This is a genomic window from Halogranum rubrum (assembly GCF_900114455.1).
Lineage (GTDB): Archaea > Halobacteriota > Halobacteria > Halobacteriales > Haloferacaceae > Halogranum > Halogranum rubrum.
This window is the reverse complement of sequence record NZ_FOTC01000002.1, coordinates 503,726-561,396: the sequence shown is the minus strand read 5'-3', so window position 1 is coordinate 561,396 and position 57,671 is coordinate 503,726. Positions and strand designations below refer to the sequence as shown.

At 63.1% G+C, this 57,671-nt stretch carries 53 protein-coding genes and 1 pseudogene (2 of these 54 running past the window's edge); 30 read left to right on the top strand and 24 right to left on the bottom strand.

Annotated features, from left to right (window positions below; genetic code table 11):
• A protein-coding gene (locus tag BM083_RS11095) for a lysylphosphatidylglycerol synthase transmembrane domain-containing protein (RefSeq protein WP_089869424.1) crosses the window boundary here: on the top strand, positions 1-930 show its 3' portion. 90 nt of this gene lie to the left of the window's left edge; only the last 930 of its 1,020 coding nucleotides appear in the window; its start codon lies off the left edge, out of view; its stop codon occupies positions 928-930.
• 58 nt (positions 931-988) lie between these two features.
• Here BM083_RS11095 and BM083_RS11090 read toward each other — a convergent pair whose 3' ends face one another.
• Both BM083_RS11090 and hisF read right to left on the bottom strand, forming a co-directional pair.
• Entirely contained in the window at positions 989-1,384 is a 396-nt protein-coding gene (locus tag BM083_RS11090; RefSeq protein WP_089869422.1) for a VOC family protein, read from the bottom strand.
• A gap of 81 nt (positions 1,385-1,465) precedes the next feature.
• Positions 1,466-2,278 carry an imidazole glycerol phosphate synthase subunit HisF gene (gene hisF, locus BM083_RS11085; RefSeq protein ID WP_089869420.1) on the bottom strand — a complete coding sequence of 271 codons (813 nt, stop codon included), beginning with the start codon at positions 2,276-2,278 and terminating at the stop codon, positions 1,466-1,468.
• Positions 2,279-2,385: 107 nt separating this feature from the next.
• Here hisF and BM083_RS11080 point away from each other — a divergent pair, with 107 nt between their 5' ends.
• Positions 2,386-3,063, top strand: coding sequence for a DedA family protein (locus tag BM083_RS11080; protein WP_089869418.1), 678 nt, complete (start codon positions 2,386-2,388; stop codon positions 3,061-3,063).
• A gap of 7 nt (positions 3,064-3,070) precedes the next feature.
• On the opposite strand, the gene BM083_RS11075 is transcribed toward BM083_RS11080, so the two are convergent.
• The 3 genes from BM083_RS11075 to BM083_RS11065 all read right to left on the bottom strand — a co-directional run bounded on the left by BM083_RS11075 (position 3,071) and on the right by BM083_RS11065 (position 8,822).
• Positions 3,071-4,822 (bottom strand): alkaline phosphatase D family protein, encoded by a 1,752-nt coding sequence (locus tag BM083_RS11075; protein WP_089869416.1) that lies wholly within the window; start codon positions 4,820-4,822, stop codon positions 3,071-3,073.
• 393 nt (positions 4,823-5,215) lie between these two features.
• Positions 5,216-6,934, bottom strand: a complete 1,719-nt coding sequence (locus tag BM083_RS11070) for a glycoside hydrolase family 13 protein (RefSeq protein ID WP_089869413.1) — start codon at positions 6,932-6,934, stop codon at positions 5,216-5,218.
• A 106-nt stretch (positions 6,935-7,040) separates the two neighbouring features.
• On the bottom strand, positions 7,041-8,822 hold the full coding sequence (locus BM083_RS11065; RefSeq protein ID WP_089869411.1) for a glycoside hydrolase family 13 protein: 1,782 nt from the start codon (positions 8,820-8,822) through the stop codon (positions 7,041-7,043).
• A 144-nt stretch (positions 8,823-8,966) separates the two neighbouring features.
• Between BM083_RS11065 and BM083_RS23300 the strand changes: the two genes are divergently transcribed.
• Positions 8,967-9,137, top strand: coding sequence for a DUF7550 family protein (locus tag BM083_RS23300; RefSeq protein ID WP_177197607.1), 171 nt, complete (start codon positions 8,967-8,969; stop codon positions 9,135-9,137).
• 16 nt (positions 9,138-9,153) lie between these two features.
• Here the strand turns inward: BM083_RS23300 and BM083_RS11060 are convergent, their stop codons facing one another.
• The 3 genes from BM083_RS11060 to purL all read right to left on the bottom strand — a co-directional run bounded on the left by BM083_RS11060 (position 9,154) and on the right by purL (position 12,590).
• Positions 9,154-9,678 carry a hypothetical protein gene (locus BM083_RS11060; protein ID WP_089869409.1) on the bottom strand — a complete coding sequence of 175 codons (525 nt, stop codon included), beginning with the start codon at positions 9,676-9,678 and terminating at the stop codon, positions 9,154-9,156.
• A 291-nt stretch (positions 9,679-9,969) separates the two neighbouring features.
• Positions 9,970-10,422, bottom strand: coding sequence for a hypothetical protein (locus BM083_RS11055; RefSeq protein WP_089869407.1), 453 nt, complete (start codon positions 10,420-10,422; stop codon positions 9,970-9,972).
• 44 nt (positions 10,423-10,466) lie between these two features.
• The gene (gene purL / locus BM083_RS11050) at positions 10,467-12,590 is read right to left on the bottom strand and encodes a phosphoribosylformylglycinamidine synthase subunit PurL (protein WP_089869405.1); all 2,124 of its coding nucleotides are present in this window, start codon (positions 12,588-12,590) and stop codon (positions 10,467-10,469) included.
• A gap of 148 nt (positions 12,591-12,738) precedes the next feature.
• Between purL and BM083_RS11045 the strand changes: the two genes are divergently transcribed.
• From BM083_RS11045 to BM083_RS11035, 3 genes are all read left to right on the top strand, one after another.
• Positions 12,739-12,936 carry a hypothetical protein gene (locus tag BM083_RS11045; protein ID WP_009366073.1) on the top strand — a complete coding sequence of 66 codons (198 nt, stop codon included), beginning with the start codon at positions 12,739-12,741 and terminating at the stop codon, positions 12,934-12,936.
• 131 nt (positions 12,937-13,067) lie between these two features.
• Positions 13,068-13,751, top strand: a complete 684-nt coding sequence (locus BM083_RS11040) for a PHP domain-containing protein (RefSeq protein WP_089869403.1) — start codon at positions 13,068-13,070, stop codon at positions 13,749-13,751.
• Entirely contained in the window at positions 13,751-14,827 is a 1,077-nt protein-coding gene (locus BM083_RS11035; RefSeq protein ID WP_089869401.1) for an asparagine synthase C-terminal domain-containing protein, read from the top strand. The genes BM083_RS11040 and BM083_RS11035 overlap by 1 nt, the downstream gene beginning before the upstream one ends.
• Before the next feature lie 153 nt (positions 14,828-14,980).
• Here BM083_RS11035 and BM083_RS11030 read toward each other — a convergent pair whose 3' ends face one another.
• A complete protein-coding gene (locus BM083_RS11030; protein WP_009366076.1) occupies positions 14,981-15,460 on the bottom strand; it encodes an NUDIX hydrolase in 480 nt (159 codons plus the stop codon).
• 131 nt (positions 15,461-15,591) lie between these two features.
• The gene (locus BM083_RS11025; protein ID WP_009366077.1) at positions 15,592-16,581 is read right to left on the bottom strand and encodes a transcription initiation factor IIB; all 990 of its coding nucleotides are present in this window, start codon (positions 16,579-16,581) and stop codon (positions 15,592-15,594) included.
• A gap of 206 nt (positions 16,582-16,787) precedes the next feature.
• On the opposite strand from BM083_RS11025, the gene gatC reads away from it, so the two are divergent.
• Together gatC and gatA are read left to right on the top strand one after the other, a co-directional pair.
• Positions 16,788-17,066: an Asp-tRNA(Asn)/Glu-tRNA(Gln) amidotransferase subunit GatC gene (gene gatC, locus BM083_RS11020; protein WP_009366079.1), complete on the top strand. Its 279-nt coding sequence runs from the start codon at positions 16,788-16,790 to the stop codon at positions 17,064-17,066.
• A complete protein-coding gene (gene gatA / locus BM083_RS11015; protein ID WP_089869400.1) occupies positions 17,063-18,337 on the top strand; it encodes an Asp-tRNA(Asn)/Glu-tRNA(Gln) amidotransferase subunit GatA in 1,275 nt (424 codons plus the stop codon). Before gatC ends, gatA begins: the two co-directional genes overlap by 4 nt.
• 357 nt (positions 18,338-18,694) lie before the next feature.
• Here the strand turns inward: gatA and BM083_RS11010 are convergent, their stop codons facing one another.
• The 3 genes from BM083_RS11010 to BM083_RS11000 are packed head-to-tail and all read right to left on the bottom strand — an operon-like array spanning position 18,695 to position 21,139.
• Entirely contained in the window at positions 18,695-19,039 is a 345-nt protein-coding gene (locus BM083_RS11010; protein WP_089869398.1) for a hypothetical protein, read from the bottom strand.
• 49 nt (positions 19,040-19,088) lie between these two features.
• Positions 19,089-19,754, bottom strand: a complete 666-nt coding sequence (locus BM083_RS11005; RefSeq protein WP_089869396.1) for a potassium channel family protein — start codon at positions 19,752-19,754, stop codon at positions 19,089-19,091.
• Positions 19,751-21,139 (bottom strand): APC family permease, encoded by a 1,389-nt coding sequence (locus BM083_RS11000; RefSeq protein ID WP_089870064.1) that lies wholly within the window; start codon positions 21,137-21,139, stop codon positions 19,751-19,753. The genes BM083_RS11005 and BM083_RS11000 overlap by 4 nt, the downstream gene beginning before the upstream one ends.
• Before the next feature lie 227 nt (positions 21,140-21,366).
• On the opposite strand from BM083_RS11000, the gene BM083_RS10995 reads away from it, so the two are divergent.
• Positions 21,367-22,047 carry a potassium channel family protein gene (locus BM083_RS10995; RefSeq protein WP_089869394.1) on the top strand — a complete coding sequence of 227 codons (681 nt, stop codon included), beginning with the start codon at positions 21,367-21,369 and terminating at the stop codon, positions 22,045-22,047.
• A complete protein-coding gene (locus tag BM083_RS10990; protein WP_089869392.1) occupies positions 22,047-23,693 on the top strand; it encodes a TrkH family potassium uptake protein in 1,647 nt (548 codons plus the stop codon). The genes BM083_RS10995 and BM083_RS10990 overlap by 1 nt, the downstream gene beginning before the upstream one ends.
• A 149-nt stretch (positions 23,694-23,842) precedes the next feature.
• Here the strand turns inward: BM083_RS10990 and BM083_RS10985 are convergent, their stop codons facing one another.
• From BM083_RS10985 to BM083_RS10960, 6 genes are all read right to left on the bottom strand, one after another.
• Positions 23,843-24,361 carry a DUF21 domain-containing protein gene (locus BM083_RS10985; RefSeq protein WP_089869390.1) on the bottom strand — a complete coding sequence of 173 codons (519 nt, stop codon included), beginning with the start codon at positions 24,359-24,361 and terminating at the stop codon, positions 23,843-23,845.
• Between the two features lie 448 nt (positions 24,362-24,809).
• On the bottom strand, positions 24,810-25,097 hold the full coding sequence (locus BM083_RS10980) for a hypothetical protein (protein WP_089869388.1): 288 nt from the start codon (positions 25,095-25,097) through the stop codon (positions 24,810-24,812).
• A 123-nt stretch (positions 25,098-25,220) separates the two neighbouring features.
• Complete coding sequence (locus BM083_RS10975) at positions 25,221-25,475, bottom strand: hypothetical protein (protein WP_143085715.1); 255 nt, start codon at positions 25,473-25,475, stop codon at positions 25,221-25,223.
• 61 nt (positions 25,476-25,536) lie between these two features.
• Complete coding sequence (locus tag BM083_RS10970) at positions 25,537-27,141, bottom strand: TrkH family potassium uptake protein (protein ID WP_089869383.1); 1,605 nt, start codon at positions 27,139-27,141, stop codon at positions 25,537-25,539.
• A 115-nt stretch (positions 27,142-27,256) separates the two neighbouring features.
• Entirely contained in the window at positions 27,257-28,594 is a 1,338-nt protein-coding gene (gene trkA / locus BM083_RS10965) for a Trk system potassium transporter TrkA (protein WP_009366090.1), read from the bottom strand.
• Positions 28,595-28,693: 99 nt separating this feature from the next.
• The gene (locus BM083_RS10960) at positions 28,694-29,233 is read right to left on the bottom strand and encodes an SRPBCC family protein (RefSeq protein ID WP_089869381.1); all 540 of its coding nucleotides are present in this window, start codon (positions 29,231-29,233) and stop codon (positions 28,694-28,696) included.
• A gap of 313 nt (positions 29,234-29,546) precedes the next feature.
• On the opposite strand from BM083_RS10960, the gene BM083_RS10955 reads away from it, so the two are divergent.
• The 7 genes from BM083_RS10955 (at position 29,547) to BM083_RS10925 (ending at position 38,457) form a co-directional block, all read left to right on the top strand.
• Positions 29,547-30,704, top strand: a complete 1,158-nt coding sequence (locus tag BM083_RS10955; RefSeq protein ID WP_089869379.1) for a FecCD family ABC transporter permease — start codon at positions 29,547-29,549, stop codon at positions 30,702-30,704.
• The gene (locus BM083_RS10950; RefSeq protein WP_089869377.1) at positions 30,701-31,591 is read left to right on the top strand and encodes an ABC transporter ATP-binding protein; all 891 of its coding nucleotides are present in this window, start codon (positions 30,701-30,703) and stop codon (positions 31,589-31,591) included. The genes BM083_RS10955 and BM083_RS10950 overlap by 4 nt, the downstream gene beginning before the upstream one ends.
• A gap of 56 nt (positions 31,592-31,647) precedes the next feature.
• Positions 31,648-32,886 (top strand): ABC transporter substrate-binding protein, encoded by a 1,239-nt coding sequence (locus tag BM083_RS10945; protein WP_089869375.1) that lies wholly within the window; start codon positions 31,648-31,650, stop codon positions 32,884-32,886.
• Between the two features lie 87 nt (positions 32,887-32,973).
• The gene (locus BM083_RS10940) at positions 32,974-33,804 is read left to right on the top strand and encodes an FAD-binding protein (RefSeq protein WP_089869372.1); all 831 of its coding nucleotides are present in this window, start codon (positions 32,974-32,976) and stop codon (positions 33,802-33,804) included.
• 839 nt (positions 33,805-34,643) lie between these two features.
• Positions 34,644-35,903, top strand: coding sequence for a Cdc6/Cdc18 family protein (locus tag BM083_RS10935; protein ID WP_089869370.1), 1,260 nt, complete (start codon positions 34,644-34,646; stop codon positions 35,901-35,903).
• 186 nt (positions 35,904-36,089) lie between these two features.
• A complete protein-coding gene (gene coaBC, locus BM083_RS10930; protein WP_089869368.1) occupies positions 36,090-37,268 on the top strand; it encodes a bifunctional phosphopantothenoylcysteine decarboxylase/phosphopantothenate--cysteine ligase CoaBC in 1,179 nt (392 codons plus the stop codon).
• Positions 37,269-37,308: 40 nt separating this feature from the next.
• Positions 37,309-38,457: a PQQ-dependent sugar dehydrogenase gene (locus tag BM083_RS10925; RefSeq protein WP_089869364.1), complete on the top strand. Its 1,149-nt coding sequence runs from the start codon at positions 37,309-37,311 to the stop codon at positions 38,455-38,457.
• Between the two features lie 76 nt (positions 38,458-38,533).
• On the opposite strand, the gene BM083_RS10920 is transcribed toward BM083_RS10925, so the two are convergent.
• Positions 38,534-41,545, bottom strand: a complete 3,012-nt coding sequence (locus BM083_RS10920; RefSeq protein ID WP_143085714.1) for a right-handed parallel beta-helix repeat-containing protein — start codon at positions 41,543-41,545, stop codon at positions 38,534-38,536.
• Positions 41,546-42,095: 550 nt separating this feature from the next.
• On the opposite strand from BM083_RS10920, the gene BM083_RS10915 reads away from it, so the two are divergent.
• From BM083_RS10915 to BM083_RS10865, 11 genes and pseudogenes are all read left to right on the top strand, one after another.
• Positions 42,096-43,217, top strand: coding sequence for a monovalent cation/H+ antiporter subunit E (locus BM083_RS10915; protein ID WP_089869360.1), 1,122 nt, complete (start codon positions 42,096-42,098; stop codon positions 43,215-43,217).
• Positions 43,214-43,501, top strand: a complete 288-nt coding sequence (locus BM083_RS10910; RefSeq protein WP_009366102.1) for a cation:proton antiporter — start codon at positions 43,214-43,216, stop codon at positions 43,499-43,501. Before BM083_RS10915 ends, BM083_RS10910 begins: the two co-directional genes overlap by 4 nt.
• Positions 43,498-43,809: pseudogene (gene mnhG, locus BM083_RS10905) on the top strand (monovalent cation/H(+) antiporter subunit G); the annotation flags it as partial. The gene BM083_RS10910 and the pseudogene mnhG, both read left to right, overlap by 4 nt.
• Before the next feature lie 92 nt (positions 43,810-43,901).
• Positions 43,902-44,435 (top strand): DUF4040 domain-containing protein, encoded by a 534-nt coding sequence (locus tag BM083_RS10900; RefSeq protein ID WP_089869357.1) that lies wholly within the window; start codon positions 43,902-43,904, stop codon positions 44,433-44,435.
• Positions 44,432-44,956 (top strand): MnhB domain-containing protein, encoded by a 525-nt coding sequence (locus tag BM083_RS10895; RefSeq protein WP_218148959.1) that lies wholly within the window; start codon positions 44,432-44,434, stop codon positions 44,954-44,956. Before BM083_RS10900 ends, BM083_RS10895 begins: the two co-directional genes overlap by 4 nt.
• The gene (locus BM083_RS10890; protein WP_009366106.1) at positions 44,953-45,321 is read left to right on the top strand and encodes a cation:proton antiporter subunit C; all 369 of its coding nucleotides are present in this window, start codon (positions 44,953-44,955) and stop codon (positions 45,319-45,321) included. Before BM083_RS10895 ends, BM083_RS10890 begins: the two co-directional genes overlap by 4 nt.
• Entirely contained in the window at positions 45,314-46,828 is a 1,515-nt protein-coding gene (locus tag BM083_RS10885; RefSeq protein ID WP_177197606.1) for a monovalent cation/H+ antiporter subunit D family protein, read from the top strand. The genes BM083_RS10890 and BM083_RS10885 overlap by 8 nt, the downstream gene beginning before the upstream one ends.
• A complete protein-coding gene (locus tag BM083_RS10880) occupies positions 46,825-48,675 on the top strand; it encodes a cation:proton antiporter (protein WP_089869354.1) in 1,851 nt (616 codons plus the stop codon). Before BM083_RS10885 ends, BM083_RS10880 begins: the two co-directional genes overlap by 4 nt.
• A complete protein-coding gene (locus BM083_RS10875) occupies positions 48,675-50,438 on the top strand; it encodes a Na(+)/H(+) antiporter subunit D (protein ID WP_089869352.1) in 1,764 nt (587 codons plus the stop codon). The genes BM083_RS10880 and BM083_RS10875 overlap by 1 nt, the downstream gene beginning before the upstream one ends.
• 115 nt (positions 50,439-50,553) lie before the next feature.
• Entirely contained in the window at positions 50,554-51,123 is a 570-nt protein-coding gene (hpt, locus tag BM083_RS10870) for a hypoxanthine/guanine phosphoribosyltransferase (protein WP_009366110.1), read from the top strand.
• A gap of 294 nt (positions 51,124-51,417) precedes the next feature.
• Positions 51,418-52,101 (top strand): type 1 glutamine amidotransferase domain-containing protein, encoded by a 684-nt coding sequence (locus BM083_RS10865; RefSeq protein ID WP_089869350.1) that lies wholly within the window; start codon positions 51,418-51,420, stop codon positions 52,099-52,101.
• A gap of 31 nt (positions 52,102-52,132) precedes the next feature.
• Here BM083_RS10865 and folP read toward each other — a convergent pair whose 3' ends face one another.
• From folP to BM083_RS10850, 3 genes are all read right to left on the bottom strand, one after another.
• Complete coding sequence (folP, locus tag BM083_RS10860) at positions 52,133-54,583, bottom strand: dihydropteroate synthase (protein WP_089869348.1); 2,451 nt, start codon at positions 54,581-54,583, stop codon at positions 52,133-52,135.
• A 74-nt stretch (positions 54,584-54,657) separates the two neighbouring features.
• Positions 54,658-55,488, bottom strand: coding sequence for a S1 family peptidase (locus BM083_RS10855; RefSeq protein ID WP_177197605.1), 831 nt, complete (start codon positions 55,486-55,488; stop codon positions 54,658-54,660).
• Between the two features lie 53 nt (positions 55,489-55,541).
• Positions 55,542-55,979 (bottom strand): VOC family protein, encoded by a 438-nt coding sequence (locus BM083_RS10850; RefSeq protein WP_089869344.1) that lies wholly within the window; start codon positions 55,977-55,979, stop codon positions 55,542-55,544.
• Between the two features lie 24 nt (positions 55,980-56,003).
• Here BM083_RS10850 and BM083_RS10845 point away from each other — a divergent pair, with 24 nt between their 5' ends.
• Both BM083_RS10845 and BM083_RS10840 read left to right on the top strand, forming a co-directional pair.
• Positions 56,004-56,309 (top strand): hypothetical protein, encoded by a 306-nt coding sequence (locus BM083_RS10845; protein WP_143085713.1) that lies wholly within the window; start codon positions 56,004-56,006, stop codon positions 56,307-56,309.
• Between the two features lie 163 nt (positions 56,310-56,472).
• Positions 56,473-56,805 (top strand): hypothetical protein, encoded by a 333-nt coding sequence (locus BM083_RS10840; protein ID WP_009366117.1) that lies wholly within the window; start codon positions 56,473-56,475, stop codon positions 56,803-56,805.
• A 335-nt stretch (positions 56,806-57,140) separates the two neighbouring features.
• On the opposite strand, the gene purH is transcribed toward BM083_RS10840, so the two are convergent.
• On the bottom strand, positions 57,141-57,671 hold the 3' portion of the coding sequence (gene purH / locus BM083_RS10835; RefSeq protein WP_089869340.1) for a bifunctional phosphoribosylaminoimidazolecarboxamide formyltransferase/IMP cyclohydrolase. It continues 1,047 nt past the right edge of the window; 531 of the gene's 1,578 nt are visible here — the last part of the coding sequence; the start codon falls outside the window, past its right edge — the gene reads right to left on this strand; its stop codon occupies positions 57,141-57,143.

The following is a 57,671-nucleotide window of genomic DNA, read 5'->3' as shown; positions in this document are numbered from 1 at the left end:
TTCGGCACGGTCGTCGGGTGGGGCGAAATTCTCTCGACGCTCCGCGATGCGGACCTCCGTTGGCTCGTCGTCGCCTGTCTCTCGTCGACGTTCTGTCTCGTCATCTGGGCGAAGTCGTGGGACGTCATCCTCGCCGTCGTCGACGTCGATATCCCGCTCCCCTCGCTCGTCTCGACGTACTTCGCGGGGACGTTCGCCGACTACGTGACGCCGTTCGGCAAGGCCGGCGGCGGCCCGTTCATCGCCTACATCCTCTCGACTGACGGCCGCGTCTCCTACCAAGAGAGCCTCGCGGGCGTCGTCATCGCGGACCTGCTCAACATGCTGCCGTTCTTCACGTTCGCCGGATTCGGGTTCACGGTACTGTTCGTCCGCGGGTCGGTCCCGCCGCGGGCGGAACCACTCGTCGGTGGCCTCGCCCTCCTCGCGTTCGGGATTCCCGTACTGGTGTATCTCGGCTGGCGACATCGAGGCGTCGTCGAGCGACTCGTCGTCGGTCTCGCCCGGCCGGTCGCCTCTCGGACGAAGTACGTCGACGTCGATTCGCTCAGCAACCGCGTCGACGAGTTCTACGACCGGGTCGACCGAATCGCCGCCCGTCCCAAAGCGCTCGTCGTGACCCTCGTCTACTCGTATCTCGGCTGGCTGTTCTTCGCCGCACCGCTCTTTCTCGCCGGGCAGACGCTCGGGGTGAGCATCGACCCACTGCTCGTCCTCTTTATCGTCCCGGCCAGCACGCTCGCTGGCGTCGCACCGACACCCGGTGGACTCGGCGGGGTCGAAGCCGCAATCGTCGGTCTGCTCGTCGTCTTGACGCCCGTCAACACGGCGACTGCGGCGGCGGTGGCGCTCGTCTACCGTGTGGCGAGTTACTGGTACGTCCTCGGCATCGGCGGCGTCGCCGCGCTGTACGAGATTTACACGCACTGAGAGAGGGTGAAAACCAGTCCTCGAACCCGCACGGAAGGCGGCGGTACCGACGTACCGATTACGGGAACGGGTTCGTCCGACCGCACGTGCCGTCGTGACGGCGGTGGAGCAGTATCGGGTTGTCGTCGGGGTCACCGACCATCGCCATGTCGCAGACGCCGGTCTCGATTGCGTCCATCAGGACGGTCATTCCCGCCTCACGGAACTCCTCGACTGCCGCCTCCACGTCGTCGACGGAGAGCGCGATACTGACACCGCCACCACCCGGCGTAACCGGGACTTGTGGGTTCGCTCGACCGAGCGTGAGCGTCGTCGTCGGGAGCGCGAACTCCGCCCACCCCATCTCGGCGTCTTCGCTTTCGAGGGTCAGCCCGATAGTGTCGCGGTAGAACGAGACGGCGCGTTCGAAGTCGGTGACGGTGTAGTGGACGAAGTCTGCGGCCCTCGCTTCCATGACTGGAGAACGTCGAAATCGGCAATAGCCGTTGTGTAGGGAGTGAAAGTGCGTGTCCCTGTTTCGAGTCGAGTGACGAAGTTACAGCCGAACCGGCACGTCGCGCTCGTCGAGGTAGGACTTGACGTCCTGAATCGAGTACTCGTCGAAGTGGAAGATGGAGGCGGCGAGTCCGGCGTCGGCACCGGCCTCGGTGAACACCTCGTACATGTCTTCGGGGCCACCGCATCCCGACGAGGCGATGACCGGAGTCGAGACGTTGTCGCAGACAGCCTTGGTGAGCGGGATGTCGTAGCCATCCTTGGTTCCGTCGGCGTCGATGGAGTTGACGAACAGTTCACCCGCACCGCGGGATTCGGCCTCGCGTGCCCACTCGACGACGTCGATGCCGGTTCCTTCGCGGCCACCTTTGATGGTACACTCGAACCAGCAGGACTCGCCGTCGACGTCGGCGTAGAACTCGCCCTCTTCGTCGTAGCGGCGGCGCGCGTCGACGGAGATGACGATACACTGATTGCCGAACGCCTTCGCGCCCTCTTCGACCAGTTCGGGTCGCTGGAGTGCGGCAGTGTTGATAGAGACTTTGTCTGCGCCGGCGCGGAGCGTCTCTTTGATGTCGTCTTTCGTGCGGATGCCGCCGCCGACGGTGAGGGGGATAAATACCTCGTCGGCGACGCGGGAGACGGTGTCGAGCATCGTCTCGCGGCCGTCGGCGGAGGCGGTGATGTCGAGGAAGACGAACTCGTCGGCCCCGGCCTCGTTGTACTGTTTGGCCATCTCGACGGGGTCGCCGGTGTACTTGAGGTCCTCGAAGTTGACACCGGTGTAGACGGCGGGGTTGCCATCCTCGTCTAAGTCGACGTCGATACAGGGGATGATGCGCTTCGTCAGCATTTGAGTGAGTGAGAGTTTGCGAGTGTCGGGTTTCACGGTTTCGACTACGGCAGGTGTACGTCGGCGCCGGCCCGAGGTGTGTTATGTCGCCCTCCTGAACGACTCGTATGGTCTCCGTGGTCTCCGCGATACCCGTGGTAGATGTAGTAGCGGCGGTGTTGGTACTCGAGGACTTGACGTCGACAGCGGTTCGTCTCTTGCGTCTGTACGGGCCGTTCGTCCTCTGTCTGTTCACGTTTCTGGAGACGTCGATGCTCTTTCCGTTCCTCCCGAGTGAAGTCGTCGTCCCGGCGGCCGCCGCTCTCCTCGTCACCGACCCGCTTTCGTTTCTCGTCTTCGTGACGGCGGCGACGGTCGGTGGAACCGTCGGCGCGTTCGTCCCCTTCTACGTGTTCGCCGACACCCGCGTCGGCCGAGCGAGTTGGATTCGAGCGCGAATCACCGTCTCGGAGGGAAGAATCGAGCGCGGACAGCGGTGGTTCCGCGAGCGGGGACAGTCGTCCGTGTGCTGGGGACGATTCTTGCCTGTCCTCCGGTCGGTCATCTCCATCCCTGCTGGGCTGGCCAACATGGACCCACAGCGGTTCGTCGCGTACACGGCCATCGGGACAGCCGCGTTCTACGCGGCGACCGGAGCCATCGTCTACTATGGGCGGCAACAATCCTTCTTCGCGACCGCCGTGGAGTTCGTCAGCAGTAGACCGCTCGTGGCCGTCGTCGGTCTCGCCGCGCTCTTCGGTCTGGGGTACGTCGGGAGACGGTGGGCCGACGGTCAGCGTCAGTAAATAGTACTCAGCCGTCGTACTCGTCTGTCACGTCTTCGAGGTGGACGATACCCGACGGGACCCGATACGCGGCCACGACAGACCGGTCGGCGTCCGGGCTGTTCTCCGTCTTGTCGACGGCGTAGCCGACGTAGGTGCAGTTCTCGCGGGTGAACTCCACGACCGAGTAGCCCCAGTTGTGACCGTCGAAGAACTCGATGTGGGGGTTCATCAGCGGAATCAGCCACGAGAGCAGCGGTTCGGTGAGCTTCTTGCGCCACCCGCGCGTCAGGTGGAGTGCCTCGGCGGCGTTCAGCGACGTGATGGCGGGCGTCATGAACTCGACGCCGATACGGTCGCCCTGCGCGACACCCTCGCCGCCGGTCACGCGGCCGGGATACGAATCCTGCTGGTAGGCGGCGACGTAGCTGTGCATGTCGCCGGTGAGCGTCACGAAGTTGTCGACGTTCGCCGCCGCGACGGCTTCGGTGATACGCTGTCGCTCTCGGGTGTAGCCGTCCCATCCGCCCTGTACCGGGTAGAGCGAGAGCGGTCCCGACCCGAGGCGGAACGGGACGGTCAGCACTTCGTCGGCCCACACCGTCCACTTCCCCTCCGACTCGGTGAGCGTCTCGACCAGCCACTCGCGCTGTTCGTCGCCGAGCATCGTCCGTCCCGGTGGTTCACGGTGCGGGCCGACGTTGTCGACGGTGGGGATAGCCTCTCGTGGCGGGTCGCGGAAGAGTCGCTCGTCGGTCAACACGAGGTCGACGAGGTCACCGAACTGGAAGGTGCGCCAGAGGCGGAACCGCTCCTGCAACGACTCGCCGTTCGGGTCGTACTCGACGCGGGCCGGCATGAACTCCCACCACGCGTGCATCGCGTCGGCGACGAGTTCGGTCATGAACTCCGGGTCGTCGCCGCGCGGATGGTCGCCGGCGGGTGCGTCGGTCACGCGGTCCCAGTAGACGTCGTTGACCATCTCGTGGTCGTCCCATCCCGCGATGAGCGTGTGCGACTCCAACGCCTCCTGCATGAAGCGGTCGCTTCGATAGAGTCGGTAGAGATAGCGGTAGTCGCCGAGACCCCAGACCCGCTCGTGGCCGCTCGGGAACGATTTCTCGCGGTCGGCGTAGTCGTACGACCCGAGACCTTTGAATGCCCCGTCATCGGACTCGTAGACGAAGTCGCCGACGTGGACGAGGAAGTCGACGTCTGTCTCGGCGACGTAGTGGAACGCGGGGTAGTAGCCGTTGAGGTAGTTCTGACACGCGAGCACCGCGAAGCGAATCGACTCCGGCGAGGCGTCGGCCGCGGGGAGCGTTCGACAGCGGCCGATACGCGAGGAGACACCACGGTAGACGAACCGGTAGTAGTAGGTCCCGTCGGCGTCCAGGTGGCCGTCGAGGTCGACTTTGACCGTGTAGTCGTGAGCACGAATCCGGTCGGCGTCGGTGACGACTCCTTCGTAGACGACGTCGGTCAGTTCCTCGTCGTGGGCGACTTGCACGCCCAGTGGTTCCTCGCCGTCGAAGACGTCGGGAGCGATTCGCGTCCAGACGATGACGCCCTCAGGTGTCGGGCCGCCGCTGGCGACGGATTGGGGGAACGTCTCGTCTGTGTCGGCAGTCTCGTCGACGTCGAAGACTTCGGTGTCCGGAGACGTGACGGGGTCGGTTGCGACGGCGATATCGTGCGAGTCGAGTTCCGAGAGGAGTTCGGCGTGACCGTCCGCGCCGCGATTTGGCTCGTCTCGCAAGTGCATGCCTCCATCGGACATTGCCAGGGGTTTGGAGTGGGGGTGCTTGCAGGTTCCGACTCTGTGCGCGTGCGGTATCGAAGTGTTTCCGAGGCCGTTCGTAGCACTGCAGGTGTTTAGAACACAGTCGATTCGGCGATTCACGACACCCGAAACACGACGAGAGACCGCACCGTCCACATCCTCCCCAGCCGACTCCTTCGTTCACTCGCTCACTCCGCTCGCTCGGTCACTCAGTCCTCCCTCGAAAGAGCAGAGCTCTTTCTGTCGCCGGACAGAACTGCTGTCCGGCTTCAAGCGATTCCTCTGGAATCGCCCTGCCCCTCGTTCGCAAGCTCACGAGGACCTCGCACGCGACTGGCAGCCGACGGAGCGACTGCCAGCGCGCGCCACCGCAGAACAGCGTGTGGGTCGTCAGTTCAGCTTGTACACCCGCGCCTCCCACGGCTGGAGGTCGGTCGTCTCGACGGCGTCCGCGTCGACGGTGTAGTTCGCGGCGAGCAGTTCGGCGTCCGACCCGGCGACGACGTCCGGCGGTTCGAACGTCGTCGACGTGTCCGAGACGTTGAGCGCGACGAGCGCCTGTTCGTCGCCGAGAGTGCGTGTGTACACCCACAGCTCCCCGTGCTCGGGCAGATAGAGGTCGTAGTCGCCGTAGACGAGCAGGTCCGACTCGTGATGCAAGTCGACGAGTCGTCGGTAGTAGTTCCACACGGAATCACGGTTCTCTCGTTCGGCCTCGACGTTGACCTTCTCGTAGTTCGGGTTGACCGGAATCCACGGCTCGCCGTCGGTGAACCCGGCGTACTCCTCGTCGGACCACTGCATCGGCGTCCGCGCGTTGTCACGGCTTCGGCGACGAACGACGTCCAGCATCTCCGTCTCGTCGGCGAAGCGTCCTTCCTCGCGGGCGATACGGACGTTCTTGAGCGTGTCGACGTCGCGTACCTCGTCGAGGCTCTCGAAGGGATAGTTCGTCATCCCCAGTTCGTCGCCTTGGAAGATGTAGGGCGTCCCCTGAAGTGTCGTGAGGAGCGTCGCCAGCAGTTTCGCGGATTCGGCGCGGTAGACACCGTCGTTGCCGAACCGCGAGAGGATGCGTGGCTCGTCGTGGTTACCGAGGAAGACGGCGTTCCAGCCCTCGTCACCGAGTCCCTCCTGCCAGTAGCTCATCGCTCGCTTCAGTTCCGGGAGTTCGAACGTCCCGTGGCTCCACCGACCGTTCGGCCCGAAGTCGAGTCGAAGGTGGTCGAAGGTGAACGCCATCGACATCCCGTCGGCGGAGTACGCTCGCGCCTGTTCGGCGTCCACGTTCGCCATCTCGCCGACGGTCATCGCGTCGTACGGTTCGATGACCTCCTCGTGCATCTCCGAGAGGTAGTCGTGGATACGCGGCCCGTTCATGAAGTGGTCGGCACCGACGACGAGTGCGTCTTCATCCTCGCTATCCGGGAGGCCGTCGGGTTTCGAGAGGAGGTTGATGACGTCCATCCGGAAGCCGTCGATTCCCTTCTCCAGCCACCACTCCATCATGTCGTAAATCTCCTCGCGGACTTCGGTGTTCTCCCAGTTCAGGTCGGGTTGTTTGCTATCGAAGATGTGGAGATACCACTCGCCGGTCTGCTCGTCGTAACTCCACGCCGGTCCGCCGAAGAACGACTCCCAGTTGTTCGGCGGTGCTTCACCACTCGGCCCGTGCGGGCCGCCTTCACGGTCGACCTGTCGGCCTTCGCGCCAGATGTAGTAGTCGCGGTACTCGTTGTCCGTCGACTTTCGGGACTCTTCGAACCAGATGTGTTCGTCGGAGGTGTGGTTGACGACGAGGTCCATGATGAGCTTGATATCTCGCTCGTGGAGCTTCGCCAACAGTTCCTCCCAGTCGGCCATCGTTCCGAACTGGTCGTCTATCGAGCGGTAACTCGAGATGTCGTACCCGTTGTCCGCGCCGGGCGACTCGTAGATGGGGTTCAGCCAGACGACGTCGACGCCAAGGTCGTCTAAGTACTCTACCCGTTCGATGATACCCTGAATGTCACCGACGCCGCTTCCGTCGGTGTCGTTGAAACTTCGGGGGTAGATCTGATAGACGACTGCCTCCTTCCACCACTGGCGGTCGATGTCCGACTGAGTCATTGTCGACAGTCGCTCGTGAGTTTCCTTTGATTCTCCGGTTCGACCGACGTATGACAAAGAGAGACAGTTTCACCCGACTGTCGAGACGACACGTCGTCGCGACAGTCTACGAAAGGTGGTACACGCGCGCTTCCCACGGTCGGAGCGCGAACTCCGTCGGGTCCGATTCGACGTCTTCGTCGTAGTTCGAGACGAGCAGTTCCGTGTCGAGGTCGGCGACTTCGCCTGCGTGGAGGGGGAGTTCGTCGGCGTAGGTCGCGTGGTCCTCGTCTTCGCGCGGCAGTCGGAACTGCTGGTCTTCGCTCGTGAAGTTCAACACGACGAGCAGACGTTCGTCGTCTAGCGTCCGGGTGTAGGCCCAGAGGTCGGTGTGGCTCGGCCAGAGGTCGTCGTAGCTCCCGTAGACGAGCACGTCGCTCACGTCGTCGTCGTCACGGAGCGCGATGAGGTTACGGTAGTAGTGGAACACCGAGTCGTCGTCCTCGCGGGCCGTGTCGGCGTTTATCTCCTCGTGGTTCGGGTTGACTGCCAGCCACGGTTCGCCGTCGGTGAAGCCAGCGTGTTCCTCGTCGGTCCACTGCATCGGCGTCCGCGCGTTGTCACGACTCAGCGCAGCGACCGAATCTTTCACGTCGTCGAAGTTCTCGATGACACCCTCGTCGAGAGCGTTCTGGACGGGGTTGAGCGTGTCGACGTCTTGGTAGTCGTCGAGGCGCTCGAAGGGGTAGTTCGTCATCCCGAGTTCCTCGCCCTGATAGATGTACGGCGTCCCGTGGAGCGTGTGGAGGAGCGTCCCCAGCAACTTGGCGGACTCGACGCGGTACTCCACGTCGTCGCCGAAGCGCGAGACCATCCGTGGCTGGTCGTGGTTGTTGAGGTAGTTGCTGTTCCAGCCCTCCCCTTCGAGGCTCTTCTGCCAGTGTCGGAAGACGTCCTTCAGGTCGGTCAGGTCGTAGCCGTAGTACTCCCAGACGTCGCCGCCGCGGTCGAGAAGCATGTGGTCGAAGTGAAACAGCATGCCTAGGCCGTCGCCGTCGCGGCCGACGTACTGTCGGGCGTCGTCCATCGACACGTCGCCGACAACCTCGCCGACGGTGAGCAGGTCGTCAGAGAGGACGCGCTCACCCATCTCACCGACGTACTCGTGAATCTTCGGCCCGTCGAACGTCGCGTCGAAGCCGTCGGGTTCCGGCGGGTTGTGCTCGGTGACGCTCGGCGGCTTGGAGATGAGGTTGATGACGTCCATCCGGAAGCCGTCGATGCCCTTCTCCAGCCACCACTCCATCATCGAGAACACCTCTTCGCGGACGTCTTCGTTCTCCCAGTTCAGGTCCGGTTGCTTCACGTCGAAGAGATGCAGGTACCACTCGCCGACGTCCTCGTCGTACTCCCACGCCGGACCGCCGAAGAACGACCCCCAGTCGTTCGGTGGGGCTTCGTCGTCCGGACCAAGGTGGCCGGTCCACCCGTCGACGTCCGTCCGTCCGTTCCGCCAGATGTAGTAGTCGCGGAACTCCTCGTCGCCCTCGCGGGACTTGACGAACCACTCGTGTTCGTCGGAGGTGTGGTTGACGACGAGGTCCATGATGAGTTTGATGTCTCGGTCGTGGAGACCGTCGAGTAGGTCCTCCCAATCACTCATCGTCCCGAACTCGTCCATGATGGACTGATAGTCGGCGATGTCGTAGCCGTTGTCCGCGTTCGGCGACTCGTAGACCGGGTTGAGCCAGACGACGTCGACGCCGAGTTCGTCGAGGTAGTCCAACTTCTCGATGATGCCCGGAATGTCGCCGACGCCGTCGCCGTCGGTGTCGTTGAAACTGCGCGGATAAATCTGGTAGACGACCGCCTCTTTCCACCACTGGCGGTCGATGTCTGCACTGTCCATGCGTGGTGCTCACGCGCCGATGGTTTAACAGTAGCTTGTGAAAGTCATTCACGGAAGCCCGTACGTCGTCGCGCGGTCGACCGTGCCACAGTTGCACAGTCGACGATAGTTGTACTTTAGTAGCGGCGAATCCGACAGTGTGATATGGACGACTCACACACCGGCGAGCACGACAGCCACGACCACGGCGGCAACGAGGAGGGGCGTATCACGTCGCCGATGCAGAGTTTCACGATGAGTCAAGTCGGCACGGGCATCGTCGTCACGCTCGTCGGCCTCGCCGTCGTCTTCGGTGTACCGCTGCTCTTGGCCTGAACGCGTCTGCAGATTCTCACGTCGTCACCGTCACGTTCCCCGCCTGAGCCTCGGCGGTAGCCCCGTCCACGAACTCCTCGTGGCCTGCGAAGACGACGACGATGTCGGCGCCTGCGCGGATCGAGCGGAAGTGCGACGTCTCGCCGTCTTCGGTGTCGACCCACGTCTCACCTCGCTTCTCCGCACGGCTATCGAGATACTCGGTCAGCACCGTCTCGAACTCCGTTGCGTTCGCGGTGTCGTCCCATCGAAGCGCCCACGCATAGCCGGTTCGGCCCTCGGAGGTGAACTCGATTTGCGTGTCGTTCCCCCAGCCATCTGCCCCGCTAACCGCCGCCGACCGACTCAACTCTTCTCGGAGTGCGACGCGGAGAAACAGTTCACCCATCTGGTCGTCGCCGAGACGTTTCCAGTCGTTGGCTGCGGCCGACCCATCCGAGGAATCCGACTCGACAGACACCGAGAGTGGCGTCGGCGGTTCAGTTTCCGGCGAGAGGTTGTGGAGTACCTCTTCTGTCGTCTTCGGCGGACGCTGATACACTCGACTTACGTCACGAGGCGAGTCGACGCGGGAGACGACGTACTGCTGGCCGAAGTAGTACGGTGCGTTGGCGTAGCGAACTGCGCCACGTGACGCCTCGTAGCTTCGTCGGTTCGATGCGAGGACCGACGCCGTCGAGACGCCGTATCTGTCGATATACGTCTGCGTGGTAAACTCGGCACTTCCCTCAACGACGGCCGAGTAGACGGCTCGTTCGTCGGTCGAGTAGGTCGGTCCGAGCGATTCGCGAAGTGCGTACTCCCCACCAGTGCCCGACTGTACGGTGTGAACTTACTCGTGGGCGAGCGTCGTCTCGGTCTGGGTTTCGTCGTCGAGAATCTCGTAGTGGAGGTAGACGAGCGTCTGGTCGGGAACCCGTCCGGTCGCGACGAACGTCTCGTCCGTGCTGGGTGCTCTCGAGACGCCCCAAAGGTCGTGAAACGGCGAGACTGGTTGTGGAGAGAAAGCCAACGTCTCGTTCCCGGCGACTTGGACGTTGTACGGCCCGCCGAACTCCGTTCCGAGCAACACGGCGGTTCGGGCGTAGGTTCGATTCACGTCGACAGGGAGTGTCCCATTGACGACGACGATGTCGGTCGCTGTAGCGCGACTATCGACGACCGGAGATGTCGACGACGGAGATTCGTTCACCGACGACGTGCCTTCGGGAGGAGTGGCTGTCGGAGCACTGCACCCAGCGAGAACCAAGAGGAGGGAGAGAGCGACTGCAGCGGGTTTGCGCATATTTCAGACCGGAGTCGAGTGCCGAAAAGTGTTCGCGTCCGACGTTACTCCAGTTCGCGCTCGATGACGTCCCGCAGTTCCGCAATCGACGCCGCGTCGTAGACGAGTTCTTCATCACTCACCGAGAGCGAGAGCGTGCCGTCCGTCGTCGCCGCGCCGATTTCGGTCACGGGTGCGACGCCGTCGAACGCCTCGCGAACTGCCTCGGGGTTCGTCGTCTCGACGACGACGCGGCCTGGCGTCTCGTCGAAGAGTGCGATTTCGTCGGCGAGTTCGACGTCTGCACCAGCCGTCTCGGTGACCATCTCCGCGAGCGACACCGCGAGGCCGCCGTGGCTCACGTCGTGCGTGGCGAGCGTCGACTCGTCGTCGGCGACGGCGGCGAGGGCGGCCACGAGGCCCGCGGGGTTCGCCGGGAGCGTCGGGAATCGGTCGGTTCCGCCGGTCTTCGCGAGGTACTCCGACCCGCCGAGTGCGCCGCCCGCCTCGCCGACGAGGAGGAGCGTTCCCTCGCCCGAGAAGGCGGCGGGCGGGGCGTCGTAGCCCGCCTTGCTGCCGACCATCGCCAGCGTCGGCGTCGGCGGAATCGGCCCGGAGACCGAGTCGTTGTAGAGCGAGACGTTCCCACCGACGACGGGAGTCGAGAGGGTCCGACACATGTCGGCGAGACCGTCGACGATACCTTTGAACCCGCCGTAGACGGCGGGTTTCTCCGGATTGCCGCCGTTGAGACAGTCGACGGCCGCGAGCGGCGTCGCACCCTTCGCGGCGAGGTTGGTCGCGTTTTCGAGGGCGACGGCGCGCGCACCCTCGTAGGGGTTCGCACTCGTCCAGTTGGGGTTCGCACCCGAGGAGAGTGCGAGACCCGCGCCCGCCTCGCGCAGAGCGATAATGGCCGCGTCGTCGCCGGGACCGACGCTCGTTCGGATGCCGACTTCGTGGTCGTACTGTCGGTAGACCCAGCGTTTGCTCGCGGTGGTCGGACTGCCGACGACAGCCTCGAACGCTTCGGTGAGGTCCGCTTCTGGTAGGTCACGTTCCTGCGGTTCCGAGGCGACGGCGTCGAGGTCGTTCATCGGTGCGCCGTCGGCGAGGAACTCGGGGGGAACGTCGACGACGACGTCGCCGTCGAAGGTACAGACGTAGTTGCCGTCGGCGACGTCGCCGATGACCGAGCAGCCGAGGTCGTACTTCTCGGCGATGTCGGCGACGCGTTCGACGTCTTCGGGGGCGACTTCGTAGCACATCCGCTCTTGGGACTCCGCGAGCAGAATCTCTAGAGCGGACATGTTCGGTTCGCGCTGGTGGACGCGGTCGAGGTCGATTTCCGCGCCGAAGCCGCCTTTGGCGACGAGTTCGCTGGAGGCACCGCCGAGACCGGCCGCACCGAGGTCGCGCGCGGAGAGAACCAGTCCCTCGTCGACGAGGTCCTCGTTGGCCTCGATGAGGAGTTTCTCCGTGTACGGGTCGCCGACTTGGACGGCGGGACGGTCCTCGGTCTCGGCGTCCTCGGCGAGGTCCTCACTCGCGAAAGAGGCCCCACCGAGTCCGTCGCGGCCGGTCGCGTTGCCGACGAGGACGAGTTTGTTGCCCGCCGCTTGGGCTTCGGCGGTGACGAGACGGTCGGGGGTCGTCAGACCCACACAAGCGACGTTGACCAGCGGATTACCGACGTAGCCCTCGTGGAAGTCGACGCTTCCGGCCACGGTCGGAACGCCGATACAGTTGCCGTAGTGGCTGATTCCTTCGACGACGCCCTCGAAGAGATAGCGCGAGTGTTCGCGGTCGAAGTCGCCGAAGTACAGCGAGTCGGCGAGCGCGATTGGGTAGGCACCCATCGACAGGGTGTCACGGACGATGCCGCCGACGCCCGTCGCCGCGCCGTCGAACGGGTCGACGTAGGACGGGTGGTTGTGGCTCTCGATGCCGAACGTGATGTACGTCTCGTCGTCGCCCTCGTACAGCGGAACGGCGACGACGGCCGCGTCGTCACCCGGACCGATGACGACGTCGTCGCTCTCGGAGTCGAACGCCGACAAAAGCGGGCGCGAAGACCGGTACGCGCAGTGTTCGCTCCAGAGGTTCTCGAACAGTTCTCCTTCGGCGGGTGTCGGGTCCCGACCGAGTTCGTCCCGGATGAGGTCGTAGTCCGTGTCGGGCAGGCTCATTCACCTTCCTGTTGATAGAGGGGCTGTTAATGCTTTTCTATGTGCACGTACGTGTACATTAGCGGCAGTAGACAGGGTTGGAGCGGCGTCGACGCGGACTCCAGCAATCCGGTACACATAACACGGTTCGTCGTTTCAGAGTTCACCAATGAACGAATCAGTCGTCTGGGGAGGAATAGGCGTCCTGCTCGCCATCGGTGGTCTGGGTATCATCGCACCGGAGTTCCTGCACGAACTCCAGACCCACGGACCGGGGTCACCCATCGCGCTCTACGGTATCGGCGTCGTCGTCGCCGTCCTCCTGACGATACTCATCGTCGTGCCGAGCGTCATCGCCGGCGAATAATCGACTCACCCCGTACGCATCGAGTCAGTGACTTCGCCAGAGAGACGGTCTGTCTCCGCGAAGTAAACGATTGAGTGACACTCACTGTCCGGACCGCGGGTCTTTTTAGCGGGTGGTTCTTACCCCCGTTCGTGTTATCGGTCGAGTTGCACACGCACTCGTCGCTGTCGTACGACGGACGTGATCCGGTGGACCTACTGCTGGAACAAGCGGCCGCAGTCGACCTCGACGCGATCGCCATCACCGACCACGACGAGATCGACGCCAGTCTCGAAGCCGTCGAGAGAGCACCCGACTACGGTCTCGTCGGTATCCCGGGGATGGAGGTCACGAGCGCCGCAGGCCACGTACTGGCGTTCGGTATCGACAAACTGATTCCCGCAGGGCTCTCGTTCGACGAGACGCTCGACCGTATCCGCGACCAGGGGGGAGTCGCGGTCGTTCCCCATCCGTTCCAGAAATCCCGCCACGGCGTCGCCCCCCACGTCACTCGCGACCAGTTGGCGAGTGCCGACGCCATCGAGGTGTACAACTCCCGACTCCTCACCGGTCTCGCGAACCGCAAAGCCGAGAAGTTTGCCGAGCGACGCGGCCTCCCGATGACGGCCGGGAGCGACGCGCACATCAGCGAGATGGTCGGTCAGGCTGTCACCGAAGTCGCGACGGACGAACGCGACGCGAGCGCGATTCTCGACGCCATCGTCGACGGTGAGACGAGCTACGTCGGGTCGCGTACACCGTGGCGCATCAGCTTCCGACAGGCCGCCGGCGGCGCGAAGCGACGGATGAAACACGGCTTCGCCGACCTGCTCTGATGGACGGTGCAGCCCTCGAAGTCGTCCGCGATGCACTCGACACGGGCGACCCGTTGCCCGGAACCGGTGGCTTCGCTGGGGAAGTCGACGGCCGACTCGTGCGAGACGTACTCGGACGGTATCCGCTGTTCTCGGAACGTGGTGACGAGACCCGATGGAGCACCGACCGGACGGACCTCGACGACCCAGTTCGGGTCCCACCGGGCGTCGCTCGCGACGCAGGTGGTGACGAGGTTGTGTGGTCACTCCCCGAACCCCCCGTCTCTCCTCCCGACGAGGCAATCGGCGCCGTCCGCGACGCCGTGTCGACGAGCGTTCGAGACGTCGACTCCGAGAACCTCGCCGTCGCCTTCTCCGGCGGCGTCGACTCCGGACTCGTCGCCGCGGGCGTTCCAGATGCGCCGCTCTACGTCGCTGGGTTCGAGGGGAGTCACGACGTCGCCGCGGCGACGGCGGCCGCCGATGCGATGGACCGAGAACTCCGCGTCGTCGAACTTACCCACGACGCGCTTCGACAGGCGGTTCCGGAACTCGTCTCGGCTATCGGGCGAGATAACCCGATGGATATCCAGATAGCTCTCCCGCTCTATCTCACCGCGAAGCAGGTCTCCGAAGACGGCTACGACCGTCTCGCCGTCGGCCAAGGTGCAGACGAGTTGTTCGGTGGCTACTCGAAGGTCGTCGCCCCCGCGACCGACCACCGTGTCGAGGCCGACACGGTTCGGGGGGCGACACGTGAAGTCGTTGCGACGCTCCCCGACCAGTTAGAGCGAGACGTACTCGCGTTGCGGGCGGCGAGCGTCGAACCGGTCGCACCGCTCCTACACGACCGCGTCGTCGACGCGGCGCTTCGACTCCCGGCCGAGTTGCTGGCGACGGAAGACGAACGAAAGGTTGCGCTCCGGCGGGCCGCAGACGGCGTGCTTCCGGACTCGGTCACGAGTGCGGACAAGAAGGCGGTCCAGTACGGAACCTACGCCGCTCGCGAACTCGACCGACTGGCGCGGCAAGCGGGATTCAAGCGACGGATGGACGACCACGTCGGACAGTACATCCGCTCGCTCTGTGAAGAGTAGCAGTTCTCGGAGTGAGCGAACAGGCGACACGGCTGTGTAGAGAGTGACGCGAAGCGGTGTATCGCACACCCGCAGACCGCTACGCGGTGACTCGTCAGCGCACGAGGTGTCTGGTCGCGCTCTTGTACTTGAACGTTCGTTCGCCTCGGGTTCTCAGTTAGACGTCTCGGTGACCGTCTCGATAGCTTCGACGCCAATCTGTACGGTGTCGGGGTCGACGTCGCTCGCTCGGAGTTCGTCCGCAGTGTACCAGTTCCAGAGTTCGGAGTCCGCTTCGTCGTCGCCGTTGGGGTCGATATCTCGTCTATCGACACGGGCGAAGTAGACGTGGTCAATGTGTTGGTGACCGACTCGCCCGTCTTCGTGGACGTTGATGTCGTAGAGCATCATGTGGGCCGGTTGGGGGAGGGGTTCACCGGCAGGCGCGTCGACGTCTGCCACGTCGGCGGCGAGCGTCGCGTCGAGTCCCGTCTCTTCTCTGACTTCGCGGAGGCCCGCCTCGTGCGGGAGTTCGTCTCGGTCGACGTGACCGCCCGGCGGGACACGAATCCCCAATCGTGCGTGGTGGTGGAGGGCAGTCGCCCCGTCGTTGACGATGTAGACCGTCGCGGTGAAGTGACGTGTCGTCTCCATACGGATGGCTCTGAACGGTGGGACTTGCCGATTCCGACTCGGGGTGGATGGAGTAGATAGAGTCGTCAGCGACGAAAACACGGCGACGTGAATCGATTCACGCGACTCGTGAAGTGAAGAGACAGAAGGGGTTAGGGCATCTGAACTTGCTCTTCGGCTTCGAGCAGTTCGTGATACCGGTTGCGGATGGTGACTTCGCTGATGTTTGCGACGTCCGAAACCTCGCTTTGGGTGACCTTCTCGTTGGTCAAGAGCGAAGCGGCGTAGACGGCGGCGGCCGCGAGGCCGACCGGCGACTTCCCGCTGTGGACGCCCTCTTCTTTCGCGTTCTGGAGCAGTTTGCGCGCACGACGCTCGGACTCGTCGGAGAGGTCGAGGTCGCTGGCAAAGCGTGGGACGTACTGTTCGGGGTCCGCGGGCTGAATCTCCAGTTTGAGTTCGCGGACGACGTACCGGTACGTCCGGGCGATTTCGTCTTTGTCGACGCGGGAGACGCTCGCAATCTCGTCGAGACTCCGCGGCGTGCCGGCCTGGCGGGCCGCCGCGTAGAGGGCACTCGTCGCGACACCCTCGATGGAGCGGCCGGGCAGCAGGTCGTCGTCGAGCGCACGGCGATAGATGACCGACGCCGTCTCGCGGACGTTGTCCGGCAGACCGAGACCGGAGGCCATGCGGTCGATTTCGCCGAGCGCCTGCTTCAGGTTGCGCTCTTTGGAGTCACGGGTTCGGAACCGCTCGTTCCAGGTCCGCAGTCGCTGCATCTTCTCTCGCTGGCGACTGGACAGGGAGTTCCCGTAGGCGTCTTTGTCCTGCCAGCCGATGTTGGTCGACAGCCCTTTGTCGTGCATCATGTTCGTCGTCGGTGCACCGACGCGGGACTTCTGGTCTTTCTCTTTGGAGTCGAACGCTCGCCACTCGGGACCGTGGTCGATCTCGTCTTCGTCGACGACGAGCCCACAGTCGCTACAGACCGTCTCACCGTGAGCCGTGTCTGGGTTCAGCTGTCCTCCGCACTCCGGGCAGTGTAGCTCCTCCGAGGCCGACTCGTTCTCGGATTCTGTCTCTTCTTCCTCGCGCGAACGGGCACGCTGACCCGTGTAGCTTCGGACACTCTCAGTCATTGTGGGATAAGGGGGGGTGGGAGAGAAGTCTCTCTATCTCTCTGTCTCTATTCACTCATCTGTTGGACACCGAGCAACTTAACTCTGATGACCAATCGTGTGAAACAATCCCGTGACGGCGACTGACACGCGGCGACGACGGCACTGGACAGCCCGTCCGCCGCCGCATCGAAACCCTTACTCCCGGCCCGTGGCACCCTCGAAGTATGAGCCAATCCCGCGTTGACGCAGACGAGGTGCGTCACGTCGCCGAGCTGGCGCGGGTGAACCTCGACGACGACGAAGTCGAGGCGTTCGCCACGCAGTTCGCCGATATTCTGGAGTATTTCGACGCGCTCGACGAGGTACCGGAGGTCGACCGCGAGTCCGACCTCGTGAACGTGATGCGACCCGACGAGGTTCGTGAGGGTCTGTCACAGGAAGAAGCGCTCGCCAACGCACCGGAGACCGAAGACGGCTTCTTCAAGGGGCCGCGGGTGTCATGAGCGACCTCAACGCCTTCATCACCGAGGAGACTATCGACGGCGAGAGTGACGGACCGCTCTCTGGGAAGTCCGTCGCCGTCAAGGACAACATCAGCACGAAGGGACTCCGCACGACCTGCGGCTCTGCGATGCTCGAAGACTACGTCCCGCCGTACGACGCGACGGTCGTCGAACGACTGAAAGACGCAGGTGGGTCTATCGCCGGGAAGGCCAACATGGACGAGTTCGGGATGGGGACAACCACCGAAACCTCCGCCTACGGTCCGACGAAGAACCCCGTCGACGAATCGCGCGTCCCCGGCGGGTCCTCGGGTGGCAGCGCCGCCGCCGTCGCCGCGGGTGAGGCCGACCTCGCACTCGGGTCGGACACGGGTGGCTCCATCCGTTGTCCGGCCGCATTCTGCGGTGTCGTCGGGATCAAGCCGACCTACGGCCTCGTCTCCCGCTACGGTCTCGTCGCCTACGCCAACTCGCTGGAACAGATCGGTCCAATTGCACCGACAGTCGAAGAAGCGGCCGAACTCCTCGACGTCGTCGCCGGCCCGGACGCCCACGACGGCACGACGCGCGACGAGGGTGCAGACTCGGACTACGCGGGTGCCGCCGACGGCGACGTCGACGGCCTCACCATCGGCGTCCCTACCGAACTCGTCGACGGCGCAGACGAGGGCGTCGTCGACGCGTTCTGGGACGCGATCTCGGAACTGGAGGCGCAAGGTGCCACGTACGAGGAAGTCTCACTCCCCTCCGTCGACCACGCGGTACAAGCGTACTACGTCATCGCGATGTCCGAAGCCTCCTCGAACCTCGCTCGGTTCGACGGCGTGCGCTACGGGAAATCCGGCGGCTACGAGGGCAACTGGAACGAGTCGTTCGCGTCGGCCCGCGAAGAAGGGTTCGGCGCGGAGGTCAAACGTCGCGTCCTTCTCGGCACCTACGCGCTCTCGGCAGGCTACCACGACAAGTACTACGCCAAGGCCCAGGATGCCCGCGCGTGGATCAAACAGGACTTCGACGAGGCGTTCGCCGACGTCGACGTGCTCGCGTCGCCGACGATGCCCGTCCCGCCGTTCGAACTCGGTGAGAGTCTCGACGACCCCCTGCAGATGTATCTCGCAGACGCCAACACCGTCCCGGTGAACCTCGCGAACCTCCCCGCCATCTCCGTCCCGGCGGGCGAAACCGAGGGACTCCCCGTGGGGCTACAGCTCATCGGTCCGAAGTTCGGCGAGGAACAGATCATCCGCGCCGCCAGCGCCGTCGAACAGTAGACGCTGGGTCCCCGGTTCTTTTCGACTCGGTTCGACGACTATATACTCGATACTCGCTACCTGGGGAGACGGCTCTACAACGGTCCAGTCGCTGTTGCTCGTGTGTATCAAGAGTACGGCTATACCGACGGTGCGAGCGCACAGCACGCTCGTTGGTGTAAGAGAGTGGTAGCCAGCCGAAAAAGTCGGCTGGCCACCGTGGTCCCCGCTGACGCTTCGGCCCTCCAAGAACGAAGCGTCATCTTGGGTGAAGCACGCAACACTCATAATGCTACCGGCTTCGGCAGAGACAGTCACTCTGAGAGATGGATCAACCGAGCAAGAGTTTCTCCTTCACCGATACGAGACGCCAGTCTCTCAGTACCCACGACGGAACAGGTTCTTCTGCCCGTAGATGTACGCCGTGACGAGTGCAAGGACGAGTGCCTGGAGTAGCTGACCACTGAGGAGTGCGACGACGGTGTCGAACCCGTACAGAAACACGGCAACCGTCCACGCCCACGGCGTGAGCGTCACGAGACCGAACATGGTCAGCACTTTCAGCAGTGCCACCCCGAAGACGACGACACCGAAGACGAACCACGGAATTCCACCTGCGAGAAGGCCGAGTCCCTGCAGCACGTCGGGGATTGCGGTGAGCAGGCCGACGACGGCGATTATCTTCAGTCCGAGCGGTGCCGACCGATGTGAGTAGGAGGGCATCGGTCGTAGTTCTGACAGTGAAGATAAATGTCTTCCGCCGGTTCGAGCACTATCCCCGAAGCAGGTTCATCACCTCGTCGGCGACGTCGGACTCGACGGCGACGACGTAGCGGTTGCCGGGCGCGAGCACCGTCTCCGGGCCGCCGATGCGGTTGCCAGCGTAGTCGACGATGATGAGACTGCCCCGCGGTAAGCGAACCTCGCTGAGTTGTCGGCCCGCCGCCGGTGCGTCCTCGGCGATTTCGATTTCCAAAATCTCTACGTCGCCGAAGACGTCTTCGACCGTTCGGACGCCTTCGTCGGCGATTGCGTTCGCCGCGGCGCGCGCGCCGGTCCGTTCGGGAAAGACCACTTCGTCGACGTACTCGGCGTAGAGGTCGTCCGGGCGCGTCGTGGTCCGCATTACGGTTCGAACGTCGGCCATCCGCTGAGCGGCCATGCAGATAGCGAAGTTCGTCGCCTCGTCGTCGGTAAGTGCGGCGACGACGTCACAGCGCTCCGGTTGCGCCTGCCGGAGAATCGAGGGGCGCGAGGCGTCACCTTCGATGACCGTCGCGACGTACGCGTCGCTCAGGAAGGCGCTCCGTTCGGGATGTGCCTCGACGAGCGTGACAGTGTGTCCACGGTCGTCGAGCAGTTCGGCCGTCCGCACGCCAACCTCACCGCCGCCGGCGATGATGACGCGTAAATCTCCAGTGGTGTCGTCGGCGCTCATTTGTGTTCGTCCTCCAAGTCGAGGGGTTCGGCCTCTGCAATCACGGATTCGCGGCGCTCGCCCTCACCATATCCTCGGCGGGCCAAGAGCAAATAGACGACCCCACCGACGGCCAACCATCCGAGTGCGAGCGCCCACGTGAAGGGGTCGATGAAGAATCCGAGGAGGAGGTTACAGCCGATACCGAGAATCGGCGTGTACGGGTAGAACGGCATCTCGAAGGGGCGACGAAGGTCAGGTTGCTGTCGTCGGAGGCGGATGACGGCGACGTTGACGATGGTGAACCCCAGAAGCGAGAAGAGACTGGCGAGGTTGCCGACGACTTGGATGGGAACGACGACGACGGCGACGAGCATCACGGCGGCGCTGGCGAGGATGCCGACGAACGGCGTTCCGTAGCGGTGATGGAGCCGACCGAGTGCGGCGGGCAGTTGGCGTTCCCGGCCCATCGCGAACGCCACCCGACTAGAGCCGATGACGACGGCGTTGAGTGCGCTGATGGTCGAGAAGACGGCACCGAAGGCGATGATAGCCGCACCGGTTCCGACGAGCGGAAACGTGGGCATGAACCCCTCGGCGGCGCGGGCGACAGCCGTCTCACCCGCTGCACCGAGCGCCTCGGCACCGAGTGTCCCGATGGCGACGAAGATGACGAGGAGGTAGACGACGACAGTGACGACGACGCTCAGGATGATGGCCCGCGGGATGTTCACCGTCGGGTTCTCCACCTCCTCGGTCACCGTTGCAATGAGGTCGTATCCCTGAAACGCGATAAACGTCAGTCCCATCGCCGGAAGGAGCGCGATGGGACCCGCTTCGGGAAAGAACGGTTGGAACTCGTCGACGCGGGCCACCGAGAGGCCGAAGGCGACGAACACACCCAGGATGGCTATCTTCACGAGGGTGATAACCGTCTCTGCGCCCCCACTGGCCGCCGTCGACAGCGCGTTCAGCGCGACGAACACGACGACGACGAGCAGCGCGTACACCACGGGCGGACCGGGAAGGTCGAACCCGTAGATGTGGGCGAACTCGACGAAGTTCGAGGCGAACCCCAGCGCGTACAACGCACCAGCGATCATGTAGGTGAACCACCGCGTCCACCCCATGACGAACGATACGGGCGCGGAGAACACCTCGCGGACGTAGGCGTAGCCACCGCCGTTGCGCGGGATAGCCGCCGCGAGTTCGGCGTACGCCAAGGCGGTAAACGAGGTGACGACGCCGTTCAGTGCGAAGACGGCGATGACGGCTGGGCCGGCGATGTTCGCGGCGAGTCCAGTCAACACGAAGATTCCGGCCCCAATCATCGCGCCGATGCCGACCATGGTTGCGTCGAGCAGACCGAGGCTCGTCGCCGGTGCGCGTTCACCTGCTTTACTCACGGTCTCACCCACTGACGAGACCCGAAAGCGGCGAACTCGAACTCGCGAGACCGACGCCTGGGAAGCATTGCTAGAGAATATCTCGCGCTTCAGAGGTAAACAGTCGGGAAACTAGCAATCAGTCGGTATGTTCGCCAGTCCAGAAGGCGAAGATACGCTACGTGTGAACCGGCACCGCCACACGGAACGGTACTTTTTCCCCTTCCCCCTGCCCACCCCCGCTACGAATGTACATCGTCATCGTCGGCGCAGGAAACATCGGCACGCCGCTCATCGAGATTGCCACTGCCGGTGGCAACGAAGTCGTCGTCATCGAGCGTGACGAGGTGAAGGCCGAGCGAGCAGCGACCTACGACTGTCTCGTTATTAGCGACGACGCGACGGTGAAAGACACTCTCGAAGACGCCGGTGCCGACCGCGCAGACGCACTCATCTCGACGACCGACCAAGACGCGACGAACATCATGGTCTGTCTCCTGGGCAAGGAGTTAGAAGTCCCCAACATCGTCTCTGTCGTCCACAACCCCGAACATATGGGTCTCTTCCGTCGTATCGGCGTCAACACGATGGAGAACCCACAGCGACTCATCGCGGAGTATCTCTATCGGGCGGTCAAGCGCCCGTCTATCATCGACTACATGCGCATCGGCGAGCAGGCGGAGGTGTTCGAAATCACCGTCGGTAAGGACGCGCCTATCGCCGGGCTGACGATTCAGGAGGCGGCATCGAAGAACCTGCTGAGCGACGAGATGCTGCTCGTCGCCATCGAACGAAACGGGGAGGGCGACCCAATCACCCCGCGTGGGAACATCGAGATTCACGCCGGTGACATGCTGACCGTCTACTCCGGGGAGGGTGCGACGCCGGAGGTGACGGACGTCTTCGGCCACTACGAGGACCACGACTGATGGCACGACGACAGGTGATTTCGGGCGTCTCCATCGACCTCGCGACCATCGCCCGCGACATCGGGTCGCTCCTCGCGATGGAAGCCGCGTTGATGACTCTTTCTGTACTCGTCGCAGTCGTCTTCGGCGAGTGGTACGCCGCACTCGCGTTTCTCCTCGCTGGGGGCCTGACCGCGGCCGTCGGACTCGGCGCACGGTACACCTTCGCCGACGCACCGAACCCGGTGATGAAACACGGGATGATCATCGCCGCCGGTGGCTGGCTCTGCGTCGCCGTCTTCGGCGCTATCCCGTTCGTCCTCGGCGCATATCTCACGCCGACAGAGGTGCTCGCCGCCTACGGCGCACGCGGCGGTATCGACGTGTCGAGTCTCGCCGTCTTCCGCAACCCGCTTCACGCACTGTTCGAGTCGATGTCCGGATGGACCGGCAGCGGACTGACGATGGCGACGACCGAACCCAGTCTCCCCAGAGCGTTCCAGTGGTGGCGCTCGCTCATCCAGTGGGTCGGTGGCGTGGGCGTCATCGTCCTCACCGTCTCCATCCTCGCGCGCCCCGGTAGCGGGAGTTACGCACTCTACCGGAGCGAGGCACGAGAGGAACGGATTCACCCGAGTATCGTCTCGACGGTGCGGACCGTCTGGAAGATTTTCGTCCTCTACACCGTCCTCTCGGTCGCCGCACTCTTCGTCGCCATCCGCCTGAGTGACTACGGTTCACAACTGCCGCTCTGGGAGGTGGGCTGGCAGGCGCTCAACCACGCGATGACCGGTCTCTCGACCGGTGGGTTCAGCGTCACGGACAACTCCATCGCCACCTACGACTCGCCGCTCATCGAGACGGTGCTCTTGCCTATCATGACGCTCGGGGCAATCGCCTTCCCAATCCACTACGCCGTCCTGAAGGACAGAGACCTCTCGAAACTGTTCTCCGACCTCCAGACACGTTGGCTGTTCATCCTCTTCGGCGTCGGCGTCCTCCTGCTCTCGGCGCAGAACGTCGTCGCACTCACGAGTGCGTTCGAGCCAAGTGCGGGCTATTTCGGCCTGCAGGCGCTCGGGTTCTCGGGCGCGCAAGTCGACGCCATCCGCGACTCGACGTTCCAGTTTATCAGCGCACTCTCCTGTACGGGCTTTCAGTCGGCCCCCATCGGTGGTTGGGGGGCAGGCGGCAAACTCATCGTCGCCGCCGCGATGACGCTCGGTGGGGCCGCCGGGAGTACCGTCGGCGGCATCAAGATAATCCGTGCGTACACAATCGGCCGCGGCATCACGTGGCAGTTCTCGCGAGTGTTCCTCCCCTCGAACGCCGTCGTCAGCCTGAACATGGACGGCCGACGTCTGTCGCGCGACGAGATGGACCGTGAGTTCAGCGAGGCGGCGATGGTCAGTCTGCTCTGGATCGGCCTGCTCTGTGCGAGCAGCCTCCTGCTCGTCAACCTCGCCGGTCCGGACTTCACCTACGCCGACGCGCTGTTCGAAGTCGCCAGCGCACAGGGGAACGTCGGCCTCTCGACTGGCATCACTGGCCCGGACATGCCGGTGGTCGCCGAGGCGATGTTCCTCCTGAACATGTGGGTCGGTCGGCTCGAAATTATCCCGATTCTCGTCTTCGCTCGTGGCGTGCTGTACGGGTTGGAGCCGTAGCCGACGCAGTTCGCACACGTTCGATCCGACGGAGTTTCAGGTGACTTGTGTATGAGTCGTGTTGAATAGAGTGTGCGAGTCTTGCACGGCACCCGCTCCAACAGATGGGTGTAGAGTAGGTCAATACAGTCTGAGGACAGGGCGGTCGCTCAGTCTTCGAGATATGACTTCTCGATATGTTGGTCGCCCCCAACGAGTCTCGTCAGCCACCGGGTGACGATATCGAACACCGCGACGAGTGGCCCTAGTGCGCGTTCAACGTACGAAATCGGGCGCGCGACGCGGAGACTCCAGGACTGTGCATGAGCGAGTCCGTAGGATTTCGGCACGATTTCTCCGAAGACGAGGACGAGAACGCTCACGCTGAGTGTCGCAATCACGACGGTAAAACCGGGAGGGAGAAACCGCGCGACCAGGAGTGTGACGATGCTGGTGATGGCGATGTTGACGAGGTTGTTTCCGACCAACAGCGTGACGAGGAGTCGGTGCGGGTTCGCGCGGAGTTGTTCGAGCCTGTGGCTTTGGGTCGAACTGTCGTCCGTCGCGGTCTGCACCCACTCATCCGGGAGCGAAAAGATCGCGGACTCACTACTGGAGAAGAACGCGCTCAATGCCAGCAGAATCACGACTGCGATAAGTGACGGTACCAAAATCGAGTATGTACTCACACATCACTCATTCGCCAGAAGGTGTATGAAAACCCGTGGTCGGGTCCCGCTCAACTCTCCCGCTGATTCGGTAGGCAATATCTGAAAGAAGCAGGGCGCTGTGCTGACTTCATGTTCTCCATTCGGCTCTGTAGCTTCGCTAGACTGCGGCCAATTTGGCTATATTTCAGCCGATGTTCTCACAGTAAATCTCGTGAATCTTTTGCCAGTACCGACCGTTCGTTCCTTTGTTTTTCGCACAAACCGAGAGACTCCGGTTGATTTGACGAACGAGTCTCTCTACTGACTGTTTTGGGCCCACTTTCCACCAATTGCAGCGCAGTCTAGCGAAGCTACAGAGCCCTCCATTCAGCACACAGAATTCAAACGGTAGAAAAATTGTGAGCTTGAAGTGTACGAAGACTTCCGCTACTCGCAACAACCGCTCGAAAACGACTGCACAGCCAACTCATCCCTGTCCGCCGCGGAACATCGTCAACCGCCACGTGTCGGTGTCGACGTCGAGCGGCAGCACAGTTCCGGCGACGGCTTTGCGGACGTAGACGCCCATGACGAGACAGAAGAGCGCGAACCCGAAGGCGAACATCGCGCCGACGACGGCGTCTGCGCCGAGTCCGGCGAAGGCGAACGCGCCGAGAGCGTAGACACCGTAGCCAGCAGCGACGAGGGCGAGTAGGAGAAAGCCGTAGCCGACGACGTTCCCCACGAGCGCCTTCGTTCGCGTGGCGAGGGACATAGTGGAGGGCAATGTGAAGACTCGGTTAAAGCTTGGTGTCCCAGGACGAGTTGGCTGGGCGAGTGTCCCACAGCGCGGTGAGAGCAGATTCGTGTCGGCAGTCGACGTCGCCGACGTCGTCCGTCACTCGTCGGTGTCGACTCCGAACGGGAGGACGGTTCCGGCGACGGCCTTGCGAATAGTGACGCCCACGAACAGGCAGAACGACGCGACGCCGAAGAAGAGCGGTAGCCCGACGACGAGTCCGGGAATCGCAGCGTTGGCAACCAGAAGAACGAGAACGAAGCCGCCGCACAGCGCTGCTACCATCGCTAACAGCAGAAACACATAGCCGAGTAGGCTCCCGACGACCCGTGCTGTATCTCGGCTGGAGGGCACTATCGAATCGAGACAGTGGGCAGACAAGTGTCTGCTGGTGTCGAGAGAGAATAGAGAGTAACTACCGCCGCCAGTACTCCGGCGTCAGGAGCACAAGCACCGGGAGAATCTCCAGTCGACCGATCCACATCAGGAAGGTCATGAACACCTTCGACAGGTTCGAGAAGGAGAGATAGCTCCCCATCGGACCGGCGGTTCCGAACCCTGGCCCGACGTTCCCGAGCGTCGAGGCGGCGACAGTCATCACTTCCAGCACGGAGATGGTGAGGTCGACGCGGACGGCGTCGAGAAAGAGCAGGCCCGACGAGACGAAAAAGAGCACCAGATAGAGGAGTGTGAAGGCGTAGATACCGCGAATCGCGCGCTCGTCGAGTGCGCGGCCACCGAGTCGAACCGGGCGCACGGCGTCGGGGTGCGCCGTCGTGAACAGTTCACGACGGATGGATTTGAGGATGACGTACCAGCGGACGATTTTGATAGCCCCACCGGTCGACCCGGCCGAGCCACCGATGAACATCGCAAAGAGGAGCAGATACTGCGCCGGCGCGCTCCACGCGTTGAAGTCCATGCTGGCGTACCCCGTCGTCGTCACGACGGAGATGACTTGGAACGCCGCGTGTCGAACCGACGGTTCGACCTGCATGACGATTCGGTCGGTGAACTCCGCCAGATACGCGGCGTCGAACGTCCCGTCGACGGGAGCCTGCGTCACGAAGCCAGCGCCGACGAACAGCAGTCCGGCGAGCACCGCCGTCAACGAACCCATCACGCCGAGATAGAACCGGAACTCTGCGTCTTTGAACAGACGTTCTGTGTCGCCGGTGAGCGCGTGCCAGAACAGCGCGAAGTTGGTCCCGGCGACGATCATGAACGGGATGATTATCCACTGGGCGGCGGCGGAGAACGCTTCGATACTCCGGGCTTCGGGCGAGAACCCACCCGTCGGCATCGTCGTCAGGCCGTGGGCGACGGCGTTGTAGGCGGTCATCGCCGGGTCGACGCCGAAGACGTTGAGCGAGTAGAGCAGCAGGATTTCGAGGACGGTGAAGCCGAGGTACGCACCCCAGAGCGCGCGCGCCGTCTCGGCGATGCGCGGGGTGAGCTTCTCGATGCCGGGGCCGGGGGCTTCGGCGTCCATCAACTGCGCGCCACCCACGGAGAGTTCGGGGAGGATAGCGACGGCGAGGACGACGATACCCATCCCGCCGAGCCACTGGGTGAGCTGTCGCCACATCATGATGCCGCGCGTGTGCGAGTCGAACGAGATATCGCCGAGAACCGTCGCACCGGTCGTCGTAAACCCGCTCATGCTCTCGAAGAGCGCGTTTGCCGGATTGGCGAGCGTCGACTCGGGGTGGAGTGGTGCGAAGACGAAGGGGATACCGTGAGCCTCGATGAGGTACGGGATAGCACCGACGACTGCCACCGCGAACCACGTCAGTCCGACCATCAAGAACCCCTCTCTGGCCCGGATGTCCGGGTCGGGTCGCAACCGTTCGAGTCCGACACCGATACCTGCGGTGACGACCATCGTCACGAGGAACGGAACCACCGTCTCGTCGTAGACGAGCGCGACGAACACCGGAAACGCCAACGGTGCGACCAGATACTTCAGCACCGTCCCGACGAGACTCAAACTCGCACGGTAGTCGACACGGAGTTTCACGGGACCACACGCTCCTGCGTTCGGAACACAGTCGTGCGACGGACGTAACGGGTATTAAGATACTGTTCTCTCGTGACGACACCGTCCGAACGACACGGCGTCGGGAGCGGACCGCTCAGAGTTTCGCCGTGACCTCGTCGACGACAGTCGCGTCGGCGAAGACGACGACGTGGTCACCGGCCTGGATGACGGTGTCCCCACGCGGGACGATGAACTCGCGGTTTCGCGTAATCGCACCGATGACGACACCATCCGGGAGTTGGCCGACCGCCTCACGGATGGGCTGTCCCGAGAGGACGCTCGCGTCGTCGATTTCGATCTCCAGCACCTCGGCTTTGTCCGTCTCGATGAGTGCGATGTTCTCCGCGCCGCCCTCGCGAGTGAAACGGGTGATCTCCTCGGCGACGACTTCGCGCGGGCTGACCGCGACGTCGACGCCGACCGTCTCGAACAGTTCGACGTAGGAGGTGGTGTCGATGACGGCGACCGTCCGTTCGGTGCCGAGTCGCTGGGCGAGTAGCGTCACGAGGAGGTTCTTCTCGTCGGAGTCGAGCGCGGCGACGACCATGTCGGCGTCGCCGATATGTTCACGTTCGAGAAAGGCCATGTCGGTCGCGTCGGACTCCATGACGACGGTGTTCGGAAGCTCTTCGGCGAGTTTGCGCGCTCGGTCGCCGTTCTGTTCGATGAGTCGCGGTCGGAACCCGCGCTCTTCGAGCAGGCGGGCGACGTGGTAGCCAATTTCGCTGCCACCGACGACGACGACTTCTTCGGCCGTGCCGGGCGACTCGTCGGGGGCAATCGTCTGGGCGAACTCCTGGACGCTCTTCGGGCTTCCGATGACGACGACGCGGTCTCCCGGGCGGATGACCGTCTCCCCGCGCGGAATCTCGATAGCCCCGTTTCGGAGGATGGCCGCGAACGTCAGCGAGTCGAATCGGTCGGCCTCCCGTACCGTCTGGTTGGAGATGGGGCTGTCTTCCGGAATCTCGAACTCGGCCATCTGAACCTGCCCGCCCGCAAAGGGGTCGACGTCGAGTGCAGCGGGCAAACCGACGATGCGGACGATGGACTCCGCGGTCAGGAGGTTCGTACAGACCATGAAGTCGATGCCGAACGCCTTCTCCGAGCGCTCCCACGTCCGCAGATACTCGGTGTTCTTGATACGAGCGATGGTGAACGCGTCGCTGATGGCTTTCGCCGTCGAGCAGGCGACGATGTTCGTCTCGTCGTTGTCCGTCGACGCGATGACCATCCCAGCACGGTCGATACCGGCCTCTTCGAGCGTCGAGACGGCCGTCCCGTCGCCTTGAATCGCCAAGACGTCGAGCGAGTAGTTCAGCTCCTCGACCCGCGAAGGGTCGCGTTCGACGACGATAACCTCGTGCGTGTCGTCGAGGTCGGCGGCGATGCTCGAACCGACCTGTCCCGCACCGATGATGATTACGCGCACGGCTCGTCCGTACCCCTGTTCATGACCCGTCGTACTTCCGGCAGTCGTATCACTATTTCCCTTGGTGGTGGCGCACGGTGACGACCGAGACCGGTGTGCTCAGACGCCGCTCGGTTTGTCCTCGATGGTCAACTCGACGGGACGGCGACGGCCTTCGAGGTCGGCGACGATGCGTTCGACGATGTGTTCGGCCTCTTTGACGACGACCGGTTTCACTTTGTCGAGGACGCGGTCGAACGAGATGAACCGCGGGAGGTCGAGCGCGTTCGAGTTCGCCGAGTCGGCGTCGAAGCGAATCTCGAACCAGACGCGGCAGGCCGTCTCCGCGTCGGCAGGCGCGTCGTCCGGCAGGTCGTCGAGTTCTTCGATGCGCCAACAGCCGTGGGCGTCGATGTCCTTAGTAATCTTCCAGTCGATACGCTCGGGCGGGGTGAGTTCGGTGACTTCCGAGCGAGCCGTGTAGGTGAGTTTCCACCACGCGAGGCGGAACTCGTACTCCGTCCCGGGACTGCCGTCGCCGTGTGTCCGGACTTCCTTCAGATGTTTCGAGTATCTCGTGTACGTCGAAAAGTCCATGAGGAAGTCGTACGCTTCCTCGGGAGGCACGTAGACGACGGTAGTGACGACGATTTCGTCCACGCCTCTCGGTTCGCCGCCGCAGACCTAAGGCTTGTGGGGCCACTGCTCTCGATGTCGCCGCTTCGAACGTGGCTGTCGCTGTCGAATCGTACAACCGGACTGTGTGCGCTTCGGCACGTGTTACTGCGTACTTCGAGGTGTCGTATTTCGGGGTATCAGTCGTGGTATCGTCCACCGTAGATTTCGGTGAACCTAAAAACCGGTGGACTTTTGCGGTTTAGGCGTGCCAAAACAACCATGCAACGGACGCACTGCGTCGTCGCGGGCACGACAGGCCCGACGAGAGAACGTCGTCACAGGGTGAGTGAGTACTGTGGCAAGTGACACACAGCGGTCAGACGTCGCCTCGAACGCGAATCGGTTACCCTCGTGGCTAGATGGGTCGCTTCTCACGCTCGTCGTCGGGAGTAGCCTCGTCGTCCTCTGTGGAACGTTAGTGCAGGTCAGCTTCGGTGCGTTCTCGATGTCTATCGGGCAGGCGTGGAGCGCCGTCTTCGACCCAGTCGTCTGGTCGAACCCGTACGTCCTCTTGAAGTTCTTCTTCGGAGAGGGAATCGCCGAGACGCTGGCGACGACGTTCGGTCTCTCCGTCGCGAGCGTCGACCTCACGAAAGAGACGCTCATCGTCTGGAACATCCGGTTGCCCCGAGTGGTCGTGGGGGCGCTCGTCGGGATGAATCTCGCCGTCTCCGGGGCGATCTTCCAGGCGGTCACGCGCAACGAGTTGGCGAGTCCCTACATCCTCGGCGTGAGTTCCGGCGCTGGACTGGCTATTCTCCTCACGCTCGTCGTCTTCAGCGGGTTCGCCTCGTTCCTCCCTATCTTCGCCGCCCTCGGCGGGACGGTTGCGTTCGTCATCGTCTACGCCATCGCGTGGAAGAACGGGACGAGTCCAGTACGGCTCGTCCTCGCGGGCGTCATCGTCTCGACTGTGTTCAGTTCACTGCAGACGGCGATGTATCTCCTCGCGAGCGACATCGGCGTCGTCCAGAGCGCCATCGCGTGGACGACGGGGTCACTCACGGGGACTGACTGGGAACAGGTGCGGATGATTCTCCCGTGGACGCTGTTCGTGACGGTTCCGCTCTCCATCGTCGCCTCTCGGCAGTTGAACGTCCTCCTTCTCGGCGAGAAGACGGCAAAGGCGCTCGGAATGTCCGTCGAGCGCGTCCGATTCGCGCTCTCCGGCGTCGCGATTCTGGCCGCGAGCGCCGCCATCTCAGTCGCCGGAATCGTCGGCTTCGTCGGTCTCATCGTTCCGCACGTCGTCCGAAACATCGTCGGCAGCGACTACAAACGTCTCGTCATCGGCTGTCTCTTCGCCGGCCCGGCGCTGATGGTCGCCGCCGACGTCGGCGCGCGACTGGCACTGAACCCGACACAGATTCCCGTCGGCATCGTCACGGGACTCGTCGGTGGACCGTACTTCCTCTATCTCATGCGCAAGAAACAACAGTTAGGTGAACTATGACCGGTGACTCGATACAACGAAGCGAGGACGCAGCGCAGGTAAACGCCGAACGAACGGATGTAGAGCGCGACGACGAGACACCGAGCGAGACGCCGTGTACCCATCTCCGTGGCGAGGACCTCGCTATCGGCTACCCGACCACGGAGCAACCCGTCGTCGAGTGCGAGCGTGTCGACATCCCCGCCGGAGAGGTGACGGCGCTCGTCGGGCCGAACGGGTCCGGCAAGAGTACCCTGTTGAAGGCGATGGCGAAGCAGTTAGACCCCGACCGGGGCCACGTGCTCCTCGACGGAGCGGCGATACGTGACCTCGGGACGAAAGAACTCGCACGCCGTCTCGGCCTACTGTCACAGGAGAACGAGGCACCGGGAAGTCTGACCGTCGAGGACCTGGTGTATCACGGCCGCTATCCGCACCGTAGCTTCTTCGAGTCCGTGAACGACGAGGACGAACAGGCCGTCGAGCGGGCGCTCGAACTCGCGGGGGTCACTCACCTCCGCGACGAAGAAGTGGGCAACCTGAGCGGGGGGCAGAAGCAACTCGCGTGGATTGCGATGGTGCTCGCCCAAGACACCGACGTCCTGCTCCTCGACGAACCGACGACGTATCTCGACCTCCACCACCAACTGCGCGTGATGGAAGTGATTCGGACGCTCAACAGCGAACGAGACGTCACCGTCGCCGTCGTCCTCCACGACATCGGACAGGCCGCCCGTTTCGCGGACAACCTCATCGCGATGAAGGACGGCGAGTTGTACGACTGGGGACCGCCGCGAAAGGTCGTCTCCGACGAGTTGCTCCGCGACGTGTTCCGGGTCGACGCCGACGTCGACGCCGACCACCCGACCGGGCCGCACATCTCGCCACACCGAGCGCTCGACGATTGAATTTAGGTCTGCCTAAAATCCGAAGCGCTTTTTATCTTTTAGGCGAGCCTAAACCCATGGACGAATCAACGAACCAGACGCGACGACGGTTTCTACGGCTCTCCGGTGGCGTCGCCGGGAGTATCGCACTCGCCGGTTGTACGGGGAGTTCCAACGGAGAAGGTGACGAATCGACGACCGGAGCGGATGCAGAGTCGACGGCGGCGACCACGACGACCGGAGAGACGAGCGAGGGGACGGCCGAGTCTCAGTCGTCGTACTCGGTGTCGATGGAACCGATGGGTACTGTCGATTTCGAGTCCGTTCCCGAGACGTGGGTCTCGTACAAATCCGGGTACGGCGACATGGGTATCGCGCTGGGCGTCGGTGCGGGTCTCGTGGGAACCGACCGACCGCAAGAGTCGTTCCGCCTGCTGGACGAACGGTTCTACAGCCAGTTGCCCGACTTCGAGTTGGACCTCTCGGAGACGACGAACATCCGCGCAGACGGCGAGAGTATCGACAAAGAGGTGTTCTACGAGGTAGACGCCGACCTCCACCTGATGGACCCGAACCTGCCGAAGGTCTACTTCGATTGGGACCAGACGGACGTCGACGAGATCAGCGAGAACGTCGCGCCGTTCTTCGGGAACTTCATCCGGCGTCCTCGTGACGACGCGTGGGGAGACGAGTACGAGCGGTACTCGCTCTACGAGGCGTTCGAGAAGGTCGCACAAGTGTTCCAACGAACGGAGCGGTACGAGGCGTTCGCGACGCTGCACGAGGAGGTTCAGACGCAGGTCGAAGACGCCCTCCCTCCGGAGTCGGAGCGGCCCAGTATCGCCTTGATGAACGGCGGTTCCGACCCCGGAAAGGGCGTCTTCTACGCGATGGACCCGACCACGGCGGGATACGAGATGAAGCAGTACCGTGACCTCGGAATCAAGAACGCCTTCGAAGGCGTCGAGACTGGCGAGTACGGGAAGACGGACTACGAGACTCTGTTGGAGGTCGACCCCGAGATTATCGTCTTCCACTGGGGCGTCACCTACGAACAGGAGGCCTTCGAGTCGCGCTTCACCGAACCCATGGTGAACGACGAAGTCGGCCAAGAGTTGACCGCAGTGCAAGAGGAGAACCTCTATCCCGGTGGCACTGCCGAGCAGGGCCCAATCATCAACCTGTTCCAGACCGAGATGCTCGCACAGCAACAGTACCCGGAACAGTTCGGAGAGTACCCCGGACTGGGTGACGTACCCGCGCAGACACTGTTCGACAGACAGCGCGTCGCCGACATCGTTGCCGGGGAGTTCTGACATGGTCGGAGGCGAGACGCTCAGTGAGGCGTGGACCGATACACCGAGTCCGAACAGCCATAGCGACGACGGGAGAACGAGCGAGCGATGACAGATACCGAACTGTACGACGTCCTCGTCGTCGGGGGCGGCGTCGCGGGACTGACCGCGAGCGTGTTCACCGCCCGCGCCGGCCTCACGACAGTCGTCGTCAACGACGGTGAATCGATTCTCCGCCGAAACGCCCACCTCGAAAACTTCCCCGGCTTTCCGGCCGGCGTGAACTCGAATCTCTTCACCGAGATGCTTGAGGCCCAGTCGACGCGGAACGGCGCAGACCACCTTACGGGACGAGTGACGGCCGTTCGGCCTGCCGAAGCAGACGCAGACGATGAAGTCGATGGAGACGACGATGCACGCTACGTCGCCGAACTCGACGAGACCGAAGACGAAGAGACTGCAGACGACGAAACGACGAAGCTTCGTGCTCAATACGTCGTCGCGGCGTCGTGGTCCGACGTCGGCTATCTCGACGAACTCGACGTCGACGTCCGCGACGCCGGGAGTAAACGCTACGTCGACGAAGACGGACTCGGCCGGACGAACGTCGACGGTCTGTACGTCGCCGGGCGGTTGTCCGAACGCTATCACCAAGCGATCGTCTCGGCAGGTCACGGTGCCGAGGTAGCCATCACACTGATACACGACTCCGAAATCCCGTACTACCACGATTGGGTCGCACCGGAGGGTTACTTCTCCGACCGTGGCCGCGAGGTCCCACCGGGTTGTGAAGAGATTTCAGAGAGCGAGCGTCGAGTTCGTGAACAGGAGTCGATGGCCGCGATGCAGGAGTACTTCGCAGAACCCCATCCCGACCGCCAGCGGACACACCCCAGTTTAGTCGACGACGAACTGGGTCGCCTCCCCGACGACGAGTGAGTTGACCGTCTCGGAGAGTCGACACCCTCCCACACCAGTTTGCAAATGCTCGGGTCGTCGAGAGTGGGGGAGGGTGGTGGGAGGCGGGTTGGTTGCGTATAAATGGCTCACACCGACACGCCACCCCACACCGGTTTTCAAATGTTCTAGCTCGACACTGTCTCTCGATTTCTGCTCATACAGAAACCAGCAACAACAACACATACACAAACAGTTATAATATAATTACTAGAGAGACGAGAGAGAGTAGAGAACGGATGCAAAGTAGAAGTGAGAACGGACGAGGGCGCGAATAGGAACACGAACAGGAGAGTGGGATGAGAACGAGGACGATGACGGGGACGAAGACGAACGCCGTGTACCAACTGAGGTGGACGAGACTGTCTACCGAAGCCAGGGACTTCTCCATCGCGTTCTCGTGTCTCGCGTCGGCGTCACGTACTGCATCGACGTTATTTCGGTACTAAATCGACGTACATTGGCGTCACATGACGTCACACCGACGCTCCATCGTCGTCGCCACTCACCACCAACGACTCTTTCGCTGGAAGGACATTTGCAAACCGCTGTGAGAGGGTTGGAGAGAAAGCGGTGTCGCCGGCGAAGTGACCCGTCGGTCCCTATCGACCCGACACCCACGCCCGTCACGACAACACTTGAAAACCGCTGTGGGAGGGTACTGAGGACACTCGCTCTCGAAACGAACGACTCACCAACACTTGCACGACGAGAACATTTGCAAACCGCTGTGAGAGGGTCCACGACTCGCCCCCAAAGCATTTGAAACACGTGAAGCACTTGAAAAAAGATAAGTACGGTCGACTGTAGCGTCGAAGTACATGGCACCGGATTCGATTTTCGAGGACGAGGCCGAGGTCTTCAGAAACATCGAAGTCCTCGAAGAGGATTACACGCCCGAGACGATCCTCTGCCGCGACGAGGCCATGAACGAGTACATCAACGTCCTCAAACCCATCTACAAGGGACGACCACCACAGAACGCCTTTCTCTACGGTGACACCGGCGTCGGCAAGACGGCGGTGACGAACCACCTGACGAACCAACTCGAACGCGACATCGTCCAGAAGAACGAGGACGAAGACGACCCCATCAACCTCACCATCGTCAAGGTGAACTGTCAGAACCTCACCTCGACGGGCGAGGAGACGTCTTCGTACCAAGTCGCAATCGCCCTCGTCAACGAACTCCGGTCGCCGAAGGACATGATCGCCTCCACCGGGTACGCCCCGCAGGCCGTCTACTCGATGCTCTACGACGAGATAGACGAACTCGGCGGCACCGTCCTCATCATCCTCGACGAAGTCGACCGCATCGGCGGCGACGACACTATCCTCTACGAACTGCCACGCTCTCGGGCCAACGAGAAGATAGAGAACGCCCGTATCGGTCTCGTCGGTATCTCGAACGACTACACGTTCCGGACGAACCTCTCGCCGAAAGTCAAAGACACTCTCTGTGAGACGGAACTGAAGTTCCCGGCGTACAACGCCAACCAGTTGCGAGAGATTCTCCACGACCGCGCCTCGCGAGCACTCTACGACGGGACGTACACCGAAGACGTCATCGCACTCTGTGCGGCGCTCGCCACCCGCGAATCCTCCGGAAGTGCTCGGAAGGCCATCAACCTCCTCCGACGAGCAGGAGAGATCGCGGAGAACACCGGGACGACGAGCATCACGGAGAAACACGTCCACCAGGCGAAAGACGACCTCGAATACGGCGACATGATCGACTCCATCACCGACCAGGACGCCCACAAGCAGTACATCCTTGCTGCCGTCGCTCATCTCTCGCGAGTCGACCGAACGCCGGCACGCGTCAAAGAGGTCCACAAGGCCTACGAACACGTCGCCAGCGCCTACGGTGCAGACCCGCTGAGCCAACGTGGGATGTACAACCATCTGACCAAACTCGCCATGCTCGGCTTTCTCACCTCCCACGACAACAACGAGGGTATCAAAGGAGGCCAGTACTACGAGTTCGAGTTCAGCGACGAAGTCGACTCGACGAAGGTCCGCGAGGCGTTCGAACAGATGGGCCTCTCGTGGCAATCCTTCCAGATTCAACAGCGTCTGTAGCTCTCCCGGCAGAGCATTTGAAAACCGCTGTCTCGGGGACCCACACTAACCCCCGGCAGTAACCGTCTCTCCGGCGAACATTTGCAAACCGCTGTTCTGGCCCCAGTAGCGACGCACTGTTCCGGTCTCCTCTCTACACTCCCCAGAGAGATATCGTTAAACCGCGTCACAGAGAACCACGAACGAATGCTGGATGGAGTGAACGTCGCACTCGGCGTCTCGGGCAGCATCGCCGCCGTGAAGGTGGTCGAACTGGCCCACGAACTGCGACGACACGGGGCGTCGGTCCGCGGAGTGATGACCAACAGCGCACAGGGAATCATCCACCCGTGGGCCGTCGAGTTCGCCACCGAGCACGACGTGGTGACGGAACTCACGGGGCGAGTCGAACACGTCGAACTCTGTGGCCGTGAAGGGTGGGCAGACGTCCTCTTGCTCGCCCCTGCGACGGCGAACACGGTCGGAAAGATTGCGTCCGCCGTCGACGACACACCTGTGACGACGTGCGCGACGACGGCACTCGGCGCCGACGTCCCCGTCGTCGTCGCGCCGGCGATGCACGAACCGATGTACGACCACCCGGGCGTGCTCGACGCCATCGCCCGTCTCGAAGAGTGGGGCGTCGACTTCGTCGACCCCCGCGTCGAGGAGGGGAAAGCCAAGATTGCAACCGAGAGCGCTATCGTCACCTGTGTCGCCCGAGCGACCACCGAACAGACGCTCACCGGAAAGAAAGTCGTCGTCACCGCCGGTGCGACCAGTGAGCGTATCGACCCCGTTCGCGTCCTGACGAACCGTGCGTCGGGGAAGACGGGCCGCGCCGTCGCTCGCGCCTGCTACATCGCTGGCGCGGAGGTGACGCTCGTCCACGACGGTTCTGCGCTCTCCGAAGACGAAGACGTTCACTACGCCGACGTCCGGCAGGCCGAGACGGGTGCGGAGATGCTCGCCGCCGTCGAGGCCGCCTGCCGCGACGCCGACGCTCTCGTCTCGGCGGCCGCCATCAGCGACTTCACCGTCGAGGCGAGCGACCAGAAGATTCGCTCGGGCGAGGCGCGAACGCTCGATCTCGGCCCGACGCCGAAACTCATCGACACGATGCGCGAGGAGTACTCCGGACTCACCATCGTCGGATTCAAAGCCGAGACGTCCGGTGACGACGACGCGATGGTCGGCGAGGCACGACGCATCCTCGACCGTGCGGGACTGGCGTTCGTCGTCGCCAACGATGCCTCCGTGATGGGTGCAGACGAGACGCGGACGCTGTTCGTCCGCAGCGACTCGACCGAGGAGTTCACCGGGAGCAAAGACGCACTCGGAGAACGGGTCGCCGCCGAGTTGGCGGTCGAACTCCGAACAGAGTGACAGAGACGAGACTCATTAGCCTCCCGCCACTCTACACTCCATGGACCTCCACCGCCGGGCGTATCTCGTGTCGGCCACCGCAAGCGTCGTTGGACTCTCTGGCTGTCTCGTGCGAACCGCAAACAGACTCGGCGGGTCGAACGACGACCACTCACGGACGGGAACCGACCGAGACGTCTCGGTAGAGACGGTCGCCTCCGGACTCGAAGTGCCGTGGGGCGTCGGCCACTACCGCGGAGACCTCTACGTCACCGAGCGACCGGGCCGTATCGTCCGTCTGGCCGGCGGTGACGGCCAACCGGAGACGATCGTCGACGCTATCGACGAACTCAGAACCGACAGCGGTGACCTCACTGGTCGACTCTTCGGCGGCGAGGGCGGTCTCCTCGGTCTCGTGTTTCATCCGAGCGAACCGCTCGCCTACACCTACCAGACCTACGAGGGACCATCCGGCGTCGCCAACCGTCTCGTTCGGCACGAACTCGACGCCGACTGGCGGGCGACGCCGATACTCGAAGGTATCCCCGGGGCCTCGATTCACAACGGCGGCCGACTGCTCGTCGACGAAACCGACGACGCACTGTACGTGACCTGCGGCGACGCGAACCAACGACCGCTCGCCCAAGACCGGACGTCGCTCGCCGGGAAGGTGCTTCGCGTGACGTTCGATGGCGACCCGCACCCGAGCAACCCGTTCGACAACGAGGTGTTCAGCTACGGCCACCGAAATCCACAGGGTCTCGCACTCTCCGACGGTGACCTCTTCAGCACCGAACACGGCCCGGACGTCGACGACGAAGTCAACGTGCTGGAGGCGGGCAACAACTACGGCTGGCCGGAGGTGACTGGGTCGAGCGACGGTGCTCGGTTCACAGACCCCGTCGCTTCGTTCTCGCCACCGATAGCACCGGGTAGCGCCGTGTTCTACCCGAGCGACGGCGCAATCGAAGCGTGGCGAGGAGACCTCTTCTTTGGGACACTCGTCGGTCAACACCTCCATCGGGTACGACTACGAGACGGGCAGGTCGTCGAACAGGAGCGACTGTTCGAAGACGAGTTCGGTCGCCTCCGAACAGCCTTCCTCGACTCCGACGGTCACCTCTGCGTCACGACGAGTAATCGCGATGGACGCGGGTCGCCGTCGGACGACGACGACAGAATCCTTCGGTTCCGGCCGGGAGCGGAGTAGTCGTCTCCCGATTCGACGCGGCGGCCGCGTCGCCGCCGTCGCTGACCCAGACTCACCACTCACCTGATTACTCCAACTACTCGGACTCGAACTGCGCGTCGTAGCGGTTCTGCAGGTCGGCGAGTCGTTCCTTCGTCAACACCTCAGCGAGGGTGGACTCTTCGACCTCCACACCGAACAGTCGCTCAGCAATCTCCTCGCGCGTCTCGATATCGGCGGGTGAGACACCGGCCGGGAACGACTGGCGGTTGAATATCGCCTGCACTTGCCCGGCCGTCTCGACGCTCAACTCGTCGAAGTCGCGGTCGTACTTCGCCTGTGCGATGTCGTCGCGGCTGAACGCCGGGTCGGTCGGCAGAGAGCCAAACTGTTCGTCGTAGGCGTTCTGTACCGTGAGTAGTTGCTCCCGCGTGAGTCGTTCCGAGAGGTCCGACTCGTCGAGCGACAGGTCGAAGAGTCGCTCGGCAATCTCCTCGCGCGTCTCGACGTCGGCAGGTGAGACATCGTCTGGGAACGGTTGGCGGTTGAAGATGGCCTGCACTTGTCCGGTCGTCTCGACGCTCAACTCGTCGAAGTCGCGGCCGTACTTCGCCTGTGCGATGTCGTCGCGGCTGAACTGCGTCGGTTCGTTCGTATCACCGACGAACGGGTCGAATCGGACGTTCGAGACACCCGTATTCGACGGATCTTCGGAGATAGCGTCACCCGTTCCATCCGCCAGCGTCCCCGTCACGGGGTCGGCGAACGGTGCGTCCGGGTCGTCTGCGGGTACACTCGACGGGCCGCTCTCGTCGCCCCAGAAATTGCCTCTGGCGTCGACGAGAGTCGTTCCTCGGTTGTCTACGCCGAAGCCGTTGTCGACGATGGTGCTGTTTCGGATGACGTTTTCCGCGAAGTTCGTGCTGGTTACGACCCCCGTGCCACTAGTCCGTGAGACCGTACTGTCTTCCATGGTCAACACACAACTACGACAGGTGAGGCCACGGTCCGCGTTGCGGTCGAAAGTAGTAGAAGAGATCGACACTCGGCCACTCTCGAAGTACGCACCAAACTGGTTGTCCGTGATTCGAGTGTCGACGACTGCCGTGGGGAAGTACTCGATGCCAGACATGCCGACCGTGTTGTTCGAGAACGTTCCGTTCAGATACGTTGACGTGACAGTCGGTCCGACGAGTACGCCGACTTCGTTGTCGACTGCCGTGACCGACTCGAATGTAGCCTCAGAGGGATGAGCACCAGTTCTGACTCCCACCTCGAACCCATCCACGACGACGTCGCGTATCACGACGTTTCGAACCGTGTTTCTGGGGCCGACCGCGAGTCCACTCGTGACTTGACGTGAATCGACGCTAACCCCACCCTCATCGTCGACTTCGACTCCGTCGGCGAATTCGAACCCATCGACGTTCTGAACCGTCCGTCCCTTCCCGTCGAAGACGACGTCGTCGGACTGGATGACGATGCACGTGAGTCTCGCCGTTCGGATTGTCGTCCCGAGCACGTACTCGCCGGGCGTGTCGATTTCCGTGCACTGGTCGATGACAGTCGGACCGCTGTCAGCGAGACCATCGAACCGGACGTTCGAGATACCCGGATTCGTCGGGTTCTCTGAAACCGAATCGCCCGTTCCCTCGGCAAGTCGACCCGTTACGGGGTCGGTAAATGGCGCGTCCGGGTCGTCTGCGGGTCCACTCGACGGCCCGCTCGTGTCGCCCCAGAAGTTGCCTCGGGCGTCGATAACTACGCCTCTCTCGTTCAGAACACCGAACTGGGCGTTGTCGACGAACCGATTGTCACGAAGGACGACCTCAGAGGGCTCCGAGACTGTGTCGGTGTCTCGGAACGTTCTGTTCTCGAATTCGAGGCCGATTCCGTTCCGTCGTATCTCGTTCTCGACGACCCTGACGTTGGCGGCGTTCAAGTCGGTCAGTTGGATTCCGATATCGTTGTCGTCGATTTCGTTGCCGACAAGGTTGCCGACACTCATACTGATACCGACGGCGTTCCGACTCACGAGGGAGTTCTGAACATCCAATTCACAGAAATCGGCACCACACCTGATTCCAAGCTGCCCATTGTCTCGGATGACACTGTTTCTGACCTCGCCGTTCGTGCCGACGATGAGACCGATGCGGTTGTCCTCTACCGTCGAATCGTCAACGATGAGGTCGCCTGCAGAATACACTCCGAGGCCGTTGGTGACGATAGTCGTCCTCGTCACGGTGACGCTCGGTGGCCTCGACGCGTCGAGCAGTCCGACTTGGACACCGAAGCTATTACGGAGTATCTCACTGTCCCGAATCTCGACCGAGCCAGGGGAGTTGGCGAAGGAGTCGACGCCGATATGATTGTAGATGAGGCGGACGCGCTGAAGCGTGAGTCTAGTCGGTTCGCCTTTGATAGCCGTATCGAACCCCTCGATGGTCATGTCGACGAGCGTCACTGTGCTACCTACAGAGATACCGACCAGCGTCGTGACACTGTCGTTACGAATCACGTGCCCGTCGCCATCGATGACTATCTCTTCTCGAACGGTAGGATCGATATCCAGACAGATCTCGTCGGTGCTTCTGAGGTCCGAGACGAGACGGTACGTCCCGGGTTGGTCGATGACGCCACAGCTATCGAGTTCGAACTCGGACGCGACTTGGGCCGTCTCACCGTCACTGAAGAGCGTTTCGCTCTCGACGTCGGTACTGGTGTCACTCTCCGGTTCGACTACTGCTCTCGAGTCAGACTTCTTCGAGGTCGATTTCTTCCTCGTCTTGTCTTTCGAGGACGATTCAGACTGCGCTGGCTCACCGTCGTCGTCTTCGGTCGCTGAGTCGCTTACGGGTGGACTCGTCGTCTCGGAGACGGCATCCGCCGACACTGAGTCGTCAGCCTCCGGAGTCGAAGTCGGTGGTTCTTCACCTCCGCTCTGGTCCATTGGTGTCGATTGAGCTAGCTCAGTAGGAGGTGAGACGGCGTCCAGTGCTACCACGTCGTCGCTCTGACTCACACTGGGTATCCACGGAACGCCGACGAGAAGCGAGGCGACGACCAGAAGGAACGATGCGAACACTGCTACGAGCCGTTTCGAGGACACGGTGAGTCACCGTGTGACTGTTGGTCGATGTATCAGTTAGTTATAAATCACCATCCACGGTCGACAGCGACGTCGACACGAGGTTGTCACTCCGAGAATGTAGATAATCTCGGTTTCAGGAGTTCACTACGTCGATTTGTCTCTCCCGATATATCGGATAAATTGACTGGTATTTCGGTACGTCGAACCGAATCGACCGAAGGGGGAGACGAAGAACGACGACAATCTCTATCGAGACAGACATAAACCAGCAAAAGTATCTCCTTTCGGCGCTGAGACGACGCCCGAGTGATAGCGGTTCGTTTGGGTGAATGAGACACGTTTACGCCGCACGACCCACTGTTGTTCGTCCGAGCGGGACACTTCTTTGTCTTTGTACAAAAATATACGAATCAAGTGGTCGTTCGGCGTTATCTTTGGGAAGCAACACGAGATGAGAATAGTTTTGCGTTAATAGCGACTCGCTCTATACGATTAGTTACTATGAGGTGTCGAACAGAGCCGAGCAACTGTCGGTCTCCGGACAGTTGCCAAACGAGGTGGAAAAACCGTGTCGGATGAAGCGAGCGCCAACATCCTCGTCCCCGTTGGCGAGTCACCGACGCTCCGTAACACCGTCGCGTACGCCGTACAGATTGCCCACGACCGTGCAGCAGAGATGGGTCAGACCGCGACCATTCACTTCGTCTACCCCGCAGTCTGGCGGACAGTCGAACCGACGCGCGCCGACAAGTTCGAACGCGCCCGAGAGCTGTTAGACCGCGTCGAAGTGTGGGCCGAAGAAGACCTCGGCGACGACGAAGAGGGGTCGTCCACCGAGTCCGCCGTCGACGTCGAGACAGCCGTCGTCGGCAGCGAAGAGTATCTGTTCAGCCCTGCCGACTTCGCTCGCGTCATCCTCGAGTACGCGAACGATCACGCACTCGAGCGAATCGTCGTCGACCCGGAGTACCAACCGGGCGGCAACGCTCCGATGCTTCGTCCCCTGGAGTTCGAACTGGCGAAGTCCGGCCTCACTGTAGAAGAGGCACCGGTCGAACGCCCGGCACGCCGAGGCGTCCTCGTCGGTCGCGAGAGCCTCGAACAGTACTTGATCGTGTTCGGTGCGTCCTATCTCTTCTATCTCACGCTGGGTGGGTTCAGCGGGACGTTCGACCTCGTGACCGGAGCGATAAGCGCAGGCGTCGTCGCACTCGTGCTCGGGAAGATTTCGTTCAAGGGACAGCCATCGTTCCTCGAGATTCCCAGAAAGACCGCCCGACTTCTGCTCTATACGCCGTATCTCCTCTGGGAGATTACGAAGGCGAACGTCACGCTGGCGTACGTCATCCTCCACCCTCGTCTCCCAATCGACCCACAGATGGTGCAGTTCAGAGCGGCCGTCTGGGAAGACCTGCCAGCCACGACGCTCGCCAACAGTATCACCCTGACGCCGGGGACGCTCACCGTCGAAGTGAGCCAACGCGAGTTCTACATCCACTCGCTCACCGAGGACTCGCGCGAGGACCTCCTCGACGGCGCACTCGAACGCGCCGTTCGCTTCGTCTTCTACGGCCGTGCAGCGGCCCGAATTTCGAGTCCGCGAGAGCGGGATGCAAAGCGTGAGGAACAGCAGATAACCGAACCCGAGATGACTCCATCGGCCGGTTCGCAGGGGGATGAGAGCGGATGACGAACGTGACTCCGCTCGTCAGTGACGTACTCCTCGGTGCTGCGGCCGCGTTCGTCGCACTGGCTATCGTCGTGCTCTACCGTGTCGTGAAAGGGCCGACGATGCAGGACCGCGTCATCGCCGTCAACGTCATCGGTTCGAACACGGTGGTCATCCTCGCGTTGGTCGCCGCCGCGTTCGGCGAACCCGGCTACCTCGACGTGGCGCTCGTCTACGCGCTGTTGAACTTCCTGATGAGCATCGCCATCTCGAAGTTCACTGTCGAACGAGGTGGCGTCATATGACGCCGTTCGAACTACTCATCGTCGCACTCGCCGCCGGTGGCGTCTTCTTCGGCTTCGTCGCCGCAGTCGGCGTTATCCGGCTTCCGGACCTCTACACGCGAGCGCACGCGGCCTCGAAAAGCGACACGCTCGGTGCGGTGTTGAGCCTCGCCGCCGTCGCACTCGTGTTCGGGGCAGACATCGCGACGGTGAAAGCGGTGTTTCTCGTCGTCTTCATGTTTGTGACGAATCCGACGGCCGCCCACGCCATCACGCGGGCCGCCTACGACCAGGGTATCGAACCGTGGAGCAAAGAGGACGCAGAGGACGATACGAACCCGACCGCCGCCGCCGACGAGGCGGACGGAACGGGGTCGCTCGCGACCGACGGCTCCGGTGTCGACACCGAGGGAGGTGAACGATGACGCTCCTCGAAGCGACTGTCCTCGTCTTCGTCATCGGCTGTGCACTGGCGACGGCGGTGTTCCGAGACATTCTCTCGGTCATCGTCGCGTCGGCCGCCTACAGTCTCGGAATCGCGACCCTGTGGGTGCTGCTGCAGGCACCCGACGTCGCACTCACAGAGGCGGCCGTCGGTGCCGGCATCATGACGCTCTTGTTCCTGTTGACGGTCGCGAAGACGGTCAACCCCACGACGGATCGGTTCTTCGAGCGGATTCGACCGCGAACGTTCGTGGTTCTGGTCTGCTTCCTCGGTGTGTTGTTGATGACGGTTCCAGCACTCCCCGCAATCGGCGACGCCGGGTCGCCGGTAGTCGGCGGCGAGGTGACGAACTACTATCTCGACAACGCGTACGAACAGACCGAAGTCGAGAACGTCGTGACGGCGGTGCTCGCCGCCTACCGTGGGTTCGACACCCTCGGCGAGGCGGCCGTGGTGTTCACGGCCGGTGTCGCCGTTCTGCTCGTCCTTCGACGGGAGGCGTTCGTATGAGTCACGACGAGTCGACAGACGGCGAGTCGTCGATCCGTACGCAACCGCGAAACAGCGTCTTCCGTACGGAGGACCAGACGCCGTACGTCGAGAGTACCATCATCATGACGACCGTTCGAGTCGTCGCTCCGTTCATCCTGACACTCGGTCTGTTCGTGATGTTCCACGGGGCGGACTCGGCAGGCGGCGGGTTCCAGGGCGGGACCATCGCCGGAACCGTCGTGTTGCTCTTGGCGTTCGCGTTCGGTATCGAACCGGTTCGCGACTGGCTCAACGCCGATCGGCTACTCGGGCTGGTCGCGGTCGGACTGTTGACGTTCCTCGGCATCGGCTTCGGGGCGATGCTGTTCGGCGGGGCGTTCCTCCAGTACAACGCGTATCCCTACTCGCACGCGAGCAAGTACGGCATCGAACTGGTCGAACTCGGCATCGGCGCAACCGTCGCCGGTATCATCACGGGGCTCTTCTTCCTCCTCGCCGCCGGGTTCGAGACGGACGAACCGATGGAGGACGAACAATGAACGTAGACATTCTCTTCACTCACTACAACTACATCGTCGTCGCGTTGCTGTTGACTATCGGCGCGTACATGCTCGTCGAGACGCCGAACCTCGTGAAGAAGGTCATCGGGATGAACGTCTTCCAGTCGGGCATCTTCCTGTTTTTCATCACCTCGGCGTACCGAACCGGTGGGTCTCCACCGATCGTGGGGCACGGCGGAGCGTCGACGACGTACGTCAGCCCGCTACCACACGTACTCATCCTGACGGCCATCGTCGTCGGGGTGAGCCTCACGGCCGTCGCACTGGCGCTCATCGTCCGTATCTACACGGAGTACGGGACGCTGGACGAACGCGTCCTCCGGGAGGTGCGTGCCGATGAATGAGCTGCTCCCGCTGTTGGTCGCGATTCCCCTCGTGGGTGCGGTGGCGTCGATCACTCTCGGATCCTGGTCCGACCGACTCGCGTGGCCGGTGACGTTCCTGACGATGCTCGTCCACGTGGGGCTGGCGACGGCAGTCGCCTCCACGGTCTACCGCGGTGGCACCCCGCTCGCGACCGCCGTCGGCGGGTTCACACCTCCGTTCGGTATCGAACTCGTCGTCGACGGGCTCAACGCGGCTATCCTCGTGCTCGTCTCGGCAGTCGCCGTCGGAGTGCTCGTCTACGCACGCCGCGCCGGTCCGCACTCGGTAGCGTTCCACACCGGCTATCTGCTCCTCGTCGCCGGTCTCTCCGGGATGACTATCACGGGTGACATGTTCAACCTCTACGTCTTCTTGGAGATAACCGGTCTGGCCGCGTACGCCCTCGTCGCTACGGGCGACGACGGCCGCGCAGCGGTCGGGGCGCTGAAGTACCTCCTCGTCGGCACCGTCGGCGCGTCGCTGTTCCTCATCGGTATCGGCTACGCGTTCGTCGCGACGGGGACACTCAACATGGCCGACCTCGCGGAGAAACTGGCTACGGCCGACCCGACGCTCGTCGGCGCCTCGTTCGCACTCGTCGTGACGGGGCTAGCCGTCAAGACGGCGCTGTTCCCACTACACACGTGGCAACCGGAGGCGTACGCGAGCGCCCCCGACAGTGTCAGTGGCCTCATCGCCGCACTCGTCTCGACGGTCTCGGCGTACGCACTCGCGCGGGTGACGTTCAGCGTCTACACCGTCGACTTTCTCACCTCGTCGGCGTTCGCCCAGGAGTTCCTCCTCGGACTCGCCGGCATCAGCATCGTCGCTGGCAGTCTGCTCGCGGTGATGCAGACCGAAATCAAGCGGATGCTAGCGTACTCGTCGGTGTCGCAGTTCGGTCTCGTCGTCGCCGGTGTCGCCATCGCCAACGAGGCGGCCGTCACCGGCAGTCTCATCCACCTCGTCGGCCACGCCGTCATGAAGGGTGGACTGTTCCTCGCGGCGGGCGCACTGGCGGTCGTCGCCGGGGCCCGAACCGTCGAGGATTACGACGGTCTCGGGGCGCGCGCACCGCTTCTCAGCGCCGCGTTCGCCGTGCTATCACTGTCGATGGTCGGCATTCCACCCGCCGTCGGCTTTGTCGGCAAGTGGTACATCGCACTCGGTGCGATTCAAGCCGAATCGTGGCCCATCGCAGTCGTCATCCTCGTGAGCACGCTGCTGACGCTCGCGTACTTCCTGCGACTCGTCGAACGGATGTACTTCCGCACGTCGTCGGACGACGTCACCTCGTCGACGGGGACGGGGGCGACGGCCGTTGCAGACGGTGGTGACGACACCGACGATGGCCTCACTCGGCCGTCGGCCGGCATGGTCGCCGTCGTCGTCGTCGCGGCACTGCTCGCGGTCGGACTCGGCCCGCTCGTCTCGACGTTCGAACCGCTACTCGAACCGACTCTCGAAACCCTACTCCAGCTATGACAGACATCGCATCGCTCAGACCACTCGCAGCGGTCGCCGTTCCGGCGCTCGCAGCCATCGCCATCTTGGCGTCGCGCAGTCGCCCGAACGTCCGAGAAGGTTGGACGATTCTGGCCGCTGCGTCGACGTTCGCCGTCGTGGCAAGCATGGTTCCCGGCGTTCTCGCCGGCGACACGTACGTCACCAGTCTCGGGACGTTCGTCCCACTCGGGGACGGTAGCGTCGAGTTCGTCCTCCAAGCCGACGCGCTCGGCATGCTGTTCGGCCTCCTGGCGAGCTTTCTCTGGCTCGTCACCAGCTTCTACAGCATCGGCTACATGCGCGGACTCGGCGAACACGCCCAGACGCGGTACTTCGCGTCGTTCGCTGCCAGTGTCGCTAGCGCAGTCGGCGTCGCGTTCGCGTCGAACCTGCTCGTCCTGTTCGTCTTCTACGAACTGCTGACGGTCGCGACCTACCCGCTCGTCACGCACGACGAGACTGCAGAGGCCCGCGCCGCCGGCCGGAAGTACCTCGCGTACACGTTCGGTGGTGGTGTCGCGGTCCTCGCGGGCACCGTCCTCGTCTACGTGCTGGCCGGGAGTATCGCGTTTACACCCGGTGGCATCGAAGGACTCGCTACTGCCGACCCGATGCTCGCACGTGCGGCGTTCGCGCTGCTCGTCGCCGGGTTCGGCGTCAAAGCCGCACTGATGCCGGTTCACTCGTGGCTGCCGGACGCGATGGTCGCGCCGACGCCCGTCTCCGGACTGCTGCACGCCGTCGCCGTCGTCAAGTCCGGCGTCTTCGGTATCGCGCGCGTCGTCCTCGAAGTGTTCGGGCCGGACACCGTCTCGAACCTCGGTGTCGGCGTCCCGCTGGCCGCCGTCGCGGCGTTCACGCTGCTCGCAGCCAGCATCATCGCGCTCAGACAGGACAACCTCAAACGTCGGCTCGCTTACTCGACGGTGAGTCAGCTCTCGTACATCGTGCTCGGGTTGGGAATCGGCGCGTCGATGGGCGGCGATGCCGCGAGGTACGCCCTCATCGGTGGGCTTCTCCACATCCCCGCCCACGCGTTCATGAAGCTCACTCTGTTCTTCTGTGCGGGAGCGATGCACGTCGAGACCCACACGGACGACATCAGCGACATGGCCGGCATCGGTAAACGGATGCCGCTGACGATGTCCGCGTTCGCCGTCGCCGCAGCGGGAATGGCCGGCATCCCGCTCGTCGCCGGATTCGTCAGCAAGTTCTATCTCCTCATCGGAACCGCATCCGGTGGCGAGGTAGCGTTCACCGTCGCACTGCTGGTTTCTGGCGTGCTCAACATCGCGTACTTCTGGCCCGTCGTCTATCAGGCGTTCTTCGAGAGCGAGACGGCCGACGGCCACGACCGGAAACCGCTCATCGAGAACCCACTCGGCGGGCGCTTCGCGGTTGCCGCCGACGGTGGCAACCCTAACGACGGACCGAACCAACAGAGCTCGGCCAGCGGCCGGCCGACCGCCGACCCCGACGGTGAGTACGCCGTCGACCGGAACCCGAGCGACCACACCCGCTCCGGCGATGTCGGCGACGACGCCAGTGAGACGGTCGACAGCGGACACGGCGAACACACCGAACACACCGACACGCACCACGATGTCGACGACCACGCACACGACCACCACCACGGCGGCCCGCCCGCCGGTGGCTGGGAGCGTCGGAGTTGGCTCGGCGGTGAGGGGTCGTGGTTCGTGGTCGCCCCGATTCTGACCGCGGCCACCGGCTCGATTATCCTCGGTGTCATCCCCGGACGAGCGGTCTTCCTCCAACTCGTCGAGTACATCGTTTCGGCGGCGACGGTCGTGGGGGTGTTCGCCTGATGGAGGCGTTGACCGCGATTCCACCGTTCGTCTACGTCCTCGCGGTGGCACTGCTGATGCCGCTGCTCTCCCGACGCGTCGGGCACGCTCTCGGCGTGCTCGCGACCGGAGTGGTCGTCCCCGTCGCGCTGCTCACGCCCGAAGGGGCACACTGGGCGGTTCAGCTGTTCAGTTTCGACGTCGTGCTGTTCAACGTCGACGAGTTCTCTCGACTGATGGGTCTCATCTTCGGCTTTATCGGTGCCATCGCCGTCCTCTACTCCTACGCGACGGAGGCATCGAACAAACAGACCGCCTACGCGCTCACCTACGTCGGCACCAGTATCGGTGCGGTGTTCGCGGGTGACTGGCTCACGCTCGTGTTCTTCTGGGAGCTGATGGCGGTCACGAGCACTCTCCTCGTCTGGGACTACGGCGGCAAGGCCGTCCGCGCGGGCTTCCGCTACGCCGTCCTGCACGGCATCGGCGGGAGTCTCGTCCTCGCGGCTATCGTCTGGCACTACGCAGAGGTCGGTTCGTTCCTCTTCAGCGCCTCGACGGGCATCGTCGGCGCTGGGCCCGCGGTACTGGCGCTGGCCGCCATCGGTATCGGCGTCAACGTCGGCTTCGTCGGGCTGCACGCCTGGCTGCCTGACACCTACCCGCGCCCGCACGTCGCCGCCAGCGTCTTCCTCTGTGTGTACACGACGAAGACCGGCGTCTACGCGATGTACCGCGCGTTCCCGGAGGGGCATCTCTGGCTCGCCTACATGGGCGGTGCGATGGCCGTCTTCGGCGCGACGATGGCCGTCCTCCAGAAGGACATGCGCCGACTCCTCTCGTATCACATCCAGTCGCAGGTCGGCTACATGATTGCCGGCATCGGCATCGGGACGACCGTCGCGACCGCCGGTGCGTTCGGTCACGTGTTCAACCACATCCTCTACAAGAGCCTGCTGTTCATGACGGTCGGCGTGGTCATCTACCGCACCGGCGAAGAGAGCCTGAAGTACGTCGGCGGCCTCGCCCGTGACATGCCAATCACGGCGGGGGCGTTCGTCGTCGCAGCGCTCTCTATCGCTGGCTTCCCCGGCTTCAACGGGTTCGTCAGTAAGGGGATGATCATCGCCGAAGCCCACTACAAGCATCTCGACGTCGTCTGGTATCTCCTCTTGGCCGGTGGCGTCGGCACGTTCCTGTCGTTCATCAAACTCGGCTGGTACGCCTTCTACGAGGGGAGCTACGACGGGGAGGTTCGCGACGCCAACGGCATCCAGAAGGTCGCGATGGTCAGCGTCGCCGTCCTCTGTATCGTCTACGGCTTCTTCCCCGACGCGCTGTTCGCCATCCTCCCCGGCAACGAGGGCGGGTTCGACTACACGACGTACACGTTCGGCCACGTCGTGGAGGGGCTCATCCTGGCCGCTCTCGGTATCGTCGGCTTCGCGATTCTCAAGAAGCCGCTCGACCGCATCGGGCGTGTCCCGGACATCGACGCTATCTACAACCCGCTCGCCTTCTACGGAACGCGAGCGCTGGTCCGTGGCGTCACCGAGTCCTACGCTGCCGTCGACCGTGCGGCAGTCGGAGTCGCCGGGGGCGTCTCCACGACGCTTCGGAACCCCGAGACGGTCGTTCGGCGCGCCGTCGGCCGCGAAGAGGCGGATGCGACCGGCGAAGACGAGTCGGCGTGGCCGCTGTCGCTGCACGCGGGTATCGGAACCAGCATCCTGCTCTTGACCGCCGTCGCGACGGTCGGTATCGCGCTGCTGGTCGTCGCGTAGGCGCGTTCGACTCGTCTCCGTCGGTTTATTTTCGAGGTAACCGTGCACCGTGGGACAGCAGCACGAACGGTCCCCGAATCACCACCATTTATCCCTGCCGGCAGGAATTGTCGGCATGGACCAACTGCAGCAATCGCTGCTCGACGCTCCTATTATCGAGAAAGGCGAGTACGAGTACTTTGTCCATCCGATTAGTGACGGCGTCCCGATGCTCGAACCGGGACTGCTCCGCGAAATCGTCATCAAGATCATCCGGAAGGCGGAGTTAGAGAACGTCGACAAGATTGTCACACCCGCCGCGATGGGTATCCACATATCGACGGCCGTCTCGCTGATGACGGACATCCCGCTCGTCGTCATCCGAAAACGCCAGTACGGCCTCGAAGGCGAAGTTCCGCTCTTCCAGCAGACGGGCTACTCCGAGTCCGAGATGTACATCAACGACGTCGAGGAGGGCGACCGCGTGCTCGTCCTCGACGACGTGCTCTCGACCGGTGGCACGATGAAGGCCATCCTCGGCGCACTCAAAGACGACGTCGGTGCCGACGTCGTCGACGTCGTCGCCGTCATCAAGAAGGCCGGACCGAACGAACTCGACGACACCGACTACGACGTGAAGACGCTCATCAACGTCACCGTCGAAGACGGCGAAGTCGTCATCGTCGACGAACACGGCGACGGGTAGTCGACGCGACGCAGAGCGGCGTTCTTTCGACGGATTCCCCGCCGAGCGTCGTGTCTGCGACCCGCGTTTCTCTCTTTTCGTACTCGCGTCGTCGTGATGCACGCGGAGAGGTAATCGAGCGAGCGGTCGATACCGGGCATCACGCGGCGTGTCACTCAACGGGGAGACGCCAACGGCGACGACGGCCGACTCCGTGTCCAGTCAGACGATTGATTGGCCCACGCTCGCACATCGGTCGCGGCCGGACGTTCCGCCTCCGGACGCCTTTTTCAGCGTGAGTCCCAAGGGGAGGTGATGTCATCCGCACTGTTCATCGTCAGCGAAGAGGGGTACTGGGCCGAGGAGTGTATCGAACCGCTCACGACGCTCGATTCGGCGGGCGTCGACGTCACCGTCGCGACACCGTCCGGCAACCCGCCGGTCGTCGACGAGCGCTCGCTCGACCCGGACGACGTGGGCGAGGACGAAGCGGAGCGACTTCGAGACATCCACGAGTCCGACGAGCGCCTGAACAATCCGGAGCCAATCGCCCAAATCGACGCGACGGAGTACGACGCCGTCGTCTTCCCCGGCGGCCACGGGACGGAGTGGGACGTCAATCAGGACGTCCACGCGCGACAGGCGCTCGTCTCGGCCGTCGCCGGCGACGAGGGGAAGGCGCTCGTCGTCTGTCACGCCGTCGGTATCCTCGGGTTCACCCGCGAGGCCGACGGGTCGCCGCTCGTACAGGACCGCGACGTGACCGGCTTCCCGAACGAGTGGGAAGAGGACATCGTCGACGAGAACGACTGCCTCGACGGCCGAAAGCTCCCCTACTGGGTCGAAGACGAAGTGAAGGCCGCCGGCGGCAACTGGGACGCCGAACTCGACCAAGACACGAGCGTCACCGTCGACGGTGACCTCGTGACGGCGCGCGGTCCCGGTTCGAGTTCCGCAGCAGCAGAGACGCTGCTCGACGAACTCGGTATCGACGCGTAAGGAGTTCTCGAGCGCGCAGTCGTACTTGTACTTATTCTTCGGCGAATCGCTTCGGCGACCGCGCCGCTTCCGCGACGCGAACCGCAGCGACGTTCTCGGCCACGTCGTGGACGCGGACGATGTCGGCCCCGCGGTCGACGGCCACCGTCGTCGCGGCGACGGTCGCTTCGAGGTTGTCGCCCGTCTCCTGGCCGACGAGTTCGAACATCGACTTGTGGGAGTGGCCGACGAGAATCGGACAGCCGAGGGCGTCGAACTCGTCGAGTCGACCGAGGAGTTCGAAGTTCTCGGGCTTCGACTTCCCGAAGCCGATACCGGGGTCGACGATGACGTTCTCGCGGGGGATGCCCGCCTTCTCGGCCAGTAGCACCCGCTCTGCCAACTCGTCGACGACGTCCTCGACGACGTCGTCGTACTCGACCTCCTTGTCCGGAATCACCGGTGCGTCGATGCTGTGCATCACGATGACCGGGACGTCCCGCTCGGCGGCCAAGAAGCGCATCTCCGGGTCGGCGAGGCCGGTCACGTCGTTGAGGATGTCGGCCCCGGCGTCGAGGGCGGCGCGGCCGACGGCGGCCTTTCGGGTGTCGATAGAGAGATGGACGTCGAGGTCCGCGATGGCTTCGATGACCGGGACGACGCGGGCTATCTCGTCGTCGACGGGTACCTCCTCGGCCCCAGGTCGCGTGCTCTCGCCGCCGATGTCGATGATGTCGACACCGGCGTCTATCATCGCCTCGGCCTGTTCGACGGCGTCCTGTGGGTCGAAGAAGTCTCCGCCGTCGTGGAAACTGTCGGGTGTGACGTTCAGAATGCCCATGACGGCGGTGCCGTCCTCCCACGGATAGCCTCGCTTCGTCGCTTCGACGCGGATACCGAGTCGTTCTCTGATGTCGTCTCTGAGCGCGTCGAGGCCGAACGGTTGTCCCGCCAGTTTGTCGACGAGGCGGTTGAACTGCGCGAGCGTCCCCATGAGCACGACCGAGGAGAGTTCACCGTCGGTCTGGAGTCCCGACGTCGCGCACTCGCCGCCGAGGCTCAGCATCTCCTCTTTGAGGTACTGTGCCTGTCGGCGCTCGACGTGCAGTTTCAACGAGCGGTGAACCGCCTTCCCGCGCATCCGCCAGACACCCGGTTCGGTGACGTGCGAGTCGTGGAGCATCGCCTCGGCGTCGTCCAGCGTTCGCACTCGCTTCGGAATCTCCAGTCGCGTCCACGTCGTCCGTGCTTCGGCAACACAGAAGAGTGACCCAGTAATCAGGATACAGTCGTCGGGTGCGGCGTTCTCGCGTACCTTCGCCAGCGACCCGGCGACAGAGAACCCGGCGTGGACGTCGTCGACGCCGGCCTCTTCGAACACGCGCGCCAATACTTCGGGGTCTTCGGCCCGCGAGAGGTTCGGTTTGCAGGTGACGACGGCGTCGGCGTCGGGGAGCGCGTCGACCATCTCGCGGTGGTCTTTGTCGTGCATCGCGGCGAAGACGAGATGCAGGTCCTCGTACTCGTCGGCGAACGCGTCGAGCGTCGTCGCGAGTTGGGCGCAGGCGTCGGGGTTGTGCGCGCCGTCGAGGACGACGAGTGGGTCGCGCTCCATCACCTCGAATCGGCCGGGCCAGTGGGCGTTTCGCAAACCGCGAGCGAGCGTCTCCTCGTCGACGTCCGTAATCTGCCGAGCGAGGGCGCAGGCGACACCCGCGTTCGTCGCTTGATACGCGCCGAGCAGTGGGATACGAGACTCGACGTGCCAGTCGGGGCCGTCGACGGTGACGGTCGATTCGGTGTGGTTCACGGGGCCACCCGAGACGGCGGTGACGTCCGTCTCCAACTCTCCGTCGCCGACGGTCAGTACGTCGCCCGCTTCGCGGCGAATCACGTCCAGTGCCTCGCCCGTCGCGGCGGTGACGAGCGGTGTGTCGGCGGGGGCGACGGCCGCTTTCTTCGTCGCAATCTCTTCGATAGTATCGCCCAGTACCGACGTGTGTTCGAGCGAGACGTTCGTCACCGCGCTGGCGACGGGGTCGACGACGCTCGTCGCGTCGAGTTTGCCCCCCATCCCGACTTCGAGGACGCCGACGTCGACACCGACGCGACCGAACTGCCAGATGCCCATCGCCGTCACCACCTCGAAGAAGGTGAGCGGTTCGCCGTCGGCGGCCTGCTCGACGAGGTAGGGTTTCGCCTCCTCGACGAACGCACAGAGTGCCTTCTCGGGAATCTTCCGCCCGTCGACGCGGATGCGCTCCCGAACGTCGTCGAAGTGCGGCGACGTGTAGAGGCCGACGCGGAGTCCAGACTCGCGGAGAACCGACTCGACCATCTTCGCCGTACTCCCTTTCCCGTTCGACCCCGCGACCTGAACGAACCGGACGTCTTCGTGGGGGTCGCCGAGGTGCGCGAGCAACTCCCGAACCGACTCCGTACCGGGTTTTACCTGAAACCGGCGGAGGTCGAACAGGAAGTTCGCCGCCTCGTGATAGTCCATACTCGCACCTCAGTCGGTGACCGCTTTAGATTGTCGAAGAACGGAGTTCGGCACTGCTCGCTCGATTCGGTCGGCTACGACCACTCGGCGACGAGCGACTCCACGCGCTCGATGGGGACGTGCAGCGCCGCCGAGTTGGTGCGGAACGACTCGCGGACTCGGTCGTCGGTCGGTTCCGGTGCAGAACCGGGGAACCGTCCTCGCTCGATGGTACTCGCGTACGTCAACCCGACGACGTCGCCGTCGAGCGTCACGAGCGGGGACCCGCTGCTTCCCTGTGCGCTCGGAACGCTGGTCTTCAGCGTGTCGCCGGTGCCGAGGACGCCGGTTCGCCCAGTGAACGTCCCGAGCGAGATGACCCAGTTGCCGACGCTGCCGGGGTGGCCGACCTGAACCAGTGGCTGATTCCGGTCGAGGTCCTCTGCCGACCCGGTCGAGAGCGTCGCCGGCACGTCGTCGGTGGTTCGTAAGAGTGCGACGTCCGGCCGCTGTGACGCCTCGACGAGTTCCACGTCGAGGGTGTCGCCGTCGGCGGTGTAGCAGGTCACCTCGCCGCCTTGCGCGACGACGTGGCCGTTGGTCACGATGTGTGTGTCGTCCAGAATCCACCCGGTTCCGACCGAGTAGCGGTTTCCGGCCCGGAGTTCGAGATAGACGACGGCGTCGCGGGTCGCCAGACCGACCTCGCGGGCCCGTTCTCGAACGTCTTCGGGAAACTCGGTGGTAGTCGGCGTCCCGCCGGTGGTTTCTGTAGTCGACTCTGTCACCGTCTCCGGTGGACGGATTTCGGGCGGGAGGGCTTCTCGGGGCGGGAGGTACTCGTCGGGAATCGACGTGTACGTTGCCAGTGCGGTCCCCCCGGCGAATCCGGTGAGCAGTCCGAGGAAGCCGCGTCGTGTCGCCATAGTCGAGTTCAGGACTCGACAGGGATGTACGTGACGGCTACTGGTTTGCAGAGTTACGCTTTCTCGACACTGTCGTCGTAGCAGACGAGTTCGACGCTGTTGCCTTCGGGGTCGGTGACGTACAGCGAGCGCCACTGTACCCATCCGTGCGTCGTCGTGCGAACGTCCAGCCCATGTGACTCCAGTCGTTCTACCTCACTGTCGAAGGCGTCGACTGGAATCCCGAACGCGATGTGGTCGACAGTCGTCCTCGCCGCATCCGGCGGCGTGTAGTCGTCGCTTCCGGAGCGGTCGAACAGCGCGAGTATCTGCGTGTGGCCCTCGACGCCTGGCCCGACTTCGAAGAACGTACTCGTCTCGAAGTCGCCGAGAATCGAGAGACCGACGACGTCGGCGTAGAACTCGGTCATCTCCGCCAAGTCGTCGACGCGGAGGGCAATCTCGCCGAGACCAGCGATGGCTGTGTCGTTCGTGGGGCGGTCTGTTCCCATACCCCGACCACACCGGGAGGCAAGATGAACCCAGTGTCTGCTACCATCCCCCTGAAGAACTCGTTGCGAGTACAGGCAGGGCAGGGTTCCCTCGTCGGTCCCTCTGTAGAAGTGAACATGCTCGGCGCACTCTCGATCGGCAAGAAAGCGGCACAGTACGGCTACAAGAAGTTCGGTGTTCCGGGTGCAGTGCTCGCCGGAGCGGGTGGCGCGGCTGGATACGCCGCGTTCAAGAAGAAGACGAAGTCCGCAGTCAAAGACGAACTCGACGAAGACGACCAGAACGACGGCGGGCGACCCAGCGACGAGCATCTGAGTCGGACGCCCTGAGCAGTCTACTCGAGGGCGGTCACAGTCACAGTTTCTCGTCGCAACAGTCGTGAGGGCTTTTCCTGGCTACGCTACGTCCTCCACTGAAAGGTCTATCGGGCGAATTCCCACGTGAGAGACGGCAATAACGCCTTTCAGTCACCCGTGTGATCTCCGAACTGCAATGACCGACTACATGCTGCACGTGCCGTCGATTCGGGGTGCGACGAAAGAGTCGCCCGATATGCCGTACCAAGAAGACGACTTCCCGATGGACGACATGTCCGACATCGACGACTACTTCCTGCTCTCGACGTCGGATATCCCGCCGGAAGACTTCGACGACCTCTACCTCCCCGTCTGTCACATCGACCAGCGGCTGAGCCTTCCCCTGCTGAAGCGAGCACTCGACGAGATAGACACACTCGACGACCTCGACGAAGAGACGAAAGCCGAGACCATCGACATGATTCACGACCTCGGCGAGTGCTTCCCGAACGACGGACTGGACGACTGAAGACCATCGACTGACGTCACAACCATCGCTCCTTCGACGCCGTTCTCTCCGCAACAACTGCTCTAATCGCCGGTCTCTAGCCCTCTCTATTCAGATATCTACAAATATCTCTGAATAGCTATCCAAGAAGTTGTTCAGACATCTGTCCAGATATCTAAAAGCACTTTTCAGAGTTCCGTTCGGTGACTACTACAAGACCTACTTTTGCTTCACCCAGTCGTGCCTAAAGCACTGTGACAACGGCGCTGTCACGAGTTTTAGGCAATCTTTCGCTTCGCTCAGTCATGCCTAAAGCACCGTGATAGCAGAGCTGTCACAAGCCTCCACCACTTCTTTCAGTCGTGGCGGAAGCATCGCCGGCCGGTGAACGCCATCGCGATGTCGTGTTCGTCGGCGGCGGCGATGACGTCCTCGTCGTTGACGGAGCCACCGGGTTGGACGACGGCCGTGATTCCGGCCTCTGCGGCCTCTTCGATGCCGTCGGGGAACGGGAAGAAGGCGTCCGAAGCCATCACTGCGCCGTCCGATCCTTTCCCTTCGGCGTGTTCGTCGGCCTTCATCGCGGCGAGTCGGACGGCGTCGACGCGGGAGACCTGTCCCATCCCGACGCCGACTGTCTCGGTTCCCTTCGCGAACAGGATGCCGTTGGACTTCACGTGTTTCAGCACCTTCCACGAGAACAGCATCGTCTCCAGTTCTTCCTCGCTGGGTTCACGCTCGGTGACGACTTCCAGGTCGTCGAGTTCCGGAGACCAGCGGTCGCGTTCCTGCACCAACCGTCCGCCGACGATTGGCTTCTCGGTGAATCGCTCCGTTATCTCGCCCAGTCCTCCGACGTCGAGCACGCGCAGGTTCTTCTTCTCGGT

Bases quoted from the DNA above. Each gene is read 5' to 3' on its own strand.
- BM083_RS11090 (WP_089869422.1), bottom strand. From the start codon at position 1,384: ATGGAAGCGAGGGCCGCAGACTTCGTCCACTACACCGTCACCGACTTC.
- hisF (WP_089869420.1), bottom strand. From the start codon at position 2,278: ATGCTGACGAAGCGCATCATCCCCTGTATCGACGTCGACTTAGACGAG.
- BM083_RS11080 (WP_089869418.1), top strand. From the start codon at position 2,386: ATGGTCTCCGTGGTCTCCGCGATACCCGTGGTAGATGTAGTAGCGGCG.
- BM083_RS11075 (WP_089869416.1), bottom strand. From the start codon at position 4,822: ATGTCCGATGGAGGCATGCACTTGCGAGACGAGCCAAATCGCGGCGCG.
- BM083_RS11070 (WP_089869413.1), bottom strand. From the start codon at position 6,934: ATGACTCAGTCGGACATCGACCGCCAGTGGTGGAAGGAGGCAGTCGTC.
- BM083_RS11065 (WP_089869411.1), bottom strand. From the start codon at position 8,822: ATGGACAGTGCAGACATCGACCGCCAGTGGTGGAAAGAGGCGGTCGTC.
- BM083_RS23300 (WP_177197607.1), top strand. From the start codon at position 8,967: ATGGACGACTCACACACCGGCGAGCACGACAGCCACGACCACGGCGGC.
- BM083_RS11055 (WP_089869407.1), bottom strand. From the start codon at position 10,422: ATGCGCAAACCCGCTGCAGTCGCTCTCTCCCTCCTCTTGGTTCTCGCT.
- purL (WP_089869405.1), bottom strand. From the start codon at position 12,590: ATGAGCCTGCCCGACACGGACTACGACCTCATCCGGGACGAACTCGGT.
- BM083_RS11045 (WP_009366073.1), top strand. From the start codon at position 12,739: ATGAACGAATCAGTCGTCTGGGGAGGAATAGGCGTCCTGCTCGCCATC.
- BM083_RS11035 (WP_089869401.1), top strand. From the start codon at position 13,751: ATGGACGGTGCAGCCCTCGAAGTCGTCCGCGATGCACTCGACACGGGC.
- BM083_RS11030 (WP_009366076.1), bottom strand. From the start codon at position 15,460: ATGGAGACGACACGTCACTTCACCGCGACGGTCTACATCGTCAACGAC.
- BM083_RS11025 (WP_009366077.1), bottom strand. From the start codon at position 16,581: ATGACTGAGAGTGTCCGAAGCTACACGGGTCAGCGTGCCCGTTCGCGC.
- gatC (WP_009366079.1), top strand. From the start codon at position 16,788: ATGAGCCAATCCCGCGTTGACGCAGACGAGGTGCGTCACGTCGCCGAG.
- gatA (WP_089869400.1), top strand. From the start codon at position 17,063: ATGAGCGACCTCAACGCCTTCATCACCGAGGAGACTATCGACGGCGAG.
- BM083_RS11010 (WP_089869398.1), bottom strand. From the start codon at position 19,039: ATGCCCTCCTACTCACATCGGTCGGCACCGCTCGGACTGAAGATAATC.
- BM083_RS11005 (WP_089869396.1), bottom strand. From the start codon at position 19,754: ATGAGCGCCGACGACACCACTGGAGATTTACGCGTCATCATCGCCGGC.
- BM083_RS10995 (WP_089869394.1), top strand. From the start codon at position 21,367: ATGTACATCGTCATCGTCGGCGCAGGAAACATCGGCACGCCGCTCATC.
- BM083_RS10990 (WP_089869392.1), top strand. From the start codon at position 22,047: ATGGCACGACGACAGGTGATTTCGGGCGTCTCCATCGACCTCGCGACC.
- BM083_RS10980 (WP_089869388.1), bottom strand. From the start codon at position 25,097: ATGTCCCTCGCCACGCGAACGAAGGCGCTCGTGGGGAACGTCGTCGGC.
- BM083_RS10950 (WP_089869377.1), top strand. From the start codon at position 30,701: ATGACCGGTGACTCGATACAACGAAGCGAGGACGCAGCGCAGGTAAAC.
- BM083_RS10945 (WP_089869375.1), top strand. From the start codon at position 31,648: ATGGACGAATCAACGAACCAGACGCGACGACGGTTTCTACGGCTCTCC.
- BM083_RS10940 (WP_089869372.1), top strand. From the start codon at position 32,974: ATGACAGATACCGAACTGTACGACGTCCTCGTCGTCGGGGGCGGCGTC.
- BM083_RS10935 (WP_089869370.1), top strand. From the start codon at position 34,644: ATGGCACCGGATTCGATTTTCGAGGACGAGGCCGAGGTCTTCAGAAAC.
- coaBC (WP_089869368.1), top strand. From the start codon at position 36,090: ATGCTGGATGGAGTGAACGTCGCACTCGGCGTCTCGGGCAGCATCGCC.
- BM083_RS10925 (WP_089869364.1), top strand. From the start codon at position 37,309: ATGGACCTCCACCGCCGGGCGTATCTCGTGTCGGCCACCGCAAGCGTC.
- BM083_RS10910 (WP_009366102.1), top strand. From the start codon at position 43,214: ATGACGAACGTGACTCCGCTCGTCAGTGACGTACTCCTCGGTGCTGCG.
- BM083_RS10900 (WP_089869357.1), top strand. From the start codon at position 43,902: ATGACGCTCCTCGAAGCGACTGTCCTCGTCTTCGTCATCGGCTGTGCA.
- BM083_RS10895 (WP_218148959.1), top strand. From the start codon at position 44,432: ATGAGTCACGACGAGTCGACAGACGGCGAGTCGTCGATCCGTACGCAA.
- BM083_RS10890 (WP_009366106.1), top strand. From the start codon at position 44,953: ATGAACGTAGACATTCTCTTCACTCACTACAACTACATCGTCGTCGCG.
- BM083_RS10885 (WP_177197606.1), top strand. From the start codon at position 45,314: ATGAATGAGCTGCTCCCGCTGTTGGTCGCGATTCCCCTCGTGGGTGCG.
- BM083_RS10880 (WP_089869354.1), top strand. From the start codon at position 46,825: ATGACAGACATCGCATCGCTCAGACCACTCGCAGCGGTCGCCGTTCCG.
- BM083_RS10875 (WP_089869352.1), top strand. From the start codon at position 48,675: ATGGAGGCGTTGACCGCGATTCCACCGTTCGTCTACGTCCTCGCGGTG.
- hpt (WP_009366110.1), top strand. From the start codon at position 50,554: ATGGACCAACTGCAGCAATCGCTGCTCGACGCTCCTATTATCGAGAAA.
- BM083_RS10865 (WP_089869350.1), top strand. From the start codon at position 51,418: ATGTCATCCGCACTGTTCATCGTCAGCGAAGAGGGGTACTGGGCCGAG.
- folP (WP_089869348.1), bottom strand. From the start codon at position 54,583: ATGGACTATCACGAGGCGGCGAACTTCCTGTTCGACCTCCGCCGGTTT.
- BM083_RS10855 (WP_177197605.1), bottom strand. From the start codon at position 55,488: ATGGCGACACGACGCGGCTTCCTCGGACTGCTCACCGGATTCGCCGGG.
- BM083_RS10850 (WP_089869344.1), bottom strand. From the start codon at position 55,979: ATGGGAACAGACCGCCCCACGAACGACACAGCCATCGCTGGTCTCGGC.
- BM083_RS10845 (WP_143085713.1), top strand. From the start codon at position 56,004: ATGAACCCAGTGTCTGCTACCATCCCCCTGAAGAACTCGTTGCGAGTA.
- BM083_RS10840 (WP_009366117.1), top strand. From the start codon at position 56,473: ATGACCGACTACATGCTGCACGTGCCGTCGATTCGGGGTGCGACGAAA.